This window comes from Streptosporangium carneum (genome assembly GCF_027922005.1).
Classification (GTDB): domain Bacteria; phylum Actinomycetota; class Actinomycetes; order Streptosporangiales; family Streptosporangiaceae; genus Streptosporangium; species Streptosporangium carneum.
The window spans coordinates 280,990-336,394 of the sequence record NZ_BSEV01000008.1 but is presented as its reverse complement, the minus strand read 5'-3'; the positions used below and the strand labels follow the sequence as shown (position 1 = coordinate 336,394).

Annotated in this window: 55 protein-coding genes and 2 tRNA genes (2 of these 57 running past the window's edge); 27 read left to right on the top strand and 30 right to left on the bottom strand. The window is 71.8% G+C overall.

Going from position 1 to position 55,405, the window contains the following annotated elements; translation table 11 throughout:
• Positions 1-437: the 3' portion of a ribose-phosphate diphosphokinase gene (locus PKF00_RS20200; RefSeq protein ID WP_271219125.1), read on the top strand. The gene continues 508 nt to the left of window position 1, outside the view; the window shows 437 of its 945 coding nt (coding positions 509-945); its start codon lies beyond the left edge, outside the window; its stop codon occupies positions 435-437.
• 789 nt (positions 438-1,226) lie between these two features.
• On the top strand, positions 1,227-1,967 hold the full coding sequence (locus tag PKF00_RS20195) for a hypothetical protein (protein ID WP_271219124.1): 741 nt from the start codon (positions 1,227-1,229) through the stop codon (positions 1,965-1,967).
• A 9-nt stretch (positions 1,968-1,976) separates the two neighbouring features.
• Here the strand turns inward: PKF00_RS20195 and PKF00_RS20190 are convergent, their stop codons facing one another.
• On the bottom strand, positions 1,977-2,288 hold the full coding sequence (locus PKF00_RS20190) for a hypothetical protein (protein ID WP_271219123.1): 312 nt from the start codon (positions 2,286-2,288) through the stop codon (positions 1,977-1,979).
• A 55-nt stretch (positions 2,289-2,343) separates the two neighbouring features.
• On the opposite strand from PKF00_RS20190, the gene PKF00_RS20185 reads away from it, so the two are divergent.
• Positions 2,344-5,895, top strand: a complete 3,552-nt coding sequence (locus PKF00_RS20185; RefSeq protein WP_271219122.1) for an ATP-binding protein — start codon at positions 2,344-2,346, stop codon at positions 5,893-5,895.
• A 166-nt stretch (positions 5,896-6,061) separates the two neighbouring features.
• Here the strand turns inward: PKF00_RS20185 and PKF00_RS20180 are convergent, their stop codons facing one another.
• On the bottom strand, positions 6,062-6,703 hold the full coding sequence (locus PKF00_RS20180; RefSeq protein ID WP_271219121.1) for a hemerythrin domain-containing protein: 642 nt from the start codon (positions 6,701-6,703) through the stop codon (positions 6,062-6,064).
• A gap of 348 nt (positions 6,704-7,051) precedes the next feature.
• Here PKF00_RS20180 and PKF00_RS20175 point away from each other — a divergent pair.
• The 9 genes from PKF00_RS20175 (at position 7,052) to PKF00_RS20135 (ending at position 13,382) form a co-directional block, all read left to right on the top strand.
• A tRNA-Thr gene (locus PKF00_RS20175) sits at positions 7,052-7,124 on the top strand.
• Between the two features lie 200 nt (positions 7,125-7,324).
• Positions 7,325-7,398, top strand: a tRNA-Met gene (locus tag PKF00_RS20170).
• A gap of 73 nt (positions 7,399-7,471) precedes the next feature.
• Complete coding sequence (gene rpmG / locus PKF00_RS20165) at positions 7,472-7,636, top strand: 50S ribosomal protein L33 (protein WP_036325591.1); 165 nt, start codon at positions 7,472-7,474, stop codon at positions 7,634-7,636.
• A 257-nt stretch (positions 7,637-7,893) separates the two neighbouring features.
• Positions 7,894-8,340, top strand: coding sequence for a MaoC family dehydratase N-terminal domain-containing protein (locus PKF00_RS20160; protein WP_271219120.1), 447 nt, complete (start codon positions 7,894-7,896; stop codon positions 8,338-8,340).
• Between the two features lies 1 nt (position 8,341).
• Positions 8,342-8,770, top strand: a complete 429-nt coding sequence (locus PKF00_RS20155; RefSeq protein ID WP_271219119.1) for a MaoC family dehydratase — start codon at positions 8,342-8,344, stop codon at positions 8,768-8,770.
• A 380-nt stretch (positions 8,771-9,150) separates the two neighbouring features.
• Positions 9,151-10,017 carry an enoyl-CoA hydratase/isomerase family protein gene (locus PKF00_RS20150; RefSeq protein WP_271219118.1) on the top strand — a complete coding sequence of 289 codons (867 nt, stop codon included), beginning with the start codon at positions 9,151-9,153 and terminating at the stop codon, positions 10,015-10,017.
• Between the two features lie 32 nt (positions 10,018-10,049).
• Positions 10,050-11,330: a glycosyltransferase family 2 protein gene (locus PKF00_RS20145; protein WP_271219117.1), complete on the top strand. Its 1,281-nt coding sequence runs from the start codon at positions 10,050-10,052 to the stop codon at positions 11,328-11,330.
• 37 nt (positions 11,331-11,367) lie between these two features.
• A complete protein-coding gene (locus tag PKF00_RS20140) occupies positions 11,368-12,405 on the top strand; it encodes a UDP-N-acetylmuramate dehydrogenase (RefSeq protein WP_271219116.1) in 1,038 nt (345 codons plus the stop codon).
• Positions 12,406-12,812: 407 nt separating this feature from the next.
• Positions 12,813-13,382, top strand: coding sequence for a TMEM165/GDT1 family protein (locus tag PKF00_RS20135; protein WP_271219115.1), 570 nt, complete (start codon positions 12,813-12,815; stop codon positions 13,380-13,382).
• Positions 13,383-13,398: 16 nt separating this feature from the next.
• Here PKF00_RS20135 and PKF00_RS20130 read toward each other — a convergent pair whose 3' ends face one another.
• Complete coding sequence (locus PKF00_RS20130; RefSeq protein WP_271219114.1) at positions 13,399-13,635, bottom strand: glutaredoxin family protein; 237 nt, start codon at positions 13,633-13,635, stop codon at positions 13,399-13,401.
• Positions 13,636-13,762: 127 nt separating this feature from the next.
• Between PKF00_RS20130 and PKF00_RS20125 the strand changes: the two genes are divergently transcribed.
• The 5 genes from PKF00_RS20125 (at position 13,763) to PKF00_RS20105 (ending at position 21,432) form a co-directional block, all read left to right on the top strand.
• Positions 13,763-15,409: an ABC transporter substrate-binding protein gene (locus PKF00_RS20125; RefSeq protein ID WP_271219113.1), complete on the top strand. Its 1,647-nt coding sequence runs from the start codon at positions 13,763-13,765 to the stop codon at positions 15,407-15,409.
• A complete protein-coding gene (locus PKF00_RS20120) occupies positions 15,406-17,616 on the top strand; it encodes a S9 family peptidase (RefSeq protein WP_271219112.1) in 2,211 nt (736 codons plus the stop codon). Before PKF00_RS20125 ends, PKF00_RS20120 begins: the two co-directional genes overlap by 4 nt.
• Positions 17,616-18,578: an ABC transporter permease gene (locus PKF00_RS20115; protein WP_271219111.1), complete on the top strand. Its 963-nt coding sequence runs from the start codon at positions 17,616-17,618 to the stop codon at positions 18,576-18,578. The genes PKF00_RS20120 and PKF00_RS20115 overlap by 1 nt, the downstream gene beginning before the upstream one ends.
• A 72-nt stretch (positions 18,579-18,650) precedes the next feature.
• Complete coding sequence (locus tag PKF00_RS20110) at positions 18,651-19,499, top strand: ABC transporter permease (protein ID WP_271219110.1); 849 nt, start codon at positions 18,651-18,653, stop codon at positions 19,497-19,499.
• Position 19,500: 1 nt separating this feature from the next.
• Positions 19,501-21,432, top strand: a complete 1,932-nt coding sequence (locus PKF00_RS20105) for an ABC transporter ATP-binding protein (protein ID WP_271219109.1) — start codon at positions 19,501-19,503, stop codon at positions 21,430-21,432.
• A 39-nt stretch (positions 21,433-21,471) separates the two neighbouring features.
• Here PKF00_RS20105 and PKF00_RS20100 read toward each other — a convergent pair whose 3' ends face one another.
• A complete protein-coding gene (locus tag PKF00_RS20100; protein WP_271219108.1) occupies positions 21,472-22,677 on the bottom strand; it encodes an MFS transporter in 1,206 nt (401 codons plus the stop codon).
• A 72-nt stretch (positions 22,678-22,749) separates the two neighbouring features.
• Here PKF00_RS20100 and PKF00_RS20095 point away from each other — a divergent pair, with 72 nt between their 5' ends.
• Positions 22,750-23,727, top strand: coding sequence for a GlxA family transcriptional regulator (locus PKF00_RS20095; protein WP_271219107.1), 978 nt, complete (start codon positions 22,750-22,752; stop codon positions 23,725-23,727).
• Between the two features lie 57 nt (positions 23,728-23,784).
• Here PKF00_RS20095 and PKF00_RS20090 read toward each other — a convergent pair whose 3' ends face one another.
• The 4 genes from PKF00_RS20090 to PKF00_RS20075 form a co-directional block, all read right to left on the bottom strand.
• Entirely contained in the window at positions 23,785-24,081 is a 297-nt protein-coding gene (locus PKF00_RS20090; RefSeq protein ID WP_309298419.1) for an RNHCP domain-containing protein, read from the bottom strand.
• Between the two features lie 428 nt (positions 24,082-24,509).
• Positions 24,510-24,896 (bottom strand): PPOX class F420-dependent oxidoreductase, encoded by a 387-nt coding sequence (locus PKF00_RS20085; RefSeq protein WP_271219106.1) that lies wholly within the window; start codon positions 24,894-24,896, stop codon positions 24,510-24,512.
• Positions 24,893-25,057, bottom strand: coding sequence for a hypothetical protein (locus PKF00_RS20080; protein ID WP_271219105.1), 165 nt, complete (start codon positions 25,055-25,057; stop codon positions 24,893-24,895). Before PKF00_RS20080 ends, PKF00_RS20085 begins: the two co-directional genes overlap by 4 nt.
• Positions 25,054-25,647 (bottom strand): dihydrofolate reductase family protein, encoded by a 594-nt coding sequence (locus PKF00_RS20075; RefSeq protein WP_271219104.1) that lies wholly within the window; start codon positions 25,645-25,647, stop codon positions 25,054-25,056. The genes PKF00_RS20080 and PKF00_RS20075 overlap by 4 nt, the downstream gene beginning before the upstream one ends.
• A gap of 91 nt (positions 25,648-25,738) precedes the next feature.
• Here PKF00_RS20075 and PKF00_RS20070 point away from each other — a divergent pair, with 91 nt between their 5' ends.
• Entirely contained in the window at positions 25,739-26,191 is a 453-nt protein-coding gene (locus PKF00_RS20070; RefSeq protein WP_271219103.1) for a winged helix-turn-helix transcriptional regulator, read from the top strand.
• A 19-nt stretch (positions 26,192-26,210) separates the two neighbouring features.
• Here PKF00_RS20070 and PKF00_RS20065 read toward each other — a convergent pair whose 3' ends face one another.
• Positions 26,211-26,498 carry a hypothetical protein gene (locus PKF00_RS20065; RefSeq protein ID WP_271219102.1) on the bottom strand — a complete coding sequence of 96 codons (288 nt, stop codon included), beginning with the start codon at positions 26,496-26,498 and terminating at the stop codon, positions 26,211-26,213.
• Between the two features lie 40 nt (positions 26,499-26,538).
• Here PKF00_RS20065 and PKF00_RS20060 point away from each other — a divergent pair, with 40 nt between their 5' ends.
• A complete protein-coding gene (locus tag PKF00_RS20060; protein ID WP_271219101.1) occupies positions 26,539-27,096 on the top strand; it encodes an alpha/beta fold hydrolase in 558 nt (185 codons plus the stop codon).
• Between the two features lie 79 nt (positions 27,097-27,175).
• Here PKF00_RS20060 and PKF00_RS20055 read toward each other — a convergent pair whose 3' ends face one another.
• The 8 genes from PKF00_RS20055 to PKF00_RS20020 are packed head-to-tail and all read right to left on the bottom strand — an operon-like array spanning position 27,176 to position 36,246.
• On the bottom strand, positions 27,176-28,300 hold the full coding sequence (locus PKF00_RS20055; RefSeq protein WP_271219100.1) for a sugar phosphate isomerase/epimerase family protein: 1,125 nt from the start codon (positions 28,298-28,300) through the stop codon (positions 27,176-27,178).
• Between the two features lie 49 nt (positions 28,301-28,349).
• Entirely contained in the window at positions 28,350-29,783 is a 1,434-nt protein-coding gene (locus tag PKF00_RS20050; RefSeq protein WP_271219099.1) for an FAD-binding oxidoreductase, read from the bottom strand.
• Between the two features lie 45 nt (positions 29,784-29,828).
• Positions 29,829-30,923, bottom strand: coding sequence for a sugar phosphate isomerase/epimerase family protein (locus PKF00_RS20045; RefSeq protein WP_271219098.1), 1,095 nt, complete (start codon positions 30,921-30,923; stop codon positions 29,829-29,831).
• Positions 30,920-31,744 (bottom strand): ATP-binding cassette domain-containing protein, encoded by an 825-nt coding sequence (locus PKF00_RS20040; RefSeq protein ID WP_271219097.1) that lies wholly within the window; start codon positions 31,742-31,744, stop codon positions 30,920-30,922. The genes PKF00_RS20045 and PKF00_RS20040 overlap by 4 nt, the downstream gene beginning before the upstream one ends.
• On the bottom strand, positions 31,741-32,778 hold the full coding sequence (locus PKF00_RS20035; RefSeq protein ID WP_271219096.1) for an ABC transporter ATP-binding protein: 1,038 nt from the start codon (positions 32,776-32,778) through the stop codon (positions 31,741-31,743). The genes PKF00_RS20040 and PKF00_RS20035 overlap by 4 nt, the downstream gene beginning before the upstream one ends.
• A complete protein-coding gene (locus PKF00_RS20030) occupies positions 32,775-33,635 on the bottom strand; it encodes an ABC transporter permease (protein WP_271219095.1) in 861 nt (286 codons plus the stop codon). Before PKF00_RS20030 ends, PKF00_RS20035 begins: the two co-directional genes overlap by 4 nt.
• On the bottom strand, positions 33,632-34,681 hold the full coding sequence (locus PKF00_RS20025) for an ABC transporter permease (RefSeq protein ID WP_271219094.1): 1,050 nt from the start codon (positions 34,679-34,681) through the stop codon (positions 33,632-33,634). The genes PKF00_RS20030 and PKF00_RS20025 overlap by 4 nt, the downstream gene beginning before the upstream one ends.
• Before the next feature lie 5 nt (positions 34,682-34,686).
• Positions 34,687-36,246 (bottom strand): ABC transporter substrate-binding protein, encoded by a 1,560-nt coding sequence (locus tag PKF00_RS20020; RefSeq protein WP_271219093.1) that lies wholly within the window; start codon positions 36,244-36,246, stop codon positions 34,687-34,689.
• Between the two features lie 253 nt (positions 36,247-36,499).
• On the opposite strand from PKF00_RS20020, the gene PKF00_RS20015 reads away from it, so the two are divergent.
• Both PKF00_RS20015 and PKF00_RS20010 read left to right on the top strand, forming a co-directional pair.
• Entirely contained in the window at positions 36,500-37,735 is a 1,236-nt protein-coding gene (locus PKF00_RS20015; RefSeq protein WP_271219092.1) for a M24 family metallopeptidase, read from the top strand.
• An 18-nt stretch (positions 37,736-37,753) separates the two neighbouring features.
• Positions 37,754-38,452 (top strand): GntR family transcriptional regulator, encoded by a 699-nt coding sequence (locus PKF00_RS20010; RefSeq protein WP_271219091.1) that lies wholly within the window; start codon positions 37,754-37,756, stop codon positions 38,450-38,452.
• A 158-nt stretch (positions 38,453-38,610) separates the two neighbouring features.
• On the opposite strand, the gene PKF00_RS20005 is transcribed toward PKF00_RS20010, so the two are convergent.
• From PKF00_RS20005 to PKF00_RS19960, 10 genes are all read right to left on the bottom strand, one after another.
• Positions 38,611-39,309, bottom strand: coding sequence for a dienelactone hydrolase family protein (locus tag PKF00_RS20005; protein WP_271219090.1), 699 nt, complete (start codon positions 39,307-39,309; stop codon positions 38,611-38,613).
• 67 nt (positions 39,310-39,376) lie between these two features.
• A complete protein-coding gene (locus tag PKF00_RS20000; protein ID WP_271219089.1) occupies positions 39,377-41,032 on the bottom strand; it encodes a thiamine pyrophosphate-binding protein in 1,656 nt (551 codons plus the stop codon).
• On the bottom strand, positions 41,025-41,807 hold the full coding sequence (locus PKF00_RS19995) for an SDR family oxidoreductase (RefSeq protein WP_271219088.1): 783 nt from the start codon (positions 41,805-41,807) through the stop codon (positions 41,025-41,027). The genes PKF00_RS20000 and PKF00_RS19995 overlap by 8 nt, the downstream gene beginning before the upstream one ends.
• Position 41,808: 1 nt before the next feature.
• Positions 41,809-42,588: an alpha/beta fold hydrolase gene (locus PKF00_RS19990; RefSeq protein ID WP_271219087.1), complete on the bottom strand. Its 780-nt coding sequence runs from the start codon at positions 42,586-42,588 to the stop codon at positions 41,809-41,811.
• Complete coding sequence (locus tag PKF00_RS19985) at positions 42,573-43,289, bottom strand: aspartate dehydrogenase domain-containing protein (protein WP_271219086.1); 717 nt, start codon at positions 43,287-43,289, stop codon at positions 42,573-42,575. The genes PKF00_RS19990 and PKF00_RS19985 overlap by 16 nt, the downstream gene beginning before the upstream one ends.
• Positions 43,286-44,197 (bottom strand): VOC family protein, encoded by a 912-nt coding sequence (locus PKF00_RS19980; RefSeq protein ID WP_271219085.1) that lies wholly within the window; start codon positions 44,195-44,197, stop codon positions 43,286-43,288. The genes PKF00_RS19985 and PKF00_RS19980 overlap by 4 nt, the downstream gene beginning before the upstream one ends.
• Complete coding sequence (locus PKF00_RS19975; protein ID WP_271219084.1) at positions 44,194-45,228, bottom strand: Rieske 2Fe-2S domain-containing protein; 1,035 nt, start codon at positions 45,226-45,228, stop codon at positions 44,194-44,196. The genes PKF00_RS19980 and PKF00_RS19975 overlap by 4 nt, the downstream gene beginning before the upstream one ends.
• Entirely contained in the window at positions 45,225-45,446 is a 222-nt protein-coding gene (locus PKF00_RS19970) for a recombinase-like helix-turn-helix domain-containing protein (protein ID WP_271219083.1), read from the bottom strand. The genes PKF00_RS19975 and PKF00_RS19970 overlap by 4 nt, the downstream gene beginning before the upstream one ends.
• Positions 45,447-45,470: 24 nt before the next feature.
• Entirely contained in the window at positions 45,471-46,388 is a 918-nt protein-coding gene (locus PKF00_RS19965; protein WP_271219082.1) for a PDR/VanB family oxidoreductase, read from the bottom strand.
• A gap of 5 nt (positions 46,389-46,393) precedes the next feature.
• Positions 46,394-46,894: a cupin domain-containing protein gene (locus PKF00_RS19960; protein ID WP_271219081.1), complete on the bottom strand. Its 501-nt coding sequence runs from the start codon at positions 46,892-46,894 to the stop codon at positions 46,394-46,396.
• A gap of 109 nt (positions 46,895-47,003) precedes the next feature.
• On the opposite strand from PKF00_RS19960, the gene PKF00_RS19955 reads away from it, so the two are divergent.
• A complete protein-coding gene (locus PKF00_RS19955) occupies positions 47,004-47,540 on the top strand; it encodes a MarR family winged helix-turn-helix transcriptional regulator (protein WP_271219080.1) in 537 nt (178 codons plus the stop codon).
• Positions 47,541-47,548: 8 nt separating this feature from the next.
• Here the strand turns inward: PKF00_RS19955 and PKF00_RS19950 are convergent, their stop codons facing one another.
• The gene (locus PKF00_RS19950; protein WP_271219079.1) at positions 47,549-49,000 is read right to left on the bottom strand and encodes an aldehyde dehydrogenase; all 1,452 of its coding nucleotides are present in this window, start codon (positions 48,998-49,000) and stop codon (positions 47,549-47,551) included.
• Positions 49,001-49,278: 278 nt separating this feature from the next.
• On the opposite strand from PKF00_RS19950, the gene PKF00_RS19945 reads away from it, so the two are divergent.
• The 4 genes from PKF00_RS19945 (at position 49,279) to PKF00_RS19930 (ending at position 52,889) form a co-directional block, all read left to right on the top strand.
• Entirely contained in the window at positions 49,279-50,100 is an 822-nt protein-coding gene (locus PKF00_RS19945; RefSeq protein WP_271219078.1) for a hypothetical protein, read from the top strand.
• Positions 50,101-50,163: 63 nt separating this feature from the next.
• Complete coding sequence (gene nadE / locus PKF00_RS19940; protein WP_271219077.1) at positions 50,164-51,003, top strand: NAD(+) synthase; 840 nt, start codon at positions 50,164-50,166, stop codon at positions 51,001-51,003.
• A 56-nt stretch (positions 51,004-51,059) separates the two neighbouring features.
• Positions 51,060-52,238: an acyltransferase family protein gene (locus PKF00_RS19935; protein WP_271219076.1), complete on the top strand. Its 1,179-nt coding sequence runs from the start codon at positions 51,060-51,062 to the stop codon at positions 52,236-52,238.
• 246 nt (positions 52,239-52,484) lie between these two features.
• Positions 52,485-52,889 (top strand): RidA family protein, encoded by a 405-nt coding sequence (locus PKF00_RS19930; protein WP_271219075.1) that lies wholly within the window; start codon positions 52,485-52,487, stop codon positions 52,887-52,889.
• Positions 52,890-53,043: 154 nt separating this feature from the next.
• Here PKF00_RS19930 and PKF00_RS19925 read toward each other — a convergent pair whose 3' ends face one another.
• Both PKF00_RS19925 and PKF00_RS19920 read right to left on the bottom strand, forming a co-directional pair.
• Positions 53,044-53,706, bottom strand: coding sequence for a helix-turn-helix domain-containing protein (locus PKF00_RS19925; protein ID WP_271219074.1), 663 nt, complete (start codon positions 53,704-53,706; stop codon positions 53,044-53,046).
• Between the two features lie 189 nt (positions 53,707-53,895).
• Positions 53,896-55,405 carry the 3' portion of a helix-turn-helix transcriptional regulator gene (locus tag PKF00_RS19920; protein WP_271219073.1) on the bottom strand. It continues 1,385 nt past the right edge of the window, so only the last 1,510 of its 2,895 coding nucleotides appear in the window; the start codon falls outside the window, past its right edge; it ends in the stop codon at positions 53,896-53,898.

The window sequence follows — 55,405 nt, the reverse complement described above, 5'->3', positions numbered from 1 at the left end:
TGGGCAACGCCAAGGAGGCCGCGGCCTTCGCCCGTCTCCTGGGGACCGAGGTCGCCATGGGGGCCAAACAGCGGTTCAGCGACGACCGCGTGACCATCGGCTCGGTGATCGGCGACGTCGCGGGAAAGGACGTCATCATCCTGGATGACGAGATCGCCAAGGGCACGACGGTCATCGAGTTGCTCGACCGTCTCCGCGAGCGCGGGGTCAACTCGGTGCGGGTCGCCTGCACCCATGGTCTCTTCGCGGACGGGGCCGTCGACCGCCTCGGCGACCAGCCCGAGGTCGAGGAGATCGTCTGCACCAACACCGTGCCTCTCCCCGACGCCAAGCCGGGCTCGAAGCTCCGTGTCCTGTCGGTCGCGCCCGCGCTCGCCGAGGCCATGCGCCGCATCCACGACGGCGAATCGGTCAGCGCCCTGTTCGACGCCCCCTGAACCGCCGTCCCCCTGAACCGCCCCTGGAACGCCCTGAACCACCCCTGGACGTCTCTGACGCGTTCCGCGCGACGGCAGGGCACGGCGGCGGCAGGGGGCGGTTCGGGTCGCGTCCGCCGAGCGCCGTGAGCGCGGGCGCGCGGAGCCTGGGGGAGTCGCGGTCGCGCGGGACCTGAGGGAACGCGGAGTCCAAGGGAACGCGGAGTCCAAGGGAACACAGAGTCCAAGGGAACACAGGCCTGAGAGAACGCGGGGCCTGGGGAAAACGGTGGGATCCACCATTCCTTTTCCGGGTTTCGGAGAATGCCGGCCCGAGAGTGACAGCCGCGTCCCGCCCCGTGTTCCCTGGGTGTGCCGTGTCGGCTGAACCCGGATCGACGGGAGTCGGCGGCTGTTTCCAGAGGCGGACCGGCAGGGTTTCCGTCCGCCCATGGTTATCTCCAGGTCACCGTCGGGCCCGACCGGGTCGGCACTCGCCGTACCGGCGCGCGGAGACGCCGCGAACCCGGTGAGGGCATGCGGTCACCGTGCCGGGACCGGTGAAAGCCGTAGGGGCGTTCGGCGTCGCGGGGGGCTGCCGCGACGGGGACGGCGGGATTTATGAATTCCCTCTAATTCGTGATTCATCACTGAATATCTAGCGGTGAGCGCTGTCTCACTTATATCGGTCACCGTATTGTTTTTTGTGTCCGGGACCGGACACCTGATCGACGGATGAGAGATCCGCCTGGTCGCCGGCCTTCTCGAATGCGATAGTCGCGGCAGGGCCGAGGTGGAGGCGGGTTTCACTTGCTCGATGTGACGCGGATCGTGGAACAGATCCAGGACGAACTCTCCGAGGAGCTCAGGGAACGGGTGCGAACCCGGCTCCGCGCCCAGTCCGTCGACTGGCTGGTCGAGCAGTTGCTGACGTTGGTCCTGCCGGAGCGCGGGAGCGCGGGGGCCGCGCCGCGGCGGCCCGCTCCGACGTGGGCGGCGGGGGAGACCGAGGAGGACGGCGACGCCAGAACGGCCCGCCTGCGCGAGCTGGGCCTGGACGAGGACTCCCTGTCCCGCTACACCGAGCGGTATCGCTCCCTGAACCGCTCCGTCCTGGAAGCCGGCGGCTACCTCGTCGACCCGCCGCCCAAGGGCGAGGAGCTCGTCCCCAGGTCGTGCCGGTCACCGCAGGGCGAGGCGTTGCTGAGAGAGGTCAGGGACGTGTTGTACGGCCTGCTGTTCGGCGGTGAGGAGGAGGGGGTGCTGCTGGGACGGACCGGACGGGAACTGCTCACCCTGACCGTTCCCCGCGCCAAGGCCCACGCCGTCGCGTTCCTGCTCCGCGCGGCCGCCGAGGTGGGCGCCGAGTGCGCCTGCGGTGACCCGGAGGGGATCGAGGGCGGCGTGGCCGACACGGTCCTTCAGATCGAGTACGGAGAGGTCACAGGAGGGCTCGTCGGCGGCGCCCTGTCCGCCGCCCTCACGTTGGTCAACAACCTGGAGGTCAACGAGCCGGTCCTGCACGGCCGGATGGAGAGCGCCGAGTCCTGACGGGGGCTCTCATCCGTCGAGCGCGTCCCACAGGGTGGCGAACTCCTCGGCCGTCAGGGGGTTCAGGCCGAAGTCGTCGGGATAGAGCGGACCCTCGGCGAGGAAACCGTGCTCGTCCTCGAAGTGGCGCCACGAGTACCGGAGGGCGACGCCGTCGGAGCGCAGCTCGGCGTGTCTGACAGGCCAGTACTCGCCGCCGTCGTCGATGACGGTCTCGAACAGCCACACGTGGCCGTCGCCGTCCTTGCCGTACCAGTACCAGTGCCGCCTGTCGCTCTCGTCGAGCGCCCTGATCGCTTCCCTGCGCCGGTCATCCGGCATTGTGTCCCTCCGCGTCACTGAAAGGTGATGAAGGCCGCATACGCTGCCTTCTGTTATGTTGCGCGTTCTCGGTCCGCTCCAGGCGGAGATCAACGGTCGTACGGTGGACCTGGGCGCGTTCCGGCAGCGGGCCGTGGTGGCCCGGCTGGTCGCCGCGGGCGGCCATGTGGTCTCCACCGATCGTTTCATCGACGACCTCTGGCGGGGACAGCCCCCGCCGAAGGCACTGGCCGCCCTCCAGGTGTACGTGTCCAATCTGCGGCGGACGCTCGAACCCGACCGGCCGCCTCGCACACCCGCGTCCGTGCTGGTCAGCGCCGCGCCCGGATATCGCCTCCGGCTGGAGCCCGAGCAGGTGGACGCCTGGCTGTTCCCCCGGCTGGTCGACTCCGCCACCGCCTCACTCGCCGCGGGCGAGGGGACGCGGGCGCTCGGCCTGCTGGACCGGGCGCTCGCGCTGTGGCAGGGGCAGGCCTACGCGGAGTTCGCCGAGGACGAGTGGGCCGAGTCCGAGGCCGCGAGGCTGGAGGAGCTGCGGCTGGTCGCCGTCGAATGCCGTGCCGAGGCTCTGCTGGCCCTCGGCCGCAACGCGGAGGTGGGGCTCGAACAGCACGTCCGGGCCCACCCGCTGAGGGAGAACGCCGTGCGGCTGCTCGCCCTGGCCCACTACCGGGCGGGGCGGCAGGCGGACGCGCTGGCCGCGATCAGAAAGGCGCGCGAGACCCTCGCCGAGGAGCTGGGGGTGGACCCGGGACCCGCGCTGCGCGCGCTGGAAGCCGACATCCTCACCCACGCCGCCTCCCTGCACGGGGAGGAGCCGGTGAATCCCAGGCCGGTGAATCCCAGGGCGGTGGATCCCGGGGCGGTGGATCCCGGGGCGGTGGATCTCAGGGTGGTGAATCCCGGGGCGGTGCATCCCGGGGCGGGGCCCTCAGGACCCGCGTTCTCCGAACCGCCGTCCGGGAGCCGGAGCGCCGAACCGGCCGCCGAGCTGATCGGCCGTACGGCGGAGCTGGCCGTGCTCCACGCCGTCGCCGACGGGCGAGGGCTGCGCACGGTCTGGCTGGGCGGGGACGCGGGCGCGGGCAAGAGCACGCTCGCCCACGCGTTCGCCCTGAGCCTGGCGGACCGGGGATGGCTGACCGTCACGGGGCGGTGCCCGGAGACGGACGGCGGGGCGCCGCCCGCCTGGGCGTGGAGCGAGGCGCTGCGCAGGCTGGCCGTCGTGAGACCGCCCGAGGACGACGTCGCGGTACGGCTCGCCCCCCTGCTGGCCGAGGACGCCCCGGCGACCGGCCGGTTCCAGCTGGCCAGGGCGGTCGAGGACTACCTGGGGCGAACAGTGCGGGGGGACACCAGGCTGCTGGTCGTGCTCGAGGACGTCCACCGCGCCGACGGCGAGACGCTCCGGCTGCTGCGTCACCTGGCGGTGCGGCTCGCGGCCGCCAGGATCATGGTGGTGGCCACCTACCGTCAGGCCGAGGCGACCGACGATCTCGGGGCGACGTGGGCGGCCCTCGCCGGACACGACACCCACAGGCTCGACCTGCGCGGGCTCGGCGCGGAGGACGTGGCCCGGCTGCTGCGGGAACGTTCCGGGCGTGACGTCGACCCGGTGACCGCGCGCACGGTGGCGGAGCGGACCGGAGGCAACCCGCTCTTCGTGTGCGAGACGGCGCGGTTGATCACCACGGACGGGACGACCGCGGCCCTGGCCCTGCCGCCCGGGGTGCGGGACCTGATCCGGCGCAGGATCACCAGGCTGCCCGCCACCGCGAGGACCACGTTGCGGGACGCGGCGGTCGTCGGCAGGGACGTCGACGTCGACGTGCTGCTCGCGATGGACGGGGCCGACGAGGACACGGTGTTGGAGGGGCTTGAGGCGGGCGTCATGACGGGGCTGCTGACCGAGCCCGCCCCCGGCCGGGTGCGCTTCGCCCACGTCCTGGTCAGGGAGACGCTCTACGAGGACACCCCGGGCCTGCGCCGTACCCGCCTGCACGGCAGGGTCCTCGGCGCGTTGGAGCGCGTCAGGCCCGGTGACGTCTCGGCGCTGGGGCACCACGCGCTGGCGGCCGCCACCGCGGCCACGGCGGAGCGCGCGGTGCCGTACGTGGTCGCGGCGGCGGAGCAGGCCACGGCCCTGCACGCCCACCGGGAGGCCGCAGGCCTCTACCGGGGAGCGCTCGGCCTCGTGAACGACGAGCACAGACGGTTCGACCTGCTCTGCCGCCTGGTGGGCGTCGAGGCGCACGAGGGCGACGTGATGGCCGCCAGAAGGCACCGGGCGCAGGCGATCGAGGTGGCGCGGAGGCTCGGGACAGGGGTCACGCGGGCGCTGACGGCCTACGACGCGCCGGTGACGTGGTCGATTCAGCCGGACCGGCAGGTGGACGAGGTGTTCGTCGGCGCGGTCATGGAGGCGCTGACCGAGGGGAGGCGGGCCGAGGGGACGCGAAGCGGGGAAGCGCGGGGTGAGGAAGCGCGGGCCGAGGAGACACGGGGCGGGCAGGCGAGGGGTGAGGAAGCGCGGGCCGAGGAGACACGGGGCGGGCAGGCGAGGGGTGAGGAAGCGCGGGCCGAAGGGGGACCAGGCGGGGGAGCGTCGGCCGAGGGGGCGTCGGCCGAGGGGGCTTCGGCTGACGATGACGAGGTGCGCTGCCGGTTGCTGGCCACGCTCACCTTCGAGCTCGAGGGGCACGACGAGGAGGCCTGCGAGGCGTTCAGCGCCGAGGCGCTCCGGCTGGCCAGAAGGCTTGGCCGTACCGAGCTGATCTGCCTGGCGCTCAACGCGCGCTACTTCGTCCTGCTGACGCCCCACCGGCGGGACGAGCTGGAGGCGGTGGGGCGGGAACTGGTGGAGCTGGGCGGGCGCGCGGGGCTGCCCGGCTACCAGATGCAGGGGCACCACGCGCTCTTCATGGTCAGCCTCGGCCGCAACGACCTGGCCGCCGCCCGTCAGCACGCGGACCGGGCGCTGGAACACTCGACCAGCGGCCAGTTGGGGCTGGCGCTGAGCGTGCTGTCCATGCTGGACACCCTGATCCTGCTGATCGGGGGCGACTTCGAGGCGGCCGAGCGGGCCTACTCGGGGGTGGCCGAGCGGATGGCGGCGACAGGCGGCGCGAACGCCTCCGGCATCGGCGTCTTCGGCAGGTTCGTGACCCGGTTGGCCGCCGGCCTGCCGCAGGACATCGGAGAGCTCACGGCCATCCACGAGCACATCCCGCAGGACGCCTCCGAGATCCTCACCAGGGCACTGGTCGCCGAGGGGCGCCAGGAGGAGGCCCGGAGGGTCTGGGAGCCGGGCTGGAAGGCCAGACAGGACTACTACTGGCTGATCCGGCTGGCGCTCCGGGCGGAGAACGCCGTCGCCCTGGGCGACCGCGAGGTGGCCGAACGGTGCTACGAGGAACTGCTGCCGTGGGACGACGAGCTGGCCGGGCTTTCCTCGGGCTCGGTCGCCATCGGGCCGGTCGCGCACACCCTGGGCGATCTCGCGGTCTTCCTCGGCAGGGACGGAAGCGAGCACTACGCCAAGGCGGTGCGGGTCGCCGAGCGGGTCGGCTCTCCGCACTGGGCGCGCAGGGCGGCCCGGGAGTTGTGAGCCTCCTGCCTGCCCCGGTCTCTCCCGAGCCGCCTGCCCCGGCCTCTCCCGAGGCGGGGTTCTCCGGCCCCTCGGGCCTCCCGCGTCGGAGTCCCCTGGCCTCTCCGGTCTCCCGGGGCGGGCTCCGCGCCCTTCCCAGGGCTTCCGGGCTGGAGCCTCGGCCCTCTCAGACACCGGCGAGAGGGCCGAAGACGAGCCGTTGGCGGCGGCGGTGGCCTCCGCGGAACAGGAAGATCATCAACGACAGCACGGGCCCGGCCAGTTTGCGCAGGCGGGCGAGTTCCTCCGGCCTGGCGTACTGCTCGATCCTGGGCAGGTCGACTCTGACGTCGCCGCCCTTGCGCGCGGCGTCCTCGATCCTCTTCCAGTCGGCGACGGAGACATGCTTCGTGATGATCGGGAAGAGCAGCCGCTCCTCCTCCTCGATGTGCTCGTCGAGCATGTCGGCGAGCCTGGTGAGCGAGACGGCGAGCGCGGAGGCGTCCCCGGTCGAGGCGAACGCCGCTGCCTGACCGTCGATCTCGGCCAGCAGCGGGTCGAGTTCCGAGTGGTCGTCGCTCAGGTCCCGAAGGTCCACCTCCGCCCCCGCGGACCGCTCGATGACGGGCCACAGCATCTCGTCCTCCGTCACATGGTGATGGTGGATGCTCGCGCACATCGCCGCGACGAAGGCGGCGACGGCCCTGGCGCGGTCCGCGTCGGCCGACTGCCTGCCGTCGGCCAGCTCCGTGGCGAGGACGGCGAGGCGGCGGACCTCGCCCCTCATGACGCGGTGGGCGAGCTGGAATCCCAGCAGTTCGGGGGTCATGTCAGGTCTCTCCTTCGTGGTGCGCTCCGCTGCGCCACCACGATGGGGCGACCCGCTTAGGGCTTACTTGGCGACCACTTGGCGTGCCGCGGGCCGGTCCGCCGGGAACCGTGTTCGAAAGGCCCGCGGGCCAAGGCCTGACCTCGGTCGCACATGGCTCTCCGACGGCTTCGGAACGGCTCTCGGGCGGCCTCCGCACGGCTTCTCGGGCGTGTGTCGTCGGGGTGCGGCCGGGGCGGAGGTGTGGTGATCCGGGTGGTCCTCCATTGATTTCGCATCGTGCTCCCGAGGCGTGTATGGTTACACCTGTCCGCAGCGCGAAGGCGAAGGCCGGAGCGGAGCAGACAGGCCCCTTTAGCTCAGTCGGCAGAGCGTCTCCATGGTAAGGAGAAGGTCTACGGTTCGATTCCGTAAAGGGGCTCGACAGCCTTTAAGCCCTGACCGTCAGGTTGGGGCTTTCGGTTTGGGTGGACTTCGACGGCCACCTGGAAAGCACTCGAGGTTCCCGGCGCGTGGACGGGCATACCGGGGCAACCCGGAAGATGGCCCTGACCTGCGCAAGTGCGCAGTCAGTCCGCGGGTCGGGTATCCTTGTGGGGGTCGCCGATTTCGTCGACCCAAGGCGGAGTAGCTCAGTCAGGCAGAGCAAACGGCTCATAATCGTTGTGTCGCCGGTTCAAGTCCGGCCTCCGCTACTACCCTCCCGGTTCCCCGCACAGGGAACAGGCACGGGTTGTCCCAGTCCCAAACGTAGAAAGGCACTCCCAAGTGGCTGCCACCGACGTTAGGCCGAAGATCACGCTGGCCTGCCAGGAGTGCAAGCACCGCAACTACATCACGCGGAAGAACCGGCGCAACGACCCGGATCGGCTTGAGCTGAAGAAGTACTGCCCCAACTGCAAGACGCACCGCGCGCACCGCGAGACCCGCTAGGTCCTCGCGAAGCCTCCCGCTTCCGTCCGGGAGATGGTTGCTTCGGCAGCGTTCGCATACTCAACGCAGACCGGCGTCCTCCATGAGGGCGCCGGTTTGTCGTATGCGCACAACTATCTCTTTCGGGCGTTGACCACGCTCGACAGGTGTGCGGGGCGCGGATCGGGCTACGGTTTCCCAGTGGCCGTCCGGGTGAGTCCCGGAATATTGTTCCGTTCCTGTCGGCCTCGGCAGCTCGATATCCGCAAAGGAGCACGATGGCTCTGAACCGTGATTTCGTCGGGCGGGCGTCCGCGCCCTCTCCGCCCTACGAGGTCAGCCGCGTGAAGATCAGGGAGTTCGCGACGGCGATCGGCGACAACAACCCGATCTACCGGGACAGGGAGGCCGCCCAGGCCGCCGGCCATCCGGACGTGATCGCGCCCCCGACCTTCCCCATCGTGTTCAGCCTGGCGGGCGGCTCGATCCTCGCCGACCCCGAGCTCGGCCTCAACTTCGCCATGGTCGTCCACGGTGAGCAGCGGTTCGAGTACAGCAGGCCGATCCGCGTCGGCGACGAGCTGGTCGCGGTCTCGACGGTGACCGACATCCGCAGCGTGGGCCGCAACGAGCTCATCACCGTCAGGAGCGACGTCTCCACCGTCGAGGGCGAGCCCGTCTGCACGACCTACAACACCATCGTCGAGCGCGGAGGGGCGGGCTGAGATGACCGCGACGATCAAGTACGACGACGTCGAGACGGGCCAGGAGATCCCCGCGGTCGACTATCCCGTTCGCCGCGTCAACCTGGTGATGTACGCCGGAGCCTCCGGCGACTTCAACCCCATCCACTGGAACGAGCGCTTCGCCAAGACCGTCGGCCTGCCCGACGTCATCGCGCACGGCATGTTCACCATGGCCCAGGCGGGCCGGTTCGTCACCGACTGGGTCGGCGACCCGGGCGCGGTCGTCGACTACGGCGTGCGGTTCTCCTCCATGGTGGTGGTCCCGGACGACGAGCAGGGGGCGGTCATCACGGTGAGCGGCGTCGTCGAGGAGAAGCTTGAGGACAACCGCGTGGTGGTCGCGCTGACCGCCCGGTCCGGAGACTCCCGGGTGCTCTCCAGGGCCCGCGCGACGGTCCGCCTCCCCTAGGGCCTATTTGGTGGATCTTTCTGCCTACTGCGGTCGGCCAGACGGCGCCCCGCCGCGTTGTCGCCCCACCCCACGAAAACACTCCGCAAGCTCCGCGTTTGCCGCGGGGGCCCCGGGGAGATCTCGTCGCCCATAACTCCGTTATGAGCTCCTCCTCCGCCTTGCGGTGCATCCGCCTGGCCGATCCTCGCTACGGCGAAGATCCACAAAACAGGCCCTAGACGCCCTCCTCGGAACCCTGCGGATCGCGGCGGTGTGCCGCCCGGCCGTGGAAATGGGCCGTTGCAAAAGTGGAGCGGCGCTCCGTATTATCGGAGCGGCGCTCCTGTTGTTGTCGGGATGCGCTCTCCTTTCCCTCCACCCTGTCGAGGTGTTGTCGCATGCCCAGGGAACTCGCGGAATGGCAGGCCCGCTCAGGCGGCTACGTCAGACGCCCGAAGTTCGAGGAATACGCGGAGAAGTACGCCGATCACTTCGTCATGGAACGCCGTGACGGGATCATCCAGTTACGGATGCACAACGCCGGAGGCCCCGCCCGGTTCGACTTCGCGGTGCACAACGCCTGGGCCCAGGCCTGGCAGGAGGTGGGCAACGACCCGGAGAACGAGGTCCTGATCCTCACCGGCACCGGAGACCAGTGGCTCACCGTCGAGGGCGCGCCCGAGGAGGCGCATGACAGGCTCACCCAGGAGGAGTTTCCGAAGGACTTCGCCTACGAGCACACCTACTACGACGCGACGAAGCTGCTCGAGAACTTCGTCTTCGGGATAGACATCCCGACCATCGCCGCGATCAACGGTCCAAGCGTCGCCCACACCGAGTTCGCGCTGCTGTGCGACATCACCCTGGCCTCGGAGAGCGCGACCATCGTCGATCCCCACCTGCTGGCCGGTGTCGCGCCCGGAGACGGGCAGCAACTGACGCTGCAGGAGCTGATCGGCGTCAAGCGCGCGGCCTACTACCTCTACACCTGCGAACCGATCGGGGCGCACAAGGCGCTGGAGCTCGGCCTGGTCAACGAGGTGCTGCCGGCCGACAGGCTCCTCCCGCGCGCCTGGGAGATCGCGGAGGCGGTCGCTGCGAAGCCGAGGGCCGCCCGGCGGCTCACCCACGCCATCGTGCAGCGGCCCTGGAAGCGGCGGCTCGTCCAGGATCTCGGCTTCGGCGTCGCCCACGAGATGTTCGGCATCTCCGCCGACAGGATCCTGGCTCGTCAGGAACGCGAGACCTCTCCGGATCGGGGCTGATTCTTCCCTCTGTCCGTGGGTAGCGTCCTGGAATGAACGAAGTGCCACCTCACGTGATGTCCCTCGCAGAGCGGCGGACCAGGGCAAGGGACAGCGGTGACTACGCCGGGGCCGACGCGCTCCGTGACGAGATCGAAGCCGAGGGCTGGGTCGTCCGCGACACCGGTGAGGGGTTCGACCTGACCCCCAGGCCGCCCTTCGAGGTGTGGCCCACGGTCACCTCGGTCCCCGTGCCGCGAAGGCCTGGCCGGTCGGCGAGGGACGCGGGGGCCGGTTCCCCGGGTTCCACGGGCGCGGAGGACGCCGCCGCGAGCGCCGCCGGCGCGGGGCGGGCGTCGGGCGCGCCGGTCCACGAGGACACCTCCCCGGAGGCGGGCCGGGTCGGCGAGGCCGCGGAGCCCGCCGCGCACCCCGGACGGCTGGGAGAACTGGAGGCCGAACGGGTCGCGGAGACCGAGGCCGCGCCCGAACAGGAGCCGGAGGGGTCCGAGCTCGTCGGCAGGTCGGACGACCACGAGGGGCATCCTGAGCGGACTCTCGCCTCCCAACTGCTGTGGGACGGAAGCCTGTCGGTGTCCCGGCTCGACGAGGAGGTCACCCCGATCGAGCCCGAGGAACCGGTCGCGCCCCCGGCCGTGACGGTCGCGCTCGTGGTCGACGGCTGGCCCGACGACCTGCGGGAGTGCGTCCGCGCCTTGATCGCCAGAACCGACGCGAGGATCATCGCCCTGGACCTGGGGAACGTCGACGGGGCCGGGATCGTCCTGGAGGAGCTGGCCAAGGAGTATCCCCGCAGGGTCGAGGCATGGCATGTGGCCGAGACCGCGCACTGGAGGGGAGGCTCCGCGGGGTGGGGCGAGAGCCGTACGAAGCTGCTCCAGCTCGACGACTCCGACGTGCACGTCGTGATGGAGACCTCCACCATCCTGGACGGCGACGCGATCACCCCCCTGGTCAGGGCTCTGGAGGACGACGTCGCCGCGGCGGGCTGGAAGGGCGTCAACCCCGGGGCGGACGGTCACGACTGGCACGAGGCGGGGCCGGGCGAGGTCAGAGGGGTCCTCGGCCACCTGTTCGCCGTCAGGCGGGAGGCCGCGCTCACCGCGGGCGGCTTCTCCCGTGACGCCCGCTACTACCGCAACGCCGACCTGGAGTTCTCCCTCTCGCTTCCCGGAACCGTCGTCGCCCTCGGCGGCGATCTGCCGGTTCACGAGGAACGGCACCGCGGCTACCACGACGTCGATCCCGACTACCGCGACAGGGAGTCACGCAGGACCTATGACCGCGTGCTCGGGCTGCTCCGCGCCACGTAGGCTGGTCGCCGGATTTCGCACTGGCGTGGGGAAGCGCATGACTGAGCGGGTTGCAGGGGTACGGCTGGCGCCGTACACGACGTTGGGACTGGGCGGCCCCGCCGGGGCGTTCGTCGAGGCCGGGTCGGCGGAGGAGATCGTCGAGCTGGTCGCGGGGGCGGACAGGGCGGGTGAGCCCGTGCTCGTGCTCGGCGGGGGCAGCAACCTGGTCGTGGCGGACGAGGGGTTCGACGGCCTGGTCGTGCGGGTCGCCTCACGGGGTGTCGAGGTCGACGGCGACCGGATCACCGCGCAGGCGGGCGAGGACTGGGACGCGCTGGTCGCCCTGGCGGTCGCCGAGGGGCGGCCGGGGATCGAGTGCCTGTCGGGGATCCCCGGGCTGGTCGGGTCGACGCCGATCCAGAACGTCGGCGCCTACGGTCAGGACGTCTCGCAGACCGTCACCGGGGTGCGGGTCTACGACCGCAGGACCGGCGAGGTGAGCGACCTGACCGCGGCGGAGTGCGGGTTCGCCTACCGGCACAGCGCGTTCAAGCAGGAGCCGGACAGGCACGTCGTGCTGGCGGTCACCTACGAGCTGGCCAGGGGGGAGACGTCGGGTCCCGTCGCCTACCGGGAGCTGGCGGCCAGGCTGGGCGTCGAGCTCGGCGACCGGGTGCCGCTGGCGCGGGCCCGCGAGGCGGTGCTGGAGCTGCGCAGGGGCAAGGGAATGGTGCTCGACGCGACCGACCCGGACACCCGGAGCGCGGGCTCGTTCTTCACCAACCCGATCCTCACCGCGGAGCAGGCGGCCGAGCTGGAGCTGCGCGTTCCCGGGTTCCCTCGCTGGGACACGCCCGAGGGCTCGGTCAAGGTCCCCGCCGCCTGGCTGATCGAGAACGCCGGTTTCCCCAAGGGCTACCGGCGCGGTCCCGCACGCATCTCCACCAAGCACACCCTCGCCATGACCAACCCCGAGCTGTCGGCGACGACCGCCGACCTTCTCGACCTGGCGCGCGAGGTCAGGGACGGCGTGCTGGAGAAGTTCGGCGTCACGCTCGTCAACGAGCCCGTGATGGTGGGCGCCCGTCTCTGACCCGCCCGTCTCTGACCCGCCCGTCTCTGACCCGCCCGTCTCTGACCCGTCCGTGTCCGATCGGCCTGTGTCCGATCGGCCTGTGTCCGATCGGCCTGTGTCCGGTCCGCCTGTGTCCGGTCCCCCTGTGTCCGATCGGCCCGCCGCGGCGACGCCGGGTGTGTTCCGCGCAGGGGAATCAACGGGTGCGTTCCGCCTGTTAGAGTCAGGTGGAAACACCCGAAGGGGAGTAGTCCCAATCGCGTGATCGACATACTGGCGCTCCGGCGCCCGGTCGCGCGGGCCTCGCACAGAGGCGGACGAGACCTTCGGCCTGGCAGGCATACATCGATGCCGCCGGGCCGAAGTCGTGCCCGAGACTCCCCGGGTGCCCCTTCCGGCCCGGCCGCGCGCGGAAGGGCAGCTCGTTGGAAGCGTTCTGGATCAGTCTCGCTGTGATCTTCGTCGCCGAGCTCGGCGACAAGAGTCAGCTCATGGCGATGACCTTCGCGACCCGGTTCAAGCCGTGGCCGGTCCTGGCCGGCATCACCCTGGCGACCGCGGTCGTCCACCTGGTCAGCGTCGGCCTGGGCAGGCTGGCCGGTGACCTGATTCCCACCACGGCGATCACGATCGTCGCGGGCCTGGCGTTCCTCGGCTTCGCCGCGTGGACGCTGCGCGGGGACGAGTTGACCGACGATGAGGCGCAGAAGGCCAAGCGCACGACCCGCTCCGCGCTCGTCGCCGTGACCGTGGCCTTCTTCCTCGCCGAGCTCGGCGACAAGACCATGCTGGCCACCATCACCCTGGCCACGCAGTACGGCTGGTTCGGCACCTGGCTCGGTTCGACGGTCGGCATGGTCGCCGCGGACGCGCTGGCGATCGCCGTCGGCCGGATGCTCGGCAAGCACCTCCCGGAGAAGGTCATCCGGTACGGCGCCGCCGCCGCGTTCGCCGTCTTCGGCGTGCTGCTGCTGCTCGAACCGCTGTTCGCCTGACCCCGCGGTCCCGCCGTCAGGTCAGGCGGTCGCGGATCTCCTGGAGGCTCGGGTTGACCAGGCCGGATCCGTCGGGCATGACCACGGTCGGGATGAGCCAGGAGCCGCCGCCGATCTCGGTGATGAGGTCGATCGCCCCCGGTGTCAGGTCGACGTCCACCTCCACGAAGGGGATCTCCGCGCGGGTGAGGGCGGCCTTCAGGCGGTGGCAGTGACCGCACCAGGGGGCGCTGTAAACGGTGAGGGAGTCCATGCATTCCCCATTCGAAAGGTGGGTTTGACCCGGATGCTATGGAGCGAATACTCTCCTGAGCCAAGTGGATAGTAATGGTAGACGCAGCAGCTAGACAGGCTGGCTGGTCGCACGAAAGTAGGTCCCTGTGACCGGTCTCCCCGACGCCGCCCTCACCCGGCGCTCCCTCCTGAGGTCCATCGCCATCGTGGGCGGCCTGGCCGCGGTTCCCGGTCTCGTCGCCGCCTGCGGCTCGAGCGGCCCCGCCGACTCCTCGAAGGACGCGGGCGCTCCGGCGAAGTCTCTCGACGTCCTCAAGGTCGCGCTGCCCTCCTCGATCAGCTCGCTGGACGCGAGCAAGGAGGCGGGCATCATGAACTACGTCGTCGCCCTCCTCTGCCAGGAGGCGCTCGTCGGGGTCGGCCAGGACGGCGGCCTCCAGCCCGCTCTCGCCGAGTCGTGGGAGCGGAAGGACCAGAAGACCTACGTCTACAAGATCCGTTCCGGGGTGACGTTCGCGGACGGGACGCCGCTCACCGCCGACGACATCGTGGCCAGCCTCGACCTGCACGCGAAGAAGGGCTCGACCTCGGCCTTCGCCTACGCCTACGCGAACGTGGACAAGATCGAGGCCGGCGGCCCCTCCGAGATCACGATCACGCTGAAGGAGCCGGACGCCTCCTTCGCCTGGACGCCCTCGCCCGGCACCCTGCTGGTCACCAGCAGGAAGTTCATCGACGCCACCGGCAAGGACATCGGCACCCCCACTGGGAAGATCCTCGGCACCGGCCCCTACAAGGTGACCGAGTTCGCGCCCGACTCGCACGTGACGCTGGAGCGCAACGACGCCTGGTGGGGCGGCAAGGCCCCCTACCGTCAGATCAGGCTGGACTTCATCCCCGAGGAGTCCACCCGGCTGCTCGCCATGCGCGGCGGCTCCGTCGACGTCGCGCTGAACGTCCCCGCCGAGCAGATCGACCAGTGGAAGGCGATCTCCGGTGTCGAGCTGAAGACGGCCAGCGACCGCTCCCTGGTCACCCTCGCCTTCAACACCGCGAAGAAGCCGTGGAACGACATCCACGTCCGCAAGGCGGTCGCCCACGCGATCGACCGGGACGGCATCGTGCGCAGCGTCCTGCGCGGCCACGGTCAGGTGGCCGTGACCATCCCCGACCCCGCGCAGTGGGGCGGCGTGCTCGACGAGGCCGGGGTCAAGAGCCTGTACGCCGGCATCCCGCAGTACGGCTTCGACCTCGCCAAGGCCAAGGCCGAGCTGGCCCAGTCGTCGGTCCCGAACGGCTTCAGCGACGTGCTGACCTACCCGAGCAGCGGCCCCCAGCTCGGCAGGGCGGCCCTCACCCTCGCGGAGAACCTCAAGACCATCGGCATCACGCTGGAGGTCAAGGAGATCCCGCTCGAGCAGTGGATCGCCGAGCTCGGCAAGCACGCCTCCGGCGTCTATCTCGGCTGGTACTTCGCCACGACGGGCGACCCGTCCGAGTACATCCAGCAGCTCCTCAACGGCGCCTACGTCGGCGAGAACGGCTCCAACATCGCCGAGTACGCCAACGCCGAGGTGACCGGCCTGCTCGACGACGCCAAGAAGAGCGTCGACGACGCGGCCAGGGGCAAGCTGCTCGGCGACGCGCTGGTCAAGGCCGCCGCCGACGTCCCGTACCAGCCGCTGTGGTGGGGCGAGGCGGCGACCGCGTTCGGCCCGAAGGTCGGCGCGGGCGAGTTCGGCCCCTACTTCTTCGTCGGCCCCTGGGCCGCCAAGCTCTCCGCCCGCTCGTGACCACGCCGCTGTCGTCGGGCGCGGGGCGGGCCGTGCCGCCGGAGGCGCGCGCGAGACAGGCGGCGCTGGAGGCGCACACGGCGCTGGCGGCCCTGCGCGTGCCCGACGCCGTGACGCTGCACCCCGACGGAAGCCGGGTCGCGTGCGTCCTGCCGCTGTCGGACGCGGGCCCCGTCGCCCACGTCCTCGACCTCGCGGCGGAAGGCGCGCCGGTCCCCGTGCCGGAGGCGGCGGTCGTGCGGGGCGTGCCGGAGGCGGCAATCGTACGGAGCGTGCCGCAGGCGGCTGAGGCGTCCGGGCGCTGGCACGCGCTCACCCGGTGGCTGCCCGACGGGCGGCTGCTGTTCGCCTCCGGTGAGGGGCAGGACCTCGACCACGTCGAGGTCCGCTCGGCGGACGACCTCACCCTCACCTGGCGGGTCAGGGTGGACGGGGAGATCGAGGACCTGGTCGCCGGGAACGACGGCACCGTGCTCGTACGGCTCGCCGACCCCGGCAGCGAACGCGACGGCAGCCACCTCGGCCTGCGGGTCGCCGATCCCTCCGACCCCTTCGTCAGGACCCCCGGAGGGCGGCTGCGGCGGCTCGCCTGGGCCGAGGTCGGCGACGCGGCCCCGCGGCCCATCCCCCTGACGGGCCTGACCGTGTGGGACGCCGACTGGCGTGACGGCGTCGCGCTGGCCGTGACCTCGGCGGACGAGACGCCCGCTGGGTACTACCGGCCCCGTCTCGACCTGATCGACCGCGAGACCGGCGGGACCAGGACCCTCATGAGCACCTCCTGGCAGCTCAACCGCCCCCGGCTGGCCCCCGGGGGACGCGCCGTCGTCGTCGTCGAGGGGCTGTCCATCGTCTCCGGGCGGATCGTCCACGTCGACCTGGACAGCGGCGAGGTGACGCGGCTGACCGCCGTGGACGACGTCACCGACCTGGGCTGGCTGGACGAGCACACCCTGTGGTTCACCGGCTGGTCCGGCACCGGCACGCACGGCGGCACGCTGACCGCCGACGGTCGCCTGCTGACCCGGTGGACCGCCTGGGGCACCCTGGGCGGGCGGGACGGGCAGCCGTCCCTGTCCGTCGACCGCGCGGGCACGCTCGCCGCGGCCGTCTGGGAGACGGCGGAACGGCCTCCGGAGATCGCGGTGGCCGGGGTGGGCGAGGGTGAGTGGCGTCAGGTCACCGGCCTCAACGAGGATCTCGCCCGGCTGGCCGTACGCCAGGAGGAGGTGAGCTGGACCGGACCTGACGGGCTCACCGTCCAGGGCCTTCTGCTGACCCCCATGGACCGCGACGCCCCCGACGCCGCTCCGGCCCTGGACGATGCTCCAGCCTTGGACGCCGCTCCGGCCCTGGACGATGCTCCAGCCTTGGACGGCGCTCCCGCTCTGGACGCCGCTCCCGCTCTGGACGCCGCTCCCGCTCTGGACGCCGTTCCAGCCATGGACGGCGCTCTCATTCCGGACGACGCTCCCGTCCCGGACGGCGACGGGGGGCGGGCCAGGCCGCTCGTCGTCATCGCGCACGGCGGCCCCACCTGGCTGTGGTCGAGCACCTTCGCGCCCGCCGAGTCCGACCAGCTCGCGCTGCCGCTGGTGCACGCGGGCGCCGCCGTGCTGCTGCCCAACCCCAGGGGGAGCAGCGGGCGCGGGCAGGACTACGCGCGTCGCGTCATCGGCCGCGTCGGCGAGGAGGATCTCGGCGACGTCCTCGCCGGAGTCGACCGCCTCGTCGAGCGCGGGATCGCCGACCCCGGGCGCATGGCCGTGCTCGGGCTGAGCTACGGCGGCTACCTCAGCGCGTGGGCGGTGACCCGCACCGACCGGTTCGCGGCCGCGGTGGTGATGTCCGGCGTCGCCGACTGGCTCAGCTTCGCCACCGCCAGCAACCTCGCCGGAGGCTACGACCCGCTCTACCACCGGGGAGCCGACGTCGCCACGACCGAGGGCAGGGAGTTCCTCGCCGCCCGCTCCCCGGTGTGCCACGCCGCCGCCGTCACCACCCCGACGCTGATCCTGCACGGCGCGGAGGACCGCACGACCCCCGTCGGTCAGGCGGAACAGCTCTATCGTGCCTGGTCAGCGGCTGGCGTGAGGACTCAACTCGTCGTCTACCCTCGGGAGGGCCACGAGCTGACCGAGCCGGAGCACCGCCGTGACGCGGCGGAACGGGTGGTCGCGTGGCTGGCGGGGAACGGGGTGCTGTGATGGCGTGGCGGAGCTGGGGCGCGTTTCTGCTGCGCAGGTTCGCCGGCACCGCCGTCGTCGTCGTGCTGCTGTCGATCGGCGTGTTCGGCCTGCTCTACCTCGCCCCGGGGTCGGTGCAGCAGACCCTGCTCGGCACCCGTCCGGCGACCCCGGAGACGATCGCCGCGATCCAGGCCCGCTACCACCTCGACGACCCGCTGCCGGTGCAGTACCTGAGCTGGCTCGGCGGCGTCCTCCGCGGGGACCTCGGCGTCTCCATCAGGACCGGCTCACCGGTCGCCGACATGATCGGCGACCGGCTCCCGCTCACCCTGGCGCTCACCGGGTACGGCACGCTGTTGTCGCTGCTCGCCGGCATCCCGCTGGGCGTGGCGGGAGCCCTGCGCCGGGGCAGGGCGACCGACAGGCTCGTGGTCACCGCCGGAGTGGTCGGGCTGAGCGCCCCGCCGTTCGCCGTCGGACTGCTGCTGCTCGTGGTCTTCGCCGCCTGGCTCGGCTGGTTCCCCGTCTACGGCACCGGTGAGGGCCTCGCCGACCAGATCTGGCACCTGACGCTGCCCGCCGCCGCGCTGGCCGTCGGAGCCGTCGGCATGCTCGTCCGCTTCAGCAGGGCCGCGCTGATCCGCGAGCTGGACCAGGACTACGTGGTGTTCGCCAGAGCACGCGGCCTGAGCTCCGCCGCCGTCCTCGGCTACGCGCTGCGCAACTCGCTCGTCCCGATCCTCACCGCGGCCGGGCTCATCGTGACCGGCATGCTGGCCGGGACCGTGCTGGTCGAGGTGACCTTCGCGCTGCCGGGCCTCGGCTCCCTGCTCGTCGACTCGGTCACCTTCAAGGACGTCCCGGCGGTCCAGGCGCTCGCGCTGCTGCTCACCCTGCTCATCGCCGTCGTCAACCTCCTGGTCGACGTCGGCTACTCGGTGGTGGACCCCCGGGTCAGGCTCGGCGGGAGGACGTCATGACGCATCCACGGACCAGGCCCGGCGGGAGGACGTCATGACACGCTCACGGACCGAGTCCGGCGGGAGGACGCCATGAAGCACCCGCGGGCCGGGCTTGCCCGGGAGACGAGGCGTCGTCCCCCGATCAGCGTGGCCGTCGCGCTGGCCGTCCTCGTCGCGGTGGCGGTGGCCACCGTCTTCGCCCCCTGGATCGTGCCGGACGCGACCGCGCAGGACCTGATGCTGGGCATCACGGGCCCAGGCCCCGGTCACCCGCTCGGCACCGACGATCTCGGCCGCGACGTGCTGGAGCTCCTGGTCGCCGGAGCCCGTACGGCGGTGCCGGGAGCGCTGTGCGTCGCCGCCGGGTCGATGCTCATCGGCAACCTCGTGGGCCTGCCCGCCGGATACCTCGGCGGCTGGGTCGACGCGCTGGCCATGCGCTGGGCGGACCTGGTGTTCTCCCTGCCCGCGCTCCTGGTGGCGATCGTCGTCGCAGGCGTCCTGGGCGGCGGGTACGGCCTGGCGATCGCCGTGCTGGTCGTGCTGTTCGCGCCGACCGACACGCGGGTGGTGCGCGGAGCCGTGCTCGAACAGCGGCACCGCCCCTACGTGGAGGCCGCGCAGCTGAAGAACCTCTCCGCATGGCGGATCATGACCAGGCACGTCTGGCCGAACATCGCCCCGGTCGCGCTGGCCAACGTCTTCCTCAACTTCGCCTACGCGCTGGTCTCGCTGGCGTCGCTGTCCTTCCTCGGCCTGGGGGTGCCCGCGGGCTCTCCCGACTGGGGGCGCACGCTGTCGGACAACCGCACCCAGTTCCTCACCAACCCCTGGACGGTGATCGCTCCGGGCCTGGCCATCATCGCCACGGCCGCCGCGCTCAACATCGTGGGCGACTGGCTGTACGAACGCGTCGACCGGCGCGGAAGGGCACGCTGAGATGGCATCGAGAGCGGACGGGCCGGGGGCGGGGAACGCGGGCGGGCCAGGGACGGGAGGGGGCGGAGCGGGACGTCCCGAGGCCGCCGGGCTCTCCGGGGGCATCCGGGACGCCGGGCTTTCAGGAGACGTCCGGGGCGCTGGTCTCTCAGGAGACGTCCGGAACGCCGGGCTCTCCGGGGGCGTCCGGGTCGAGGGGCTCGCCGTGCGCCAGCCCGCCACGGGACGGACCCTGCTGTCCGGGGTCTCCTTCGAGGTCGCGCCCGGCGAGTCCGTCGCGATCGTCGGCGAGTCGGGCTCGGGCAAGTCGCTCACGGTCAGGGCGATGCTTGGTCTGCTGCCCCGGGGGCTTGAGGCCACCGGGCGGGTGGACGTCGACGGCGTGCGCGTCGACGACGACCCGCGCACCCGCGCCCGGCAGCGCGGCGGCGTGGTCTCCCTCCTCATGCAGGACCCGTTCACCCTGCTCAACCCGTTGCGCAGGGTGGGGCGGCAGATCGCGGACGGGCTGCCGAAGGGGGCGGACCCGAAGGTCGAGGTGCCTCGGCTGCTGGCCGAGGTCGGCCTGCCGGAGGACGTCGCGGGACGTCACCCCTTCCAGCTGTCCGGCGGCATGCGGCAGCGCGTCGGGCTGGCCGCCGCGCTCGCGGGCGGGCCGCGGGTGCTCGTCGCCGACGAGCCGACGACCGCGCTCGACGCCACCACGCAGCGCGAGGTGCTCGCCCTCGTCAGGCGCATCCAGCGTGAGCGGGACATGGCGTTCGTGCTCATCACCCATGACCTGCGCCTGGCGTTCTCCACCTGCGACCGGGTCGTGGTGATGTACGCGGGCCGGATCATGGAGACCGGCGGGGCGGCGGCCGTACGGAACGAGCAGCTCCACCCCTACACCCGGGCCCTGCTGGCCGCCGAGCCGCCCGCGGACCGGCGTCTGGCCGTCATCCCCGCGGTTCCCGGCTCCGTGCCCGCCCATGACGCCGTGGCCGACCGGTGCGCCTTCGCGGAGCGGTGCTCCCTCGCCGTGGCCGAGTGCCTGGCCGTGGGGCCGGTGCCGAAGGCCGTACGGCCGGGCCGTGAGTCCGCCTGCCTGCGCGCCACGGAGCTGCCCGCCCAGCCCGCGCCCGCGCCGGGTGTCACGCTTCCGTTCAGAGGCCTGGCCGACGCGGTGCTCGACGTTCGTGACCTGCGAAGGACGTTCGCCGGGGCCGGCCGTCCCGCGCTGGCCGGGGTGAGTCTGTCCATCGCCTCCGGCGAGGTCGTCGGTGTGGTCGGTGAGTCCGGGTCGGGCAAGACCACGCTCGCCCGCTGCGTCGCCGGACTGGAACGCCCGGACGCGGGCACGATCCTGCTCGACGGCGTCGACTGTTCCGACTACGGCAGGCTGAGCCGTACGGCGGTGCGCCAGGCGCGCCGCACCGCACAGATGATCTTCCAGGACCCCTACTCGACGCTCAACCCGGCCCGCACGATCGGGGCGGCCCTCGCCGAGGCCCTGCGCGCGGACGGCCGTCCCGCGGCTTCGGGAGACGTCGCCCGGCTGCTGGAGTCGGTCGGTCTGGGCCGCGACATGGCCGGGATGCGTCCCGCCGGGCTGTCGGGCGGGGAACGACAGCGGGTCGCGATCGCCCGTGCCGTCGCGGGCGAGCCCCGGCTGCTGATCTGCGACGAACCGGTGTCCGCCCTCGACGTCTCGGTCCAGGCGCAGATCCTGGGCCTGCTGGCCGAGCTGCGCGAACGGCTGTCCATGGCGATGCTGTTCATCACCCACGACCTGGCCGTGGTCCGCCAGATCGCCGACCGGCTCTACGTGCTGGAGGCGGGCCGGTGCGTGGAGACGGGCTCCGCGGACCAGGTCCTTGACGCCCCCGCCCACCCCTACACCCGGGCGTTGCTGGCCAGCGTCCCCGACGGCTCCGCGGGCTGGCTCGGCTAGCGCCGCGTCAGGCGACGTTCGATGATCCGCGATGACCGACTACGTCAACACGCCGGCCGAGACCGGGATCGACGGGCCTCCGGTCTCCTGAGGCTCCCGGCCCAGCCGCCTGACCGGCTTGATCAACAGCAGCGCCGCCACCACGCCGACCGTCACCAGGGCCGACCCCAGCATGAAGGCGCGCGGTTCGACCAGCGCGGTGACCGGACCGGCCAGCGCCTGCCCGACCGCCATGCCCGAGACCGACCCGGCCACCTGGTAGGCGTTGACCCGGTTCACCACGTCCGGCGCGACCTGCGTCTGCACGCTGGTCGACCACATCACCGACCAGAACGCCAACGCGCCCCCTCCGAGCAGGTGCCCGGCCATCAGCAGCGGCAGCGGCAGCCCGAGCGCGACCGTCAGCGGCACCGCCACGTACCCGCTCAGCGCCACCGCCCCAGCCGTCAGCGGCCTGCGCGGCCTGAGCCTGATCGCCACCAGCCCGCCCAGCACGGTGCCGAGGCCGAGCGCCGCCATCACCCAGCCGTAGTCGGCCCCGATGACCTGCGACGACAGCGGCACGTACGGCCCGACCACCAGAACACCCCAGAACACCCAGACCAGGATGACCGACCACATCCAGCTCCTGGCCTTGAACTCCTCCCAGCCCCTGCGCAGGTCGCTCAGCACGTTGGAGGGCTCCGGCCTGGGCACGGTGACCCGGACCAGCAGCAGGAACAGCCCGCTGACCAGGAACGTCGCGGCGTCCACCGTGTAGACGAAGACCGGCCCGGCGACGACGATGAGGACCCCGGCCACTGCGGGACCCGCCAGCTGGGTGACCGCCTCGGCGATCTTCAGCGTCGCGTTGGCCCGCTGCGGATCCTTGGCGACCAGGGGGACCATGCCGTTGACGCACGGTTCGAACGTCCCCGCGCCTATGCCCGACAAGAACGCCATCGCCAGCAACAGGGCGAGCGGCGGAGCGCCGTCCAGGAAGGCGACGGCCACACACCCCTGGGTGACGACCCTGAGCAGGTCCGCGCCGATCATCAAGCGCCGGGCGCCGATCCGATCGGCGAAAACCCCGCCGAACAACATGACCAGCACGGCCGACGTGGTCCAGATCGCGAGCACGTAGCCGACGCCCGCGATCCCATAGACTTTCCCGATCGCCAGCGCCGAGGCGACGGGCATCATCGCGTCACCGAGCAGAGAGATTGTGCGGGCCCCGAAGTAGAGGGTGAAGTTCCTCGTCCACATGAGCCCCAATTCTGGGTTTTTCCAGATCAGAGCGCCGGTGTCCCAAATGACATCATTGGGTACATTTGCGCCATGACCCTGCACTGCCCGGAAACGCCCCCGACGCCCTCCGGCCCGCATCGCGTGGTCGCCCTGGTCGCCCCGAAGCAGGAGCTCTACCCGGTCACCTCCGCCTCAGCCGTCTTCGGCTACCACGGCCCCGACATCCCCCAGCACTACAGCTTCGACCTGTGCGCCGAACAGCCCGGCTCCCTCCCCACCACCCTCGGCGTCCCCATCCAGGTGGACAACGGCCTCGAAGCCCTCGACGACGCCGACACCGTGGTCATCGCGGGCTGGAGCTGGACCCTCACCCCCTCGCCCGCCGTACTCCAGGCGGTGTCCCGAGCCCACGCCCGGGGCGCCCGCATCGCCGCCGTCTGCGCCGGGATCTTCGTCCCCGCCGCCCTGGGCCTCCTGGACGGCCGCCGCGCCTCCGTCCACTGGGAACTCTCCGGCGAACTCGCCGCCCGTCACCCCCGCGTCATCCTCGACGACACCGTCATCTACGTCGACCACGGTGACGTCGCCACCGCCGGAGCCTCGGCGGCCACCCTCGACCTCTGCCTTCACCAGGTCCTCCAGGAGTACGGCGCGGCCCACGCCATGCGCATCGGCCGCCAGCTCGCCGCCGGTCCGCACCGCGAGGGCTGCCAGCGCCAGTACCCTTCCCTCCCCACCACCGGCCCCATGCCGGACTCCCTGGCCCCCCTGCTCGAATGGCTCCTCTCACATCTGCCCGACCAGGTCACCGTCGAGGACATGGCCGCCTACTCGGGCGTCTCCCCCCGCACCCTCACCCGGCAGTTCGCCGACCAGCTCGGCGTCCCGCCCGCCCGCTGGCTGCTGGAACGCCGCCTGGCCGCCACCCGCGCCCTGCTGGAGGAGACCGACCTGCCCGTCGAGACCATCGCCACCCGCGTCGGCCTCTCCTCGGCGGTCAACCTCCGCCGCCGCTTCCACACCGCCCTGCGCACCACCCCGGCCGCCTACCGCCGCTCCTTCCGCTGAAGACGCCGGGCGGTTCCACCGCGATCACGACCGCCCGGCGGACTCGGGGAAGCCGTCTCAGAGCTGGGCGAAGTAGTCCAGCGGGAACGGCGGGCGTGCCAGTGGCGCGACGGCCAGCCGCATCAGAGTGAGCGGATTGTCGTCACCGGCGACGCGGTTGGCGTTGAGCGTGCCGCACGCCGTACAGCGGTGGATGATCGCCCACTCGCCGTCCTGACGCGCGTGGATGGCGATCGGCGCCATGCCTGAGGCGCAGTCGGCGGCTCTGTCGCCCGGAGTGTTGTCCAGGTGCCTGGACCACAGGCAGGTGGGGCAGTGGTTGCGGTGTGCGGTGCCCGGCGCGTCGGTGGGCACGTCGAGACGGCAGTTGACGCAACGGAAGGAACCGATGCGGGCGCGATGGCGTGGCAATGGAGGAGCTCCAAACGAAATGGGTGACGAGTCGGCTGACTGTGCCGTCGCAACCCACGCGGGATCACCCCCGCCGGAGCCTCCGGTGGGGACGTCGACCCGCTCGAGGGCGCACGACGGCGTCCTCGGTGCCCACGGCCATCAACATCCCCCCTTGTCTGCTCGGAGCCAAGTCAAACAAGCCCCCATGCCGGAAGCAACCGGTTTAACTCCCGAACCCGGCGAGACCCGGCCGAACTCGACGCTACCGTCCGGTGATGCCGGGATCGGCCTTCCGCGTCTTCCCCGGTTCGACCGGCGGAGCTTTCACCAGGGGCGACGCGATCGCGTGCGCCTCGTGACACGAGTGGTGACGACGCCCCGGCGAGGCGTCAACCCACGCTCTGTCGATCGGGCTCGATGAGCGCGACGACCCGTTCCTCGTCACGTGAGTAGGGGCCGCCGATGTACTTCGTCGAGATCCGGTCGACGATCTCCCAGGCGGCGTCGCCCTCGACCCACTCGACGACCCTGCCGCGGACGATGACCGGCTGGAACGGGTTGTCGGCCGGCGTCAGGGAGATCGCGACCCGCGGGTCGCGCCGCAGGTTGCGGGCCTTGCGGGAGTGCGGACCGGTGAGGATCACGACATGGTCGCCGTCCGTGCCGATCCAGACCGGGACGGAGTGGGGAGCGCCGTCGGGGAGGACGCTGGCGAGGTGGGCGATCGAGGCGCCGTCGAGCACGCGGCGCACGTCGGGGTCGAGCATCGTGGTCATCTCCTGGTCCGGGTTCCGTGATGGTGCCGGGTGGGCTTCTGGCGGGGGTCGGCGAGTGCGTTTCCGCCGCGCCGGATGAGGAAGGCCTCCCCGCCCGGGTCGAGCGGTGCCTGGGCGGCGTGGGCGCCGGTCGCCGTGGGGCCGCCGACGGCGAGGCTCATCGCTCGACCTCGTAGCGCAGGTGGGTGACGCCCGGCGCCGGGACGGCTTCGACGAGGCGGAGGCGTACGTGCTCGGGGAGCGCCTGGAAGAAGGGACGGCCGCCGCCGAGCAGGACGGGCACCTGGTGGAGGATCACCTCGTCGACGAGCCCCGCCTTCAACGCCTCGGTCACGACGCCGCCGCCCATGAGACCGACGTCGAGGTCGCCGGCGGCCTCGCGGGCCGCCGCGACCGCGTCCTCGACGCCGGTGGTGACGAGGGTCTGCCGCTCGGTCATCTCTGGCGCCGGCCGACGGCTGAGGACGAACAGCCGGGCCGTCGGGTGGGGGCTGCCGCCTCCGAAGTGGTCGGAGTCCTCGTAGGTGTTGCGTCCCGCCACGACCGCGCCCACGCGTCCGGCGAGGGCGTCGAAGACCCGGGCGCTGGGCTCGCTCAGTCTGAATCCGTCGAAGACCCGGCTGGGCGTGTCGCCGTCGGCGTACCAGTCGAAGAGCGTCGTCCCGTCGCCGAGTCCGCGCCCGGTGCCGGGACCGCGACCGGTGATGTACCCGTCGACCGACACCGCGTGGGCGCTGAAGACCTTGCCCATCTCCGTGCTCCTTCCCGAAGTTCCTTCAAGAGACTCCATGACCGTAGCATTCGGAGTTCCCTGAGGGAACTCAAATTGCTAGACTCCTTCCATGCAACGCACGGACTTCGGGAAGCTGGCCTGCTCCATCGCGCGCACCCTCGACGTGATCGGGGAGCCGTGGTCGCCGCTGATCCTGCGTGACGTGTGGGCCGGGGTGAGACGGTTCGACCAGCTCCAGGCCGACCTCGGGATCTCGCGCAAGGTGCTGACCGAGCGGCTGAACCACCTCGTCGACCACGGCGTGCTCGAACGCCGCCCCTACGACCAGCGGCCGCGCCACGAGTACCACCTGACACAGAAGGGCGCCGAGCTCGTCGACCTGCTCATGGTCATGGCCGGCTGGGGGGACAGGTGGCTCGCGGGCGAGGCCGGCCCGCCGGTGCTCTACCGCCATCACGCGTGCGGTGAGATCAGCGGTGTCGACCTGCGCTGCGCCCACTGCGGCCGGCCGATGCACGCGGGTGACGTCGACCTGCTGCCAGGCCCCGGCGCGGCCGTGTGACCCAGGCGGGGTGAGCGGTCTAAGAGAACGCCGGCAGGCCGATCCGGCCGAGCTGGTGGTCGAGGAGCGCGGCCGCCTCCGTGACGCCCGGTTCCCCGACCAGCACGCCGTCGGCCAGGCCGCGCGCGAGCAGGAGCACGGGAGCGCGCGCACCCAACTCGACGACGGCGAGCAGCGCGCGCCGCAGCGTGTCGGCCGGGCCGTCGGCGTCCCGCAGCGCCGCGCGAACGTGGCGTTCGATCTCCTGCCTGAGCAGGTGTGCGCTCGCGCGCAGCAGGTCGGCCTTCGCCGCGAAACAGTGCTGCACGAGCCCCTTGGAGACGCCGGCCTCCTGTGCGACCTGCCCGATGCGCCACGACCGAGTGCACCTCGTCGGAGTGTCCATCGGCGGGTGGAACGCTTTTCACCTCGCCCTGCACGCCCCGGAGAAGATCGCCTCGGTGAGCCTGCTCGACCCCGCCGGCCTTTTCGGCCGGATCACCTGGAAGGTCGTCGTCTTCTCGCTGGGCTCGGTGGTGCCGTTCTTCCCCGAGTCGTGGCGCCGAGGGCTGCTGAGCTGGATCTCCGGCGGAGCCGACGCCTCCGACGACGAACCCGTCGCCAACCTGATATCGGCAGGGATGCGAGACTTCGCCACCTTCCTGCCGCCACCGACGTACCCCACGGACGACCAGGTGGCCGGAGTCGACGTGCCGGTGCTCGCCCTGATCGCCGGGCGCAGCATCATCCACGATCCGCGCAAGGCCACCCTGCGCGCCCGCCGCCTGCTCGCCCGTGGCGTCGTCGAACTGTGGCCGGACGCCTCCCACGCCATCAACGGCGAGTTCCCCGAGCGCGTCAACGCCCGGGTCCTCGCCTTTGTCGACGAGATCGACCGCACCGGCCGCACCGGCGACACGCCGTGATGACATGAGCCGGTGAAGCGCGCTCCCGAACGACGCGGGCGTTCATCGCGGACGGGCGATCCGCAAGAACACCGGCTCCTCAGGCGGGACGGGCCAGGTCGACCAGTACGGCGCGCAGGTGGGCGGCGCTCTCGGTGACGAAAGCCAGCCGTTCGGACACCGGAACCGGCTGGGAGAGCGTCTCCCTGTCGGGAACCTCACCCCGTTCGGCCCTGCGCCGGTAGCCGTCGGCCAGCCGGACGATCTCGGCCAGCTCCACCGTGGTCAGGTCCGGGTGCCCCCCGTGCCACTCGGGGTCGTAGATGGACACCGGCAGCGGGAACCGCCGCCCCATGACGCCCTCGATGGACAACGTCAGCCGGGGCGCGTGCGCCAGCAGCGGCCGCAGCAGCGCGGGCCAGTCGATGACGCCCCGGCCGCACGGCGCGAGGAAGCGCCGGACGCCGTCCTCGGTCAGGAACAGCGCCGCGTCGCGCACGTGGCTCTGCCGTACGTAGGGGGCGACGCGATGAGCCGCCGCCACCGGGTCCTCGCAGCGCAGCAGCACGTTGGCGGTGTCGAAGGTGATCCCGAACGCGTCGGGCCCCGCCTCCTCGACCAGGCGCACCAGCTCGAAGGTGGTGATCTCCTCGTGGGTCTCGAGGTTGAGATGACAGCCCAGGTCGCGCAGCAGCGGCCCCAGTCCGGCCAGCACCTTGCCGGTCGCCTCCAGTTGCTCCGGCCAGGTGACGTCGGTGCGGAACCGGTCGCAGCCGAGTCGCCCGGGGATGCCGAACTTGTAGTTGGCGGTGGCGCTCCACAGCTCGCGCACCCCCGCCTCCGCGCAGGCGACGACGAGCCTCTCCAGGCCGCGAAGGTAGTCGCCGCCGCCGAGTTCCCGCACCTCGGGGGCCTCGGGCGCGGCGAACGGGTTGACCTTGGCGGTGCCGACCTCGACGTACAGGCCGAGGTCCTCGGCGAGCTGGACCACGGCCCGTAGCTCGCCGGGGTCCAGGGTGGGGCTCAGCTCCAGGACCGAACGGAAGAACACGCCCTCAAGGCCGAGCCGGTGAACCTCGCGCAGCGTCCACTCCGCGCCGTTCTCCGGAGCGCCGGGGAACTTGCTGCTGTCGGTGCCGACCCGCACCTCACGCGCCGGAGCCGTCTCACGCGCGGCCGTCTCATGCTCCGAAGTCGCCTCACGCGCCGAAGCCTCACGCGTCAAAGCCCCGGGTGTGAAAGCCCCGGGTGTGAAAGCCCCGGGTGTGAAAGCCTCAGGCATCGGTCCCACCCGACAGGTCCACCAGCCCGCGCCTGAAGACGTTCGCCGGGTCGTAGACCCGCTTCACCTTGACGAGCCGGTCGTACTTCTCGCCGTAGATGTCGCGCGCCTCCATCGCGTTGACGATCTCGGTGGTGAAGTTGACGTAGGAGCCGGCCTTGAACCTGTCCATGTCGGCGTCGAAGGCGCGGGTCCATTCGATCAGCTCGGGGGCCTCGGAGGGGAACTCCCACTCGGCTCCGGCGCTGGACATCCAGCGGGCCTCGACGCGGTCGCCGACCGCGGTGTCCCACGGGTCGACGCGGGCCGCCTGGCCGCCGCGCGGGAAGAGCTGGAACGGGCACGCGAAGTGCGGGGCGATGGTGGAGCCCGCCTGCAGCGGCCTGCCGGGGTAGCGGTCGGACCAGTGGAGCACGGTGTCGATGGCCTCGTCGGGGAAGTCCCGCAGGTTGCCGTTGCGCCAGTAGCGGCGGACGCCGTAGCGGAAGTCGTCGTCGCAGGCCCGCTGGAGCTCCATGTGCGGCACGGTGTAGGAGGTCTCCCAGACCGGGGTGGCCTGGGCGAACATCGGCTGGGTGACCTCGGGCTCGTCGTCGCCCCACTGGACGGTGGCGACGCTGACGATCTGGGTGCCGCGGTGCGCGGTGGGCACCAGGGTCCAGTATTCGGGCACCTCGACGGTGCGGGCGTAGGTCACCACGTTGTCGGGCGCGTCGTAGGCCCAGTCGCGGAAGAAGCGCAGCACCTCGCGCCGGTCGTCGGTGGCGAAGAACGCCTGACGGACGTTGGCGAGCCGGGTGAACGGCAGGTACCTGAAGGTGAAGGAGATCGCGACGCCGAAGTTGTGGCCCGCGCCGCGCAGCGCCCAGAAGAGGTCGGGGTGCTCGTCGGCCGAGGCGGTGATGATCCGTCCGTCGGCCAGCACCAGCTCGACCGAGAGCAGGTGGTCCACGGTCAGGCCGTACATGCGGGACAGGTAGCCGTTGCCGCCGCCCAGGGTGAGCCCGGCGACACCGGTGTGCGAGACCGTGCCCGCGGGCACGACGACGCCCTCGTCGGCACAGGCCCGGTCCAGGTTGCCCAGCCTGCAGCCCGCGCCGACCCGCACAGTCCCGGCCTCGCGGTCGAACACGACGTCCCGCATGCCGCCGGTGTCCAGCAGCACCGCGCCGTCGTCGACCGAGGTCCCGGCGAGGTTGTGGCCGCCGCCGCGCACGGTGATCTCCAGGTCGTGGTCCAGGCACCAGGTCAGCGCCCGCGACACGTCCTGGGCGTCGCGGCAGCGCACGATCGCCGCCGGACGCCGGTCGATGTCGGCGTTCCACACGTGCCGGGCCACGTCGTATCCCTTGTCGCCGGGCAGGATGACCGGACAGTCGACGACGGAGCGCAGCTGGGCGGCGGTCGGCGTCTCGGTGATGCTCACGTGAGGTCCTTTCACAAAAGGTCGTACCGGCCCACAGGAGGGCGGTCAGTTGTACTGGCCTGCGGCGAAGCCGCTCAGCGGCGTGGCGCTCTCCGGCTGGGGGACGCCGAGGAGGTCACGCAGGTGACGGGCGCTGCGGCCGGCGAACTCGTCGCGGGTGTAGGGGCTGCCGTCGCGCCAGGCGTCCCGCCCGGGGGCGGCGCCTTCGGCGACCAGCCCTGCGTAGGCCCCGACCTGGCGGTCGATCTCGGCGAGCTCGCGCTCGTCCAGGTCGGGATGGGAGGCCCGCCACTCGGGCAGGGCGAGGTGCATGGTCATGTCGCGCTGGCCGCTGCCCGCGGGCTCGACGGTCAGGTTCGTCAGACCGCCGAGGATCTCCAGCAGCGCGGGCCAGTCGATCACTCCCACGCCGCACGGCACCAGGTAGCGGCTCACCCCGTCGGGGCAGGGAAAGAGCGCGACGTCGCGCAGGTGGGCCATCCGGACGTACGGCGCGACCCTGCGCGCCGCCGCGAGCACGTCCTCGCCGTGCACGTAGACGTTGGCGGTGTCGAAGGTGACGCCGAGCACGTCGGGGCCGACGGACTCGACCAGCCGCACCACCTCGAAGGTGGTGATCTCCTCGTGGGTCTCCAGGTTGAGCCGTACCCCGTTGGCACGCAGGCACGGGGCGAGCCTGCGCAGGAAACGCTCGGTCGCGGCGAGCTGGTCGGGCCAGGGCGCCTCGCCCCGGTAACGGTCGGTGGCGTGCACCCCGGGCAGGTGCGCCTTGTAGTTGCCGGTGGCGGTCCACAGGTCGAGGCAGCCGATCGCGGCCGCCGCCTCGATCATGCGTTCCATCCCGGCCAGGTAGCTGCCGCCGCCCAGCTCGCGCACCTCGGGCAGCTCGGCGGTCATGTACGGGTTGACCTTGCCCGCGCCGAGTTCGAGGTACAGGCCGAGCTCGTCGGCGCGTTCCCGCAGCTCGCGCAGGAATCCGGGGTCCAGGGTCGGCGAGAGTTCGGCCATGGTGCGCAGCAGCACCCCGTCGAGCCCGGCGGCGGCGACCTGCCCGAGCACCTCGAGCGGCGGGTCGGCGACGGCGCCCTTGACCGGGCGCAACGCGGAGGGCAGCTTGACGTCAAGCCCGATCCTGGTCAACGGCTCTCCTGGTAGTGACGGCGGCGGGCGCGGTCGGCCGCCGGGTCGGGGATGGGCACCGCGGCGAGCAGCGCCCGGGTGTATTCGTGGGCGGGCGCGCCGTACACCTGTTCGCGGCTGCCCTCCTCGACGACCCTGCCGTCCTTGAGGACGAGCAGCCGGTCGCAGAGCTGGCGGACCACGGCCAGGTCGTGCGCGATGAACAGGACGGTGAGCCCCAGTTCCCTGCGCATGGCGCGCAGCAGGTTGATCACCTGGGCCTGGACCGAGACGTCCAGGGCCGAGACGGGCTCGTCGCAGATCAGCACCTTCGGTTCGGAGACCAGGGCACGGGCGATGGCGATGCGCTGCCGCTGCCCGCCGGAGAACTGGGCGGGGTAGCGGGGCAGGTGGGCCCCGGTCAGCCCGACCATCTCCAGCACCTCGACGACCCGTTCGCGGCGGCCTTCGCGGGAGCGGCGGCCCTGGTGCACCAGCAGCTGCTCGCCGACCAGGTCCTCCACGGTCATCCGCGGGTTGAGGCTGGCGTACGGGTTCTGGAACACCAGCTGCACCTCGCGGCGGAAGCGGCGTCGCTCGTCACGGCCCGCGCGCAGCACGTCGAAGCCGTCGTAGGTGACGGTGCCCGTGTCGGGGCGTTCCAGGCCGACGAGGCAGCGGGTGATCGTGGACTTCCCCGAGCCTGACTCGCCGACCAGGCCGAGGGTCTCGCCCTGGTCCAGGGTGAAGGAGACGTCGTCGACGGCCTTCACCGGTTCGCCCCGGTCCCGCGAGGCGAAGGTCTTGCCGAGTCCGTCGACGGCCAGCAGGGTACGGCTCACGCGACGACCTCCTCCCGCTCGGGGAGGGCGCGGTGGCAGGCCACCGCCCGCTCCTCGTCCTGGAGCACCCGCAGCTCCGGGATCTCGGTGAGGCAGCGCTCGACCCACCGGTCGCACCGGGGGTGGAAGGCGCAGCCGCTCGGCGGTTCCGCCGGGTTGGGCGGAGTGCCGGGGATCAGGTCGAGGTCGGTGCTGACGTCGCGGTCGACGCGGGGCACCGAGCGCAGCAGGCCCTGCGCGTAGGGGTGCCGGGGGGCGGCGAAGAAGTCCTCGACCCCGCTTCCCTCGATCTTGCGTCCGGCGTACATGACGGCGACGCGGTCGGCGTATCCGGCGACGACGCCCAGGTCGTGGGTGATCAGCAGCACGGCCATCCCGCTCTCCGCGGCGAGCTCGTCGATGAGCTCGAGCACCTGCTGCTGCACCCGGACGTCCAGCGCGGTCGTCGGCTCGTCGGCGATCAGCACGGCGGGGTCGCCGATGATGGCCATGGCCAGGCAGACCCGCTGCCGCATGCCGCCGGAGAACTCGTGCGGGTAGGCGCGCAGCCGTTCCCCGGCGCGTGCCACGCCGAGCCTGTCGAGCGCCTCCCGTGCCCTGACCAGCGCCGCCTTGCGAGGAACGCCGCGGATGGTGAGGGTTTCGGCGAGCTGGTCGCCGATGCTGAGCACCGGGTTGAGCGTGGTCTGCGGGTCCTGGAGCACCATCGCGATCCGCGTGCCGCGTATCCTGCGCAGCTCGCGTTCGGTCAGCGTCACCAGGTCGCGGCCCTCGAACAGGATCTGGCCGCCGATCACGGCGTGCCGGTCCAGCCTGAGCAGCGCGCGGGCGGTCACCGACTTCCCCGAACCGGATTCGCCGACGAGGGCGACCCGCTCTCCCGGGGCGACGGTCAGGTCGAGCTCGCGGACGATCCGCAGCGTGCGCCCCCGGCCGCCCGCGACCGGGAAGTCCACGCTGAGCCCGCGCACGTCGAGCAGCGCTTCTCCGTCCGCCGAGCTGTCGCTCGCCGGGGTGTTCCGCGGCGTTCTCACATGACCTCCCGGCCGCTGGTCCTGGCCCGCAGCGCGTCGCCCGCCAGGGCGAACGCGAGCGCGGTGAGCGTTATGACGGCGCCGGGGACGACGGCGGTCCACCAGGCGCTGGTGAGGAAACGGGAGCCGCTCTCGACCATGGCGCCCCATTCGGCGCTCGGCGGCTGGGCTCCCGCGCCGATGAACGACAGGCCCGCCATGATCAGGGTGGCGCCGCCGATCTCCAGCGTGACCTGCACGTACACGCTGTCCAGCGAGTTGGGCAGCACGTGCCGGGTCATCAGCCGCCAGCGGGAGACCCCGGTGATCACGGCCGACTCCACGTAGGTGGAGGTCATCGTGGTACGGATCTCCGCGCGGGCCAGCCGGGTGAAGCTGGGCCACCACGACAGCACCATCGCGATGATCGCCGAGCGCAGGCTCGGGCCGAGGGCGACGGAGATGCCCAGCGCCATCACCATGATCGGCAGGGACAGCGCGATGTCGCAGATCCGCATGATCGCGTCGTCGACCCATCGGGGGGCGAGCGCGGCCAGCGAGGCGACGGTGACCCCGATCAGCGCCGACAGCCCGACGGCGCACAGCGAGCCGAGGATCGTGGGCCGCGCGCCGTACAGGACGCGGCTGAGGACGTCGCGTCCCGAGGAGTCCGTGCCGAGCCAGTGTTCGGCGCCCGGCGGCAGCATGGCCTGCCCGAGGTCGACGTGGTAGGGGTCGTACGGCGCGAGCAGCGGGCCGAAGGCGACCGTCAGCAGCAGCAGGCCGACCATGGCGAACGCGGCGCGGTCCAGTTTCGGCATGCGGCGCAGCCGGAGCACCGGGCGGCGCAGCAGGGCGGAGGTGGTCATGCTGGTCATGCCTTCGCTCCGAGCGGGGACGCGCCGAGTTGGGCGGCGCGGACCCTGGGGTCGCTGACGAGTTGGACGAGGTCGACGGCGAGGTTGACCAGGGTGACCGTGACGCCGGTGAACAGCACGACGCCGAGCACCGCGAAGGTGTCCTTCTGCTGGACGGCCTCGGTCAGGTAGGCCCCGACGCCGGGACGGCCGAAGACGCCCTCGATCAGTACGGCGGCGCCGATCATCCAGCCGGTCTGCATGCCGATGAGGGTGACGATCGGGCCGAGGCAGGTGCGCAGCCCGTGCTGGAGCATCACCCGCAGCGGGGAGGCGCCCTTGGCGCGGGCCATCACCACGTGGTCGGCCTCCAAAGCGGTGATCATGGAGGTGCGGACGAGTCTGACCGCGAACGCGATGAACGGGACCGACAGGGTCACGGCGGGCAGCACCAGGTGCTGCACCGCGTCCCACCAGCCCATGAGGTCGCCGGCGAGCAGGGAGTCCACGGTGGCCATGCCGGTGACCCGGGGCGCCTCCATGCCCATCGACTGCGTGCCGGAGATCGGCAGGATGCCGAGCCGCGCGCCGAACAGGTGCTGGAGGATCAGGCCCAGCCAGAACAGCGGCAGCGCGCCGCCCGCGATGGCGCCCAGCCGGATGGCCGCGTCGGGCCTGCGCCGCTCGTAGGCCGCGGCCAGCATTCCGACGGGGACGCCGATCAGCAGGTTGAGCAGCACCGCCGCGGCGACCAGTTCGACCGTCGCCGGCAGCGCGCCGCCGAGGTCGGCGGTGACGGGACGGAAGGTGAAGATCGAGCTGCCGAGGTCACCGTGCAGCAGCCGTCCCAGGTAGGCGAGGTACTGTCCCCAGAGCGGCAGGTTCAGTCCCAGCCGTTCGCGGACGACCTCCACCTGTTCGGGGGTCGCGGTGATCCCCGCCGCGCTCTGCGCCTCGTCGCCGGGGATGGCTTTGATCATGAAGAAGACGAGGGTCGCGAGACCCCAGACCGCCAGGACGACGAGCCACAGCCGTCGCAGCAGGTAACGCGTCAGGCGCCGGTCCATTCGGGTCAGCTCACCTTGTAGGCCTGCGGCACGTAGCCGACGTGGGCGGGATACAGCTCGATGCCGGTCACGCCCTTGGGAGCGATGATCACGGTCTCGTGGTCGGCGATGTTCATCGTGGCCGCGTCGGCCTCGATGAGCTCCTGCGCCTTCTTGTAGGCCGCGCACCGGGCGGTCTCGTCTCCGCTGGAGACGGCCTTGTCCAGCAGCGCGTCCACCTCGGCGTTCTTGTACTGGCCGTAGTTGGTGCTCGAACCGAGGAACTTGGAGCTGTAGGTGCGGTACAGCAGCGAGCCCGCGTCGGGGGTGGGCGGGTTGTCCCAGAGCAGGGCCAGTTGCGGGGTCGTGTCGACGCTCTTGAGCGACTCGAGGTAGTTGGGGTAGGCGGTCGGCTTCAGCTCCAGGGTGATGCCGATCTGCTTGAGAGCCGACTGCAGGGCGGTGGCGGCCTCGGCGTGCTCGCTGAAGATCTGCTGGTATGCCATGGTCAGTTTGAGGTCCTTCTGCCCGGACTCGGCGACCAGTTCCCTGGCGCGGGCCAGGTCCTGTCTGGCGTCCGGGATGTCGGCGCGGCAGCCCATGGTGTCGGGCAGCGGGCCCGCCGCGACGCTGCCGAAGCCGCGCAGGATCGTCTTGGCGTGGCCCTGGTAGTCGTAGGCGAGCCGGACGGCCTCGCGGATCCGCCTGTCGGCGGTGGCCCCCTTCTGGGTGTTGAAGAAGACGTACAGGCCCTGGGGTTTCTTGAGCCTGACCGCCTCGAAGCGGGGGTTGTTCTCGAAGGCGGGCACGTCGATGGGGTCGATGCCGTCGGAGACGTCGATGTTGCCGTTCTCCAGCTCGTCCCGCTGGGTGGAGCTCTCCGGGAGCAGCCGGTAGACGACCGTCTTGGCGATGCGCGGGTCCGCCCCCGCGTAGGCGTCGTTGCGGACGTACTTGATGTGCTGGTTGGGGGTGTAGGAGGCGAGGGTGTACGGCCCGCTGCCCGCGACGTGGGTGGCGAGCCAGGCCTGGCCGTCGTCGGACCCGGCGCCGGCCTGGACGAGTTTCGAGTTGAGGACGTACACCTTGCTGAGCGCGCCGAGGAAGAGCGAGGAGGGCGTGCTGAGCCTGATCGTGAAGTGGGTGTCGTCGGAGATCTCGGTCTTCTCGTAGGCGGAGACGGACTCCGCGACGCCGACGCCGAGTTTTTTGATCCGGTCCAGGGTGTAGGCGACGTCCTTGGCGGTGACCGGGGTGCCGTCGTGGAAGGTGACGCCCGGACGCAGGGTGAACTCGACGGAGCGGGCGTCGGGGGCGACGGTCCACTTCTCCGCGAGCCTGCCGACGATCTCGTTGGCCGGGCTGAAGTCGAGCAGCGCGTCGTAGACGGGCACGACGGCCTGGTCCACGGTCGAGTTGCTGGCGAGGATCGGGTCGAGGTTGGGCAGGGTGCCGTCGACCCCGAAGGTGAGGGTGTCGCGGGCGGCGGGGGTGGCGCCCGTTCGGGAGGCGGTTCCTCCGGCGGTGCAGGCGGTGAGGGTGGCGAAGGCGAGCAGGGCGGCGCCCAACCCAGCGCCTCGGGTCACGGTGAGAGAGCGACCGAGGTACACGTTGTCCTCCGGGGGGCGGGGGGAACATTGGTATACAGTCTGCCGACCTTCGAGCCTCAGCGCTAGGGGTTGACGTCAACCTGTGATTCCGAACCCGCTTTTTCGCTCGTCAACTAGCAGGTAAAACGTAGGTGTTTGGTTTCCTGTCAGCTTCGGGGTCTCGCGTCAGCGCGGTCGAGTCGATAATATTTGGCATACCAACCCCCCTTGTTCTGGAAGGCAGGCCTCCGTGACCGGACTCATGGCCGACACCGACTTCCCCACCCTCACGACCGCCGAACGGGATCGCCGACTACGGCTGTTGCGCGAGCTGATGGACGAGCTCGGCCTGGACGCGCTCCTCGTCTCCGGGATGGGCCGCGACCAGCTCGACCGCTACATCACCAACGAGGGGACCCGGGGGCTGTGCCTGCTGCCGCGCGCCGGCGAGCCGGTCACCATGGTCGCCAGCGGCAACGTCACCCTCGGCAGGCACGACATCCCGGGACGGGCCTACGAACGCTGGGTGCCGGACCAGCGGCTGACCTCCCGCTCGTACGGCCCGGCGGACGTGATCACCGAGCTGGGCCTGGCCCGCGCGCGGATCGGTGTGGTCGGCCTGACCAGCAGGGCGCCCGCCAGCGCGGCGGGCACCATTTCGCACAACACCTGGAAGCGGATCCTGGACGCGCTGCCGGAGGCGGAGTTCGTCGACGTCGCGGGCCGCTACGAGACGGTCATGCTGGTGCACAGCGCCGAGGAACTGGCCATGATTCGCAAGTCCGCGCAGATCGGCGAGCACGCCTGCGCCGCCATGATCGAGGCGGCAGGGGCCGGGGTGCGCGAGTGCGAGGTCGTCGCGGCGGGCATGAACGAGGTGACCCGGCGCGGCGGCATGTGGCTGACCGGGCCGCAGCGCAGCGGCCCGGAACGGCTCGGCTGGGCCGGAGCCGACTGGATCTGGATGGGCGGCGGCTCCCGGGTGCTGGAGAAGGGCGACGCCTTCGGCGCGGAGCTGTTCACCTTCTACGGCGGGTTCGAGTCCCAGCAGCAGATCGACATCTCGATCGGCGAGCCCGACGCCGACCACAGGTTCCTGCACGAGGTGACCGAGGCCTCCTACCGTGCCGGTCTGGACACGCTCAGGCCCGGGATCACCTTCGCGGAGTTGTGTGCGGCGATGGAGGCGCCGCTGCGCGAGGCCGGATGCTGGAACATGGGGCCGCTGGTGCAGACGGTCTCCCCGGTGATCTTCAACAGCGCGACCCACGTGGGCCTCGACTCCCAGCCGGGCCTGGCCGGGCTTCCGCTGCCCCACGAAACTCCGAGAGACGGGGATTTCTTGATCGTTCCTGGGGTAGCATTCGCGTTCGAGCCCAACGCGTGCCGGGACCGCAAACGAGTGTGCCTCGGGGGAACAGTGCTCGTCACAGAGGACGGCCACGAGGAGCTCAACTCTCTCTGCAATCGCCTCAACGTGGTCTGACCGGGCGGGACAGCACAGATGGACAAGAAAAGCGTGGCGGCCCCCGACTTCGCGGCGCCGCTCGGGACGACGAACCGTTCCCTTCCCGAGCAGATCTGCGACCACATCCGTGAGCTGATCATCGACGGGACGCTGGAAGCGGGCACCTGGCTCCGCGAGAGGGACCTCGCCCAGCGGCTCAACGTCTCACGCATTCCGGTCCGCGAGGCGCTGCCCGTGCTGGAGGCCGAGGGGTTCGTCAGGATGGTCCCGCGTCGCGGCGCGATGGTCACCACGCTGACGCTGCGCGAGGCCGAGAACCTGTACGACATCAGGGAGTCGCTCGAGGTCCTGGCGGCGCGGCTGGCCGCCCGCCAGGCCAGGCACTCCCCGCCCGTCGCCCTGCTCGAGTGCCTCGAGCGGGGCAGGGCCGCCGCCGAGGCCGGTGACCGGCACGGTGTCGAGGCGGCCAACGCCGCCTTCCACGGGGAGATCCTCAAGCTCTCCGACAACCCGCTCCTTCAGTCGATCATGAAGCCGATCAAGGGCAGGGTCCGCTGGCTGTTCCACCTGCTGCCCAGCCGCGACCCGCACTCTCAGCTGCTCAAGCACCAGGAGCTCTGCGACGCCATCGCCAGCGGCAACCCGGACCTGGCGGCGGCCGTGGCGTACGCGCAGATCGTCCGCACCAGGGAGAGCAGCCTGGCCGTCCTGCGGACCCTCCTGCCGGAGAGCTGACCCGGGTCTGCCGGAGAGGCGACTCGGGTCCGTCGGAGAGCCGAGTCGGGCCTGCTGGAGAGCCGACCCGGGGCGCGACGACTCCGCGCGGGCCGCCGGGCCGTTCCGTCCTGGACCGGCCCGGCGCGTGTCGTCCCGGCGGGCGCCATCTCAGCGCGTCATCCCAGCGGTCCGCGCCTCCCCAGGAAATCCCGGACCAGGGGCCAGAGCCCGCCGTCGTGCTCCGCCATGCCCGCCCGGTAGAACCCGTGCCCGGCGCCGTCGACCACCTCGACGGCGGCCGGAGGGCCGGGACGCCCGGCCGCGGCGCGCAGCCGGTCGGCGTCGACGCGCTCGTCCGCCCCGCCGACCACTCCCAGCCACGGCGAACGCCGCCGGGCCACCAGGGCCTCGACCGCGGGCACGCCCGGCCACGGCCCCGCGGAGGGACTGACCGCGACCGCGGCCTCGACCACGTGGTCGGCGGCCGCCCAGGTGGCGAGGTGGCCGCCCATGCTGAAGCCGACGACGAGCACGGGACCCGCCCGCCTGGCCTCGAGGTAGCCGAGCGCCGCGCCGACGTCGGCGGCGAGGTCCGCCGCCGTCAGCTCCGTCATGTGCGCCCTGGCCCTGGCCAGCTCGTCGGCGGCGAACGCCGGGCCGCCGCGCTCGTGGTACAGGTAGGACGAGACCGCGAGCCTTCCCTCGCGGGCCAGCGCGCGGCAGACCTCCTCCGCGTGGTCGGTGACCCCGAAGACGTCGTGCAGGACGAGCGCCCCTCCGACGGGTCTTCCGGCCGGTTCGCAGACGAACAACGGCGCGGCGGCGTCGAGCACCCGCCTGCCGCGGTTCGCCGGTCCGTGCGCGTGCGCGCTCATGCCGTCCCGCCTTTCCGGGAGACCGTCGAGGCGGGCGCTCCCCTCACCGGCCTGACCGTTCGCGCGCTCACGGGATCTCCACCGGGGGGATGAACGGCGCGGGGGCGGGCCCGATCGCCGTGACGTCGACCTCCAGGAGGTACGGCTCCCGCCGCACGACGGCCGCGGCGAACACCGCCTCGAAGTCGGCGGGGTCGGTCACCAGGGCGTGGGGCAGCCCCATCGAGGCGGCCAGCGTCCCGAAGTCCGGCGTGTGCAGGTCGACCCCGGAGCGCCGTTCCAGGTGGGCGTCCTGCATGTTGCGCAGCACGCCGTAGCCGCCGTCGTTGAACACCACGAGCACCAGCCACGGCCGTTCCTGCGCGAGCGTGGCCAGCTCGCCCAGGTGCACGGCCAGGCCGCCGTCGCCCGCCATGACCAGCGTCGGAACGTCGGGCCTGGCCAGTGCCGCGCCGATGCCCATCGCCAGGCCCTGCCCGATGCCGCCGCCGAGCGGGAAGACGTTCGTGGCGGGGTCGTAGATCGGCAGCAGCCGGTTGCCCCACTGGCTCGACGGGATCGTCACGTCCCTGGCGATCGGCGAGCGCCGGTCCAGGCAGGCCCGCATAGCGTCGCAGATGACACGGTACTTCCCGATGTCGGAGCCGAGCCGCTCGCGCACGGCCTCCCGGGTCCGCACGGCCCGCGCCCGCCACCCCTCCTCCACGTCCGCGACGACCGGCAGGGCGGCCAGGAGCTCGGCCAGCGTCTCCGCCGCGTCGCCGTGCAGGCCGACCGTCGCCGGATACACCCGGCCGAGCGCCTCGGGGTCGAGGTCGATCTGGACGTGCCGTTCCGGCAGGACGAGTTTGTAGTGCCTGGTCTCGTTGGACCGGAAGTGCGTGCCGACGCTGAGCAGCAGGTCGGCCTCGGCGATCAGGGCGGCCGCCGCGGGGTTGGCCGCGAAGTTGCCGACGACCAGCTCGTGGTCCTCGGGAACGGCGCCGCGCCCGGCGTTCGAGGTGAGGATCGGCGCGTCCAGCCGTTCCGCGAGCGCGCGCAGCTCCGTTCCGGCCTCCTTCGCACCGCCTCCCGCCCAGATGAGCGGGCGGCGCGCCGACCCGAGGAGCCGTACGGCCTCCGCGAGCGGCCCCGCCCCGGGAACCGGGCGGGTCCCGGAGCCGGCGGGCGCGCCGGGGGACAGGTCGGGGGACAGATCGTGGGACAGGCCGGTGGCCTGCGCCGCGTACTGCAGGTCGATCGGCCACTCCACGCTCGCCGGCCCGTACGGCGCGGCCAGCGCCCGCCGCGCCGCCTGCCTGAGCACCTCGGCCGCGCTCCCGGCCGAGGGGATGCCCGCGGCGTGCTTGGAGACCGCGGTCAGCATGCCGAGCTGGTCCCTGGTCTCGTGGATCACCCCCCGGCCGAGGCCCAGGTAGCCGCTGTCGATCTGCCCTGTGACGTGCAGCACCCGGCTGCCCGCGCTGAGCGCCTCGACGAGCGACCCCGCCGCGTTCCCCGCCCCGGTGCCGGTGCTGGTCAGCGCGCAGCCGAGGCCGCCGCTCGCCCGCGCGTAGCCGTCGGCCGCGTTGACCGCGGCGGCCTCGTGCCGCACCGGGACGAAACGCAGGTCCCGGTCGACGGCCTCGACCAGTGGCAGGTTGTGCACGCTGACGACGCCGAAGACCACCTCGACGCCGTTCTCCCGAAGGACCCGCACGAGCAGGTCACCGCCGTTAGACATATCGAGCGACTCCTCCGCCGACGTCGATGGACGCGCCGGTGATGTAGGACGCGCGCGGCGACAGCAGCGCGACGATCGGATAGGCGACCTCCTCGGCCCTGCCGAGGCGGCCGAGGGCGACACCCCGGTCCGCCGCCAGCGCCCCGGTCCACTCCTCGTAGGAGTCGGGGACGCCCGCGGCCTCGTGGCGACGCCGCCACTGGCCGGTGTCGACCAGGCCCAGGCAGACCGAGTTCACCCGGATCGGGGCGAGGTCCGCGGACAGGGTCCTGGTGAGGTTCAGCAGCGCCGCGCGGGCGGCCGAGGTGGCGGCCAGCCGGGACTCCGGCTGGCGGGCCAGGATGGCGTTGACGTTGACGACCGAGGGGGCGGCGGCACGGCGCAGGTACGGCTCCGCGGCGCGGACCGTGTTCAGCACCCCGAAGATCTTGAGGTCGAACTCCTCGTGCCACTGCTCACGGGTGGTCTCCGCGGCGGGGGCCAGCAGCGACCTGCCCGCGTTGTTCACCACGCCGTCCAGACCGCCCAGCTCCTCGGCGGCCGAGGCGACGAACGCCGCGACGCCGTCGGCGTCCAGGACGTCGCACCCCCCGGCGACCACCCGCGCGCCCTGGGCGCGGGGCAGCGGCCTCAGGGCCGCGGCCAGCCGGTCGCCGTCGCGGGCGCAGGCGACGACGTGCGCCCCCTCGCCGAGAAGCAGCGCCGCCGTCGCCAGACCGACACCGGAGCTGGCTCCGGTGACGACGTAGGAGCGTCCTGCCAGGTCGAGATCCATTTCAGGCCTCCGCTACGGGGGACGGGACCGACGCGAGGAAGTCCAGGACCAGCCGGTTGAACTCCTCCGGGCGTTCCTGGTTCGCCAGGTGTCCCGCGCCGGGGACGACGGCGAGCCGCGCGCCGGGCACGGCCGCCGCGATGGCCTGGCTCTCCGCGACCCCGGTGACGCGGTCCTGGTCGCCGACGACGACCAGGACGGGGACGGAGAGGGAGCCGAGCACGTCGTTGTGGTCGGTTCCGGCCATCGCGGAGGCCGCGTACGTGTAACCGGGCAGGCGGATCGACCGCTCCATCGCGGTCACCACCCGGTCCACGAGTTCCTGCGGGGCCTGCGGGGACAGCAGCCGGGGGCCTCTGGCCGCGGCGAACGCCGAGCCGCCGAGCCTTTCCAGCTCGGCCGCCCGCCCGCGCATCGCCGCCGCCTGCTCCGGAGTACGGCCCGAGCCGCGGGTGGAGTCGGCGAGCACGAGCGAGCGCACCAGCCCCGGGTGTTCCAGGGCGAGGCGGGTGGCGACGACCCCGCCCCAGGAGACGCCCACCACGTGGGCGGGTCCCGGCAGGAGCGACGCGGCGAGGGCCGCGTACCCGGACATGCCGGGTGGCGTCGAAGGATCGCCGGAGCGGCCGTAGCCGGGGGCGTCCCAGGCCAGCACGCGGTGCCGCGTGGACAGCGCGGGGATCTGGGCGGCGAAGGAGCCGGAGCTCCCGCCGATGCCGTGCAGCAGCAGTACGGGGCCGCCCGGGGCCTCGTTCAGGGTGTCGATCAGGTGGAGGCGCATCGGGCCAGTTCCTCGATGGCGGACAGCACCGCGTACGGCACGACCTGGCTGCTGGCGGGGTTGTCCGCCGAGGGGCGGTTGCGGATCTCGAACCGGTAGTCGCCGGAGGGCCCGGACGCGATGATCACGTGGGAGGTCAGCGTGGCGGCGGGGTCGGCGACGACCACGGCCTCGACGGCGTCGAAGGAGCCGACCGCGAGCGCCACGGCGGCGGCCACGTTGGTCGAGCGGGGGAAGGCGGCGGCGATCTCGCGCGCCGGTCCCCGCATGATCTCCAGGGGCCCGTCCGTCTCGGCGACGCCGAGCGTGGCGGGCTTCTTGGTGGTGACGATGAGCACCTTCTCCAGGGGGCCCGTCCGGGCGGCGGCCCGCAGCAGGTCGAGGCCGCCGATCGCGCCCGAGGTCAGGTGCACCCTGCCGGGGCCGCGCCGCAGCCGCGCCAGCAGCGCGTCGTCGGTGAACGCGCCGATCGAGACGACCAGCAGGTCCCGGCCCGCGTCGACGACGGCCGGGCCGATCTCGGCCAGCGCCCGCTGTCCCGCGCACTCGACGACCAGGTCGGCGGCCTCGATCGCGTCGGCGAGGGAGTCACCGAGGTCCACGGTCGCCACGAGCCGCGCCCCCGGCACCCGCCCTCTCTCCAGTTCTCCGATCACGACGGCGCCGATGGCTCCCCGGCCGACGACGGCGACGCGGATCACCGTTCCCACCACCGGCCGGGGTCGGGGACGCCAGCCATGTGCGAGCGCACGTCCTTCGAGGGCGGGCCCGCCGTCCCCCACAGGTCGGACAGCTCGGGCACGCGCCGCCACACCCGGCACAGCCAGGCGTCCTCCTGGACCTGCTCGACCTCTGAGGTGTACTCGCAGACCAGTCCCGCGGGGTCGGCGAAGTAGGAGAAGGTGTTGTTGCCCGGGCCGTGGCGGCCGGGGCCCCACAGCGGGGTGACGCCCTGGTGCCTCAGGTGCCCGACGCCCCGCATGAAGTGGTCGATCGACGGCATCTCGTAGGCCACGTGGTTGACCGAGGTCCACTCCGCCTGGTTGAAGGCGATCACGTGGTGGTCGGCGTTGCAGCGCAGGAACGCCATCTGGTGCTCCGACCAGTCGGAGACCCGCATGCCGAGCACGTTCCGGTAGAAGGCGACGGCGGCGTCGATGTCGACGGTGTTGAGCACGACGTGGGCGAGTTTGCGGGGCGCGGCCCGCCTGCCCTGCGGCTCCATCGGCACGACGGCCTCGACCTCGGTCGACAGCTCGACCAGGCGGCCCTCGGGGTCGGCGAAGCGCAGGCCGTAGCCGCCGCCCGCCTGGTCGAGACGTCCCGGCTCGGCGACGAGGGGGACGCCCAGCTCGGCGAGCGCGCGGGCGGCGTCGTCGACCTCGGCGGGCGAGCCGACGGAGAAGGCGATCTTCCCGAGGGCGTTCCGCTCGGCCCGCCGCACCTCCAGGATGTGGTGCTCGGCGCCGGCGCCGCGCAGCCAGGAGACCCCGTTGTCGCCCTCGACCTCGGACAGGCCCCAGACCTCCCGGTAGAACTCGGCGGCCTCCGAGACGTTCGGGGTCCGCAGCGCCACGCTGCGGAGGCTTCTCAGGCGGGCGACGCTCATCGTGCCTCCCTGGCCCTGAGCTGCCGCCTGGCCTCGCCGCCGAGCATGCGGCGCAGCCGTACGATGGCGAGGTCGTGCTGGTAGAGGTTCTCCCGTGACCAGGCGTCGAGCGGCATGGCCTCCTCCATGACCCGGTCCTGCTCCAGCACCTCCCAGTGGCGCGGTTCGAGACGGGCCTTGTAGAGGAAGCGCCACGAGTCGCGCTGCCATCCGGTCACCTTGCGGGTGCGCCAGAAGAACGCGGCGTGCTGGGTCTCGTTGATCGGTGTGGCGGTGCACACGATGGTGAAGGGGCCGCCGGGGCCCGCCGTCGCCGGGTAGGGGATGGACAGGCGCACCCAGTGCATGTCGGTGTCGATCCACTCCGACCAGTCGAAGTTCACCCCTGCCTGGTCGGTCTTCTCGAAGACGAAGCCGGTCGGGGTGTCGCGGATCTGGAACAGGGCCTCGCGTTTGCCGGTGGACATGGTGTGCGACTTGCGGTGCAGGAACGCCCCGTGCATCGGGTCCATGAGGTTGTCGAGGGAGTAGACCCAGGGGGCGTCCCACTCGACGTAGGCCAGGAAGCCGTCCCATTCGGGGTCGACGAGCTGCTCGGGCGGCTGGAACGGGGCGGGTTCCGCGTCCTCCTGGTCGCCGAACCAGGCGAAGACGGCGCCGGCGTGCTCGAGGGCGGGGAAGGTGCGCAGGGCCCGCTTCCCCTCGAGCGCGCAGCCGGGGACCCCGGGCACGGACACCACGACGCCCTCGTCGTCGATCTGCAGGCCGTGGTAGTTGCAGGCGATCCGGTCGCCCATGTGCACGCCCTGCGAGAGCCGCGCGCCACGGTGCGGGCAGCGGTCCTCCTGGACGTGCACGGTTCCGGCGGCGTCGCGCCAGATCAGCAGTTCCTCGCCGACGCGGTCGAGGCGGACCAGCTCGCCGCGCCTGACCTGGCCGGCGGGGCACAGGGCGTACCACCGGTCGCGCAGGCCCAGCCTGAGCAGGCCGTCGACGGTGTCCAGCGACGGGTTGCCCGAGGGGTGCCTCATTCCTTCGCCCCCAGCCGCGCCAGCTCCGAGGTGAGGGAGGACTCGGTCCAGTCGACGCCGCCGGGAGGGCGGATGCCGGTCTCGTTGAGGGCGTCGACCAGCGGGGCGAGCTCGTGGACGCCACGGCCGTAGATCGCTTCGAGTTCGTCGGCGAGCGCGTGCTCGTAGCTGGTCAGCTCGTGTGCGCGGGACTGCACCGGCTGAAGGCGCAGGGACATGTCTCTCCTAGCGGTTGGGGGGTGCTACAGGTCAAGGACCAGTCGGGGAGTGCGGGAACGCGAGACGCAGAGCATCATCGACTGGTTCGCGGCCTTCTCCTCCTCGGTGAGGAGGAAGTCGCGGTGGTCGGGCTCGCCCGCCAGGACCCCGGTCTCGCAGGTGCCGCAGATGCCCTCCTCGCAGGACGAGGGGACGTCGAGGCCGCCCGCGCGCAGCGTCTCCAGGATGGAGACGCCGGGCTCGACGGCGAACTCGCGGCCCGAGCAGACCACGGTGAACGGGGAGTCGGCTCCGGTCCTGGGCCGTTCGGCGGCGCGGAAGCGCTCGACGCGCAGCCGCGCCGGGTCGTCCAGCGCCCGCTCGACGGCCTGGATCAGCGGTTCGGGGCCGCAGCAGTAGACCAGGGCGTCCTTCGGCGCGCCCGCCAGCACCGCCGCCAGGTCGGGCGGGCGTCCGGCCTCGTCGTCGGCGTGCAGGGTGACGTTCGGACGGCCCGACAGTTCCTCGGCGAAGGCCATCCGCGCCCTGCTCTGGCCGCAGTAGAACAGTCGCCACGCCTTCGCGCCGAGCGCGCCGACCATGGCCCTGATCGGGGTGATCCCGATCCCGCCCGCGACCAGCAGGTAGGCCGGGGCTTCCACCAGCGCGAAGTGGTTGCGCGGCCCGTCGACCTCCAGGAGGTCTCCTGCCCGCAGCCGCTCGTGCACGTGCGCGGAGCCGCCCCGGGAGTTCCGCTCCCGCTGTACGGCCACCGCGTAGCGGGAGCGGTCGGCGGGATCCCCGCAGAGGGAGTACTCCCTGACCAGGCCGTCGGTGAGCCTGAAGGACAGGTGCGCCCCCGGCTCCCAGGCCGGCAGCGCGGCTCCGGCGGGGTCGACGAGGTCGAGGCGCACGACGCCCTCCGCGAGCCAGGTCATCTGGTGAAGCCGCAGCGTGGGCATGTCGGTCAGTCGCGGGTGACGCCGTGCATCGCGGAGGTGGCCGGATAGGTCGGAACCTGCGGCCTGGCGGCGCCGATGATCACGCAGAAGAGCGCGTCCTCCTCGCCGATGTTGCGCAGGCTGCGGGGCACTCCCGCGGGCACCCGGATCAGGTCGCGGTAGCCGAGGATCCGGGAGGCGGTCTTGGAGCCGTCCCGCACGTCGTGGACGGTGACCTCGAGGGCGCCCTCCAGGACGAAGAACGCCTCCTCGGCGTCGTGGTGGGTGTGCTCGGGGCCGACGGCTCCGGCGGGCAGGCGCATGTTCGAGAACGTGAAGTGCTCCGCCTGGAGGATGCGGCTGTCGTTCTCGTGGTCGCCGGTCGCCCCCGAGCCGATGTAACGGATCTGGGCCCGCCGGAACTCGTCGCCCGCCTTGGCCTGGAACCCCAGGGCGTCCCAGTCCTCGTACCGTCCCTCGCGTGTGGCGATGCACGAGTCGATCAGGGCTTCCAGAGCTTCGCTCATGGCTTCATCATCCCTTCCACCTGGCTTATTTACTTTAGCACCAAGATGTTTGGCTATAAGATTTCTAGCAGTCAGGCACAGGGCTCGCAAGCCCCCTTAGGCTTTTCCCATGACCCGCAGACCCGCCGAGCACCCCGACGCCGTCGACCTGTTCCTGGAGCAGTGGCGAAAGGAGCTGCCCGGCGTCGACGCCACGCCCATGGCGGTCTTCGGGCGGCTGCACCGCTCGTTCATGCGCTACCAGACGCTGATCAACGAGGTGTTCGAGCAGCACGGCATCAACATGGCGGCCTTCGACGTCCTCACCGCGCTGCGCCGCTCGGGACCGCCGTACCGCAGGACGTCGGGTGAGCTGGCGGCCGTCTCCCTGGTCTCCTCGGGAGGCGTCACGCTCAGGGTCGACCGTCTCGAGGCCGCGGGGCTCGTCGTCCGCGAGCGCGACGCGGACGACCGCAGGGTCGTCTACGCCAGGCTCACCGAGCAGGGTCTCGACCTCGTCGAACGGGTCGCGCAGGCCCACTTCGCCAACGAGAAGGGCATGCTCGAGGGGCTGAGCGAGGTCGAGCAGGAGCGGCTGGGCAGGCTGTTGAGCAAGCTGGAACGCTCACTCGAGAACGCCGAGCGAACCCGCCCCACCGTCGTCTGACCCTCAGGTCAGGAGGCGGCCCAGGGCAGCGGGTCCTCGCTGAGACCCCAGTAGAGGCTCCGCTGCCTGGTGTAGGCGAGGATGCCCTCGCGTCCCTTCTCCCTGCCGATCCCGCTCTCCTTCATCCCGCCGAAGGGCGTGGAGATGCTGAACTGCTTGTAGGTGTTGATCCAGACCGTGCCCGCCTCGATCCGCCCGGCGATCCGCCAGGCCCTGCGGTAGTCGGCGGTCCAGATGCCGCACGCCAGGCCGTACACCGTGTCGTTGGCCTGGGCCACCAGGTCCTCCTCGTCGGTGAACGGCAACGCCACCAGCACCGGGCCGAAGATCTCCTCCTGGCAGGTCGCCGACCTGTTCGGCAGGCCGTCCAGGATGGTCGGCAGGTAGTACGCCCCCGGTCCCTCGGGCGCGCGGCCCCCGCACAGCACGCGGGCTCCCTCCTTCCTCGCCGTCTCGACCATGGCCGCGACCCGGTCCCGGTGGGCGTGCGTCACCAGCGGCGCGACCTGTGTCGAGGGATCGCCGCCGGGGCCGACCCGCAGCCTCTCGGTCTGCCTGACCAGCCGGTCGAGCACCTCGTCGTAGACGTCGGCCTGGATGAAGACCCGCGACCCCGCGATGCAGCTCTGCCCGGAGGAGGAGAAGACGCCGAACAGGACGCCCGCGACCGCCTGGTCGAGGTCGGCGTCGGAGAAGACGATCGTGGGCGACTTCCCGCCCAGCTCCAGGGAGACCGGCATGATCTTCTCCGCGGCGACGGCCCCGATGGTCCGTCCCGTGGCCGTGCCGCCGGTGAAGGAGACCTTGCCGACTCCCGGATGCCTGACGATCGCCTCGCCGATCTCCCGTCCGGGGCCGGGGAGCACCGACAGCAGGCCGGGCGGCAGTCCGGAGTCGGTGATCAGCCTGCCGAGCGCGAGCGAGACCAGAGGGGTCCACGCCGCAGGTTTGAGCACCACCGCGTTGCCGGCCGCGAGCGCGGGCGCGAGCTTCTGGGCGTCGCTGGCGATGGGGGAGTTCCACGGGGTGATCGCCCCCACGACCCCGATGGGCTCGTGCACGCTCATCGTGAGGTACGGCCCCCTGGACGGGGTCAGCGCCCCCTCCAGTGTCTCCAGCGCCGCCGCGAAGTAGCGGAAGGTGCTCGAGGCGCTCGCCACCAGAGCCCGGGTCTCGTTGATGGACTTGCCGGTGTCGGCCGTCTGGAGCCTGGCCAGGTCCTCCGCCCGCTCGCTGATCAGGTCGGCGATCCGCGTCAGGTGACGGGCCCGCTCGTGCGGCAGCAGGGCCCGCCATGACGGGTCGGCGGCCGCCCGCCGCGCGGAGCGCACGGCGTCCTCCACGTCGTCCGCGCTCGCCCCGTGGAGCACGGCGATGACGTCGCCGGTGGCCGGGTCTCGGGTCTCGATCGGTGCTCCGCCGCCGCGACGCCAGACGCCGCCGACCAGAATCTCATCCACTGCCTGAACCTCCCATGGATCTGACCTCGCCAATAAACTTTAGCGCTAAATATTTTAGCTGTCAGCTATCTGGTTGGGGGGAACGGCGTCGTGAGGGAGGCGTCACAGGACGACGCGGCCGCCGTGCACCACCGGAGACCGGGGCGGAGACCCGTCCATGCGGTCCCGCCGCGACCGTACGGCCCGTGAGGCGCCGGACGCCGAAACGCATGATCGGTTCTGTCGTGACGACTCGTTAGGGTGAGGCCCTTCGGCCCCGTTCCCCCAGGAAGTGTCGCGTGCTCCGTCGTCACCGTTTCGGTGTTCCCGCCCTGCTCGTCATGAGCGCGTACGTCGTCGCGGTGGCGGTCGCCGCCGGAGTCGCGTCGAGCGTCGGCGACCTCGGCGTGCTGTGGCGGTTGACGCTGTTCAGCGAGATGGACGAAGACGTCGCGCCGACATGGCCGAACGCGCTCGCCCTGGTTCTGGCCGGCACGGCGTGGGCCTGGGCGCTGTGGCAGAGCCTGCGCGGGCCGCTGGCGGGGCCGCCGCCCGAGCTGGACCGGGACGTGCGACGACTGCGGGTGGCGCTGTACGCCGCGGTGGCGTCCTGGCTGTTCTACTTCTTCATGTCGTCCTGGCCCTGGTGGGTGACGGTGCTCGACGCCGCCGCGATGGGGGCGGTCGTGGTGCTGTTCCATCCGGTGCTGGCACGCGACCCGAAGCACGCCGACCGCACGCGGGCCCTGGGCGTGCTGGCGTACGGAGGCGTCGCCGCCCTCGAAGTGCTGGACGTCCTCGGCAGGCCCGTGCCCCGGGGGTTGTCCCTGGTCTGCGGCCTGGCGGGCCTGTTCTGGACGGTGCTGGTCCTGCGGGCGCAGCGGCAGGACGGCCGCTGGCGGCGGACCACCGTCCTGTACGGCGTCGCCTCCCTACTGCTGCCGGTCGCTCTCTGGCTGGTGGGCTGGGCGCTCATCGGCGCGGACAACGCCTACTACGCCGTCGTGGAGACCGTCGACGCCCTGGCGATGGTCTGGCTGGCCCGCTCCGCCCACGATCTCGCCGACCCACGTCCTCAGCCGGCCCTGCCCTCGTCCCTCTCCGCGCGGCCGCAGGGCTGAGGTGCCCGGTCGGCAGAGGCGGGGCCACAGCTGCGGTTCCGTTCCGGCCAGTACAGTACGGGGATGGCGAACCTACGGAAGCAGATTCTCGCCGAGCTCGGCGTCAAGGCGACCATTGTCCCCAAAATCGAGATCCGGCAACGGGTCGACTTCCTCAAGGACTACCTGCGGTCGACCCCGGCCAGGGGCTACGTGCTCGGGATCAGCGGCGGCCAGGACAGCACGCTGGCCGGCAGGTTGTGCCAGCTCGCCGGCGAGGAGCTGCGTGCCGAGGGGCATGAGGCCACCTTCGTCGCGGTGCGGCTGCCCTACGGCGTGCAGGCCGACGAGCACGACGCGCAGATCGCGCTGGAGTTCATCCGGCCCGACCGGTCGATCACGGTGAACGTCAAGCCGAGCGCGGACGCCGTCGCCGCCGAGGCGGCGTTCGGCCTGCGGGAGCTGCTGGGCGATGAGCCCAAGCTGCGGGACTTCGTGCGCGGGAACATCAAGGCCCGCGAACGCATGGTGATCCAGTACTCGATCGCCGGACAGCTGGGCCTGCTCGTCGTGGGCACCGACCACGCGGCCGAGGCGGTGACCGGCTTCTTCACCAAGTACGGCGACGGCGGCGTCGACGTCACCCCGCTGACCGGACTGACCAAGCGCCAGGGCGCCGCCCTGCTGCAGGAGCTGGGCGCGCCGCCGAGCGCCTGGGAGAAGGTGCCGACCGCCGACCTCGAGGACGACCGGCCCGCGCTGCCCGACGAGGTGGCACTCGGCCTGAAGTACACCCAGATCGACGACTATCTGGAAGGCGTCGACGTCGCGCCGGACGTGGCGGCGAAGGTGGAGTCGGTGTACCTCGCGACCCGGCACAAGCGGACCGTCCCGGTCACCCCACTCGACGACTGGTGGCGTTGATCCCGCAGTGGTCGCCGGAATCCGTCCGGTCACTTCGGATGCCGACAACTCCACAGGTGCCCCAACGAACCCCTGGCCGCCTGGCATGGCTCGACGCTCTGCGCGGCGTCGCCGCTTTGACGGTGGTGTTCGAGCACGCCCTCGAACCGCTGCTGCCTGAGGCGCGTCCGTCGTTCAAAGCGGGCTTCGACCTCGGCTGGTACGGGGTGATGGTGTTCTTTCTGGTCAGCGGCTACATCGTGCCCGCATCGCTGGAGCGGCGGGGCGGTGTGCGGGCTTTCTGGATCTCCCGTCTTTTCCGGCTGTATCCGCTGTTCGGCGTGGCGGTGGCGGGCATGGTGCTGCTGACGGCGGCGGGCTGGGACGACCCGCATGTCTGGTGGGGGTCCCGGCTGGTTTCCCTGACGCTGGGGCATCTGACGATGCTGCAGAACTTGCTGCACATGCCAAACCTGATCAACGTGCTGTGGACGTTGTCGTATGAAATGGCCTTCTACCTGCTGTTGACCTCGATGTTCACCCTTGGGGTGAACCGGAGGAGCGTCCTGGGCGCGTTGGGTTTCGCCGCGGTGGCCGTGGTGGGAGCGGGCGCGTTGCCGACGGCCCTGTTGTCAGCCGGCGGGGCGGAACGGATGCTGACGGTCACAGTACTGGTGATCACGCTGCTGGCAGCAGGTCTGGCGGCCGTGCTGAAGGGCTCGAGAGTTCTGAGGCAAGCGGGCGCCGTCGTCATCGCGGGTACCGTGCTCGCTCTGCTGACGGTCAACCAGAGCTATCCCGGCCCATGGCAGGGGCTTGTGATCATGGCCGTCATGTTCGCCGGCACGGCACTGCGTCGGGCCGAGCAGCGCGAGATCCGTTGGAGACAAGCCGGATGGGTGTTCCTGGTGCCGCTCGCCGGAGTCTGGCTGGCGCGGGGTGAGTCCGGCGTGCAAACGGCCATGGTCGCCGCCTGGGTCACCTTCGCCGTGGGGATGGCACTGCGGCGCCGGAAGGTTCCACGAGTTCTGGCCTGGCTGGGCCTGGTCAGCTACTCGACCTACCTGCTCCACCCGCTGCTGTTGGAAAGCGTCCAGCGGTTCTGGCCCGAGCCGCTGAGGGTGCCGCTGGGGCTGCGGCTCGTCATCCTCGCATGCGTCGTGGGGCTGCTCCTCGGGCTCAGCGCGTTGACATGGCGTTTCGTGGAGACCCCCGCGCAGCGGCTGGGCAAACGCCTCGCATCACGCCACGAATGAAGGAATTCCACGTCAACAGGGAACCCGTGGGGCTTCTCGGGCGCCGCCTGGGTGATCACCGGTCGGCGGGACAGCTGACGGATCATGACACCTGCCGCGGCAGGCCGGCCCGGATGACGACGGCGAGCGGCGCGTCCCGGCCGTCGCGCGGGCCCGCTCGGAGCCCGAAGGAAGCCTGACAGAATTTCGGATGGCCAGCACAGCACAAGCTTTTCGGGTGGCCAGCACAGCACGAGGAAGGCACACATGACATCCATCGAGTTCGGCACGCCCTCGACCCTGCCGCCGACCAACGGCTACAGCCACGTCGCGAGCGTTCCGCCGGGTAGCAGAATCGTGTGGACCTCCGGCCAGGTCCCGATCGCCGCAGACGGGACGGCGGCTCCCGCCGGAGACTGGGAGGCGCAGACGCGGCAGGTCATGCGGAACGTCGGCGCGGCCCTGGAAGCGGGCGGAGCGACCTGGGACGACGTCTTCAAGCTCACGATCTTCGTCGTGGACACCTCCGCGCTGGCGACCGTGCGGGCCGTACGCGACGAGTTCGTCAACCTGGAACGGCCTCCGACAAGCTCACTCGTGCAGGTCGCGGGCCTGTTCCGTCCCGACCTCCTGATCGAGGTCGAGGCCGTCGCCGCGGTGCCCGCGGCGTAGGAGTCCGTGCGGGCCCCCTCACGGGCAACGCCGTGGTCCTGCGCGTGGTCACCGGTGCGGTGACCACGGAGGATCACGGCGACGGCCCCCGCGACGACCGGCACGAGCGCCCGTCAGCCACCCCGGCCTCCACGGGGAACCCGGAGAAGCGCGGTCAGTCCTCGGAGAAGGAGATCAGAGTCAGCACCCGGCACGGAACCGCACCGGTGGCGTAGACGTGGTCGGACTCGGAGGCGAAGCGCAGCGCGTCGCCCGCCGCCAACGTCACCGACCACTCGCCGGTCTCCACCGTCACCTCACCGGAGACCACGTAGGCGTGCTCGACCGAGCCCCGGCCGTGTGAGCTCTTGGCGCTGCGGGTCCCGGCCGGGATGTCGCCCTCCGTCAGCTCGAAGCGACGCCGGTCAGGCGCGGCGAACAGGGTGCGGATCGCGCTGTCGCCGACCAGCAGCGGAACGCTCTCGCTGCGGCGGATCACCTCGGGGCCCACCAGGTGGATGCGGGTCAGCTCGCCGAAGGTCAGCTCCAGGGCGGTCGACAGCCGAGCCAGCACCTCGACCGTGGGGTTGGCGACGCCGCGCTCCACCTGGGAGATCAGCGCCTTGCTCACCCCGGTCAGCTCGGCCAGCTCACGGACGCTGAGACCGCGCGCCAGGCGGGCACGGCGCAGGTTCGCGGCGATCGCGTCACGAATCCCGGCCGCCTCGGAGGGGGCGTCGCGCACCACGGGAGCGTCAGAGGGAGTTCCGCGCGGTCCCTGAGACTCGGATGACGAGACCGGGGTCATGCCGAAGGCGACACCGTTCTCGCTTCGCATGCGCGTTTCCCCTCTTCCCACTCCGACCGATCCCCGCACTCCGGCCGATCTCCGTGTCACGACCGGTCCGCACGCCCTGGCCGGTCTTCGCGCGTTGACCGGTCTTCACATCCCGACCGGTCCCAGCACCCGACCGGTCCCAGCACCCGACCGGCCCCGGTGTCCCGACCGATCCCATGATGCAGGAAGTCAGCCGATCAGGGCGAGGCGGTGCGCCGCCGCCGCGGCCTCGCCCCTGGTCGAGACGCTGAGCTTGCCCAGGATGTTCGAGACGTGCACGCTCACGGTCTTGGCCGAGATGAACAGCTCGGCCGCGATGTCGCGGTTCGACCGTCCCTGGGCGACCAGTCGCAGGACCTCCTGCTCACGGGGGGTGAGCAGCGGCGCCTGCGGCGTCGAGGCGGGAGCGGAGAGCGCTGCCGGCGACTCCCCGCTGAGGGACACCCCGATCCTGCGGGCCAGCGTCTCGATCTCGGTGGCCAGGGGCTTGGCCGACAGCGCCAGGGCGATGGGGTGGGCCGTGCGCAGCCGTACGGCGGCGCCCTCGCGGTCTCCCGCGCCCGCCGCCGCTCGCCCCGCGTGGAGCAGCGACTTGGCGCGGGAGAAGGGACGGTCGAGCCGTTCCCAGGCGATGGCGGCGGCGTCGTGGTCGCGGTTGACGCTGAGCCGGTAGGCCTCGGCGACCGGGCTGTGCGTGCCCATCGAGGCGCAGGTCTCCTCGATCTGGGAGCGCAGCGCCGCCGCGCGTTCGGGCGCGAGCGCCTCCGAGGCCTCGCAGACCGCGGACAGCAGGGCGAGCACCCGCCAGCCGAGCATGGGCTTGCTGGTGAGCTGTGCCTCCCGGATGAACCGCTCGGCCAGTTCGAGCGCGGCCAGCGGCTCGCCGCAGAGCAGGTGCAGGCCGAGTCTGAGCCGGGTGTTGGCGGTCCGTTCCTGGGTGAACTCCTCCTGGACGGTGAAGGCCTCCACCTCGTTCAGCACCGATCTGACGATGTCGACCTCGCCGCGCGCGACCGCCACGTCCGCCCTGATCCGGCGCAGGTGGTGGCGGGTGCGGGGGATCGGGTCCATGGTGAGCGCCTGTTCGACCAGCTGGGCCGCCTCCTCGAAGCGCCCGAGCGCCTCCAGCGCCTCCGCCCGGTTGTTGGCGATGAACGTGCCCGAGATCCGGTAGCGACCGTACTTCTTGGCCAGTCGTTCGCCTTCGAGCGCCAGCTCGATGGCCTCCGCCGAACGCCCCATGTTGTTGAGCGCGTCCACGTTGTTGCTGAGGGCCCGCAGCACGATGCGGCCCGACTGCTTGCGTTCGCCGATCGCCTGGGCGGTCGAGTTGACGGCGATCGTCTCCTCGAGGCGTCCCTCGATCGAGGGGCACAGGGCGAGGTTGAGCAGGAGGTCGGCCTCCAGGCACTCGTCGCTGTGTTCACGGGCGATCCGCAGCGCCTCCTCGGTGAGCGCGGCCCCTTCGGCTATCTCACCGCTGAAGATCAGGAACGAGCCCAGCCTGGACAGCACCTGGGCGCGGTCGGGCCCGGGCTCGGGGACCAGCCGCGCGGCGTAGCGCAGGTCGTCGAGCACCCCTGGCCTGCGCTTGGACATCTTGAACTGGGCCAGCCGCACGACCAGCTCGGCCACCCGCTCGGGTTCGGCGCTCTCGTCCAGCTCGCTCAGCGCGGCCTTGACGAACTTCATGCCCCGG

Excerpts from the sequence above, each read along its gene's own strand:
- PKF00_RS20115 (WP_271219111.1), top strand. The coding sequence starts at position 17,616 with ATGGCGTGGCGGAGCTGGGGCGCGTTTCTGCTGCGCAGGTTCGCCGGC.
- PKF00_RS20150 (WP_271219118.1), top strand. The coding sequence starts at position 9,151 with ATGCCCAGGGAACTCGCGGAATGGCAGGCCCGCTCAGGCGGCTACGTC.
- PKF00_RS20185 (WP_271219122.1), top strand. The coding sequence starts at position 2,344 with ATGTTGCGCGTTCTCGGTCCGCTCCAGGCGGAGATCAACGGTCGTACG.
- PKF00_RS19930 (WP_271219075.1), top strand. The coding sequence starts at position 52,485 with ATGACATCCATCGAGTTCGGCACGCCCTCGACCCTGCCGCCGACCAAC.
- PKF00_RS19990 (WP_271219087.1), bottom strand. The coding sequence starts at position 42,588 with ATGCGCCTCCACCTGATCGACACCCTGAACGAGGCCCCGGGCGGCCCC.
- PKF00_RS19965 (WP_271219082.1), bottom strand. The coding sequence starts at position 46,388 with ATGCCCACGCTGCGGCTTCACCAGATGACCTGGCTCGCGGAGGGCGTC.
- PKF00_RS19925 (WP_271219074.1), bottom strand. The coding sequence starts at position 53,706 with ATGCGAAGCGAGAACGGTGTCGCCTTCGGCATGACCCCGGTCTCGTCA.
- PKF00_RS20005 (WP_271219090.1), bottom strand. The coding sequence starts at position 39,309 with ATGAGCGCGCACGCGCACGGACCGGCGAACCGCGGCAGGCGGGTGCTC.
- PKF00_RS19955 (WP_271219080.1), top strand. The coding sequence starts at position 47,004 with ATGACCCGCAGACCCGCCGAGCACCCCGACGCCGTCGACCTGTTCCTG.
- PKF00_RS20085 (WP_271219106.1), bottom strand. The coding sequence starts at position 24,896 with ATGACCACGATGCTCGACCCCGACGTGCGCCGCGTGCTCGACGGCGCC.
- nadE (WP_271219077.1), top strand. The coding sequence starts at position 50,164 with ATGGCGAACCTACGGAAGCAGATTCTCGCCGAGCTCGGCGTCAAGGCG.
- PKF00_RS20030 (WP_271219095.1), bottom strand. The coding sequence starts at position 33,635 with ATGACCAGCATGACCACCTCCGCCCTGCTGCGCCGCCCGGTGCTCCGG.
- PKF00_RS20070 (WP_271219103.1), top strand. The coding sequence starts at position 25,739 with ATGCAACGCACGGACTTCGGGAAGCTGGCCTGCTCCATCGCGCGCACC.
- PKF00_RS19995 (WP_271219088.1), bottom strand. The coding sequence starts at position 41,807 with ATGGATCTCGACCTGGCAGGACGCTCCTACGTCGTCACCGGAGCCAGC.
- PKF00_RS20145 (WP_271219117.1), top strand. The coding sequence starts at position 10,050 with ATGAACGAAGTGCCACCTCACGTGATGTCCCTCGCAGAGCGGCGGACC.
- PKF00_RS20095 (WP_271219107.1), top strand. The coding sequence starts at position 22,750 with ATGACCCTGCACTGCCCGGAAACGCCCCCGACGCCCTCCGGCCCGCAT.
- PKF00_RS20075 (WP_271219104.1), bottom strand. The coding sequence starts at position 25,647 with ATGGGCAAGGTCTTCAGCGCCCACGCGGTGTCGGTCGACGGGTACATC.
- PKF00_RS20130 (WP_271219114.1), bottom strand. The coding sequence starts at position 13,635 with ATGGACTCCCTCACCGTTTACAGCGCCCCCTGGTGCGGTCACTGCCAC.
- PKF00_RS20100 (WP_271219108.1), bottom strand. The coding sequence starts at position 22,677 with ATGTGGACGAGGAACTTCACCCTCTACTTCGGGGCCCGCACAATCTCT.
- PKF00_RS20110 (WP_271219110.1), top strand. The coding sequence starts at position 18,651 with ATGAAGCACCCGCGGGCCGGGCTTGCCCGGGAGACGAGGCGTCGTCCC.
- PKF00_RS20010 (WP_271219091.1), top strand. The coding sequence starts at position 37,754 with ATGGACAAGAAAAGCGTGGCGGCCCCCGACTTCGCGGCGCCGCTCGGG.
- PKF00_RS19980 (WP_271219085.1), bottom strand. The coding sequence starts at position 44,197 with ATGAGCGTCGCCCGCCTGAGAAGCCTCCGCAGCGTGGCGCTGCGGACC.
- PKF00_RS20025 (WP_271219094.1), bottom strand. The coding sequence starts at position 34,681 with ATGGACCGGCGCCTGACGCGTTACCTGCTGCGACGGCTGTGGCTCGTC.
- PKF00_RS20105 (WP_271219109.1), top strand. The coding sequence starts at position 19,501 with ATGGCATCGAGAGCGGACGGGCCGGGGGCGGGGAACGCGGGCGGGCCA.
- PKF00_RS20140 (WP_271219116.1), top strand. The coding sequence starts at position 11,368 with ATGACTGAGCGGGTTGCAGGGGTACGGCTGGCGCCGTACACGACGTTG.
- PKF00_RS20080 (WP_271219105.1), bottom strand. The coding sequence starts at position 25,057 with ATGAGCCTCGCCGTCGGCGGCCCCACGGCGACCGGCGCCCACGCCGCC.
- PKF00_RS20180 (WP_271219121.1), bottom strand. The coding sequence starts at position 6,703 with ATGACCCCCGAACTGCTGGGATTCCAGCTCGCCCACCGCGTCATGAGG.
- PKF00_RS20155 (WP_271219119.1), top strand. The coding sequence starts at position 8,342 with ATGACCGCGACGATCAAGTACGACGACGTCGAGACGGGCCAGGAGATC.
- PKF00_RS20190 (WP_271219123.1), bottom strand. The coding sequence starts at position 2,288 with ATGCCGGATGACCGGCGCAGGGAAGCGATCAGGGCGCTCGACGAGAGC.
- PKF00_RS19970 (WP_271219083.1), bottom strand. The coding sequence starts at position 45,446 with ATGTCCCTGCGCCTTCAGCCGGTGCAGTCCCGCGCACACGAGCTGACC.
- PKF00_RS19975 (WP_271219084.1), bottom strand. The coding sequence starts at position 45,228 with ATGAGGCACCCCTCGGGCAACCCGTCGCTGGACACCGTCGACGGCCTG.
- PKF00_RS20000 (WP_271219089.1), bottom strand. The coding sequence starts at position 41,032 with ATGTCTAACGGCGGTGACCTGCTCGTGCGGGTCCTTCGGGAGAACGGC.
- PKF00_RS20060 (WP_271219101.1), top strand. The coding sequence starts at position 26,539 with ATGCGCCACGACCGAGTGCACCTCGTCGGAGTGTCCATCGGCGGGTGG.
- PKF00_RS20160 (WP_271219120.1), top strand. The coding sequence starts at position 7,894 with ATGGCTCTGAACCGTGATTTCGTCGGGCGGGCGTCCGCGCCCTCTCCG.
- PKF00_RS19960 (WP_271219081.1), bottom strand. The coding sequence starts at position 46,894 with ATGAGCGAAGCTCTGGAAGCCCTGATCGACTCGTGCATCGCCACACGC.